Origin of the sequence: Mesorhizobium sp. NZP2234 (genome assembly GCF_013170765.1) — a bacterium.
Taxonomy (GTDB): domain Bacteria; phylum Pseudomonadota; class Alphaproteobacteria; order Rhizobiales; family Rhizobiaceae; genus Mesorhizobium; species Mesorhizobium loti_D.
Window position 1 is genome coordinate 1,747,845 of sequence record NZ_CP033364.1, and the last position, 55,864, is coordinate 1,803,708.

The following is a 55,864-nucleotide window of genomic DNA, read 5'->3' on the forward strand; positions in this document are numbered from 1 at the left end:
ACGGCATGGATGTCGCGCACGCCTTTCGTGAATTGCCGTTTGTCGGTGTTGTGAAAGGCGATGCGTGAGGCGAGCGCCTCGCGGCGGCGAATTTGAAAAAGGCCTTAACGGCGTCGGGAAAATTAACGCCTGTCGAGCGTCGGGCCTTTCAGGAAAAGTCAACTTTTGCCCGCCAAATATGCCGGCCATGGCAAAGCTTCTGATCGTCGAGGACGATGAGTCCGTCCGCACCCTCGCAGCCCGCGCGCTCGAACGCGCCGGCCACGCAATCGATATCGCGGCGGACGGCGCTCAAGGCCTGGCGCTGATACGCGCCGCGAATGGCGGCTATGATCTCGTCGTCTCCGATATCCGCATGCCGGAGATGGACGGCATCGAGATGGCGATCGCGGCTGCTGCCCTCTTCCCGGCGATGAAGATCATGCTGATGACCGGCTACGCCGACCAGCGCGAGCGCGCCGAGGAGTTGAACGGCATCATCCTCGACGTCGTGCAAAAGCCCTTCACACTGGCCGAAATCCGCTCGCGCGTCGAACGGGCGCTGATCTGCTTCGCCTGATCAGACCGGACCGGCAGTTGCCAGCCCGGGTGCTCGGCTCCTGCGCCGTTCCGTGTTGAGCGCCAGCAGGCCGGCTCCGATGATGAGGGCCGCACCGATCACGGTCGTCGACCTGGGTACCTCGGCGAAGAACAGAAAGCCCCAGAGCGGCGACCATAGAATGCCGGTGTATTCGAAGGTGGCGACCCGATTGGCCGGTGCCAGCCTGTAGCCCTGCGACAGAAGGATCATGCCGGCGGAGGCGACGAAGCCGCAGGCGGCCATCTTGAGGAAATCCGGTAGCGTCGGCCATATCCACGGCCGCACCAGGAACTCAAGGCTCGGATGGACGGCGTGGGTTATGCCGGCCAGGTGGAATGTTCCGGCAACCACGGCCGCACCGATGAGATAGGCGCCGTTCTGGTAGAAGGCCATGACCGTGGACGATTCGGTATCGCCGATCTTGCGCGCCATCAACTGCGAGAACCCATAGAGCAGGGCCGACCCCAGCGACAGCAGCGCCGCCCAGTCGAACAGTCCCGCGCCTGGACGCACCATCACGATGACGCCAAGCAGTCCGATCAGCACTGTCGCCAGCGTCCGCCAGGACACGCGTTCGCCAAGGTAAGGTCCGGCCAGCGCCATGATGAACAGCGGCGCCATGAAATAAAGCGCCACGGCGTCAGCCAGCGGCAGCGCGGCGATGGCCAGATAATACACCGTGTAGGAGGTGAACTGGATGAAGGCGCGTATCGTCAGCAGGTCGAACCGCTTCGACAGGATTGCCGGCAGCCCGACATCGGCGTGGACGAGGATGATCAGGATGGGCAAAGCGACGATCGAACGGATCGCCATCACTTCGGTCACCGGATAGGAGCTCGACACGGCTTTGACGAGCGGGTCCTGCAGCGAGAAAACCAGCACGCCCAGGCACAGGCTAAGGATGCCGCGCACCATCCTATTCTGCATCTGGTTTCCGGCTCCTGCGCGTATGGCCCGAAGCTGTCGCTTGCGGAGTAAAAAGAACCCGCCACCTTTTCGGGCAGCGGGCACGAGTGAGGACTCTTTGATTGGTCCGCGGCCGATTTCGCGGCCGCTTATCCAATGGGTATGGCGACTATCATCCGGCGTTTGACATGTTGCAAACGAATTGGAATGATATCAGCAATCAAATTTTCTTATGATGGAAATCATGCGTCCGACCCTCGACAGCGATCTCCTGCGCACCTTCGTCGCCATCGCCGAGGCCGGCAATTTCACCAGGGCGGCCGAGCAGGCCGGCCGCACCCAGTCGGCGGTGTCGATGCAGATGAAGAAGCTCGAAGAACTGATCGGCGACAGCCTGTTCGAGCGCGGCTCGCGCGGCGTCGCGCTGACGCGGCGCGGCGGCGAACTCATCGTCAACGCCCGCCGCATCGTCTCGCTGCTCGACGAAACGGCGGCGTCGATGGCGGCCGCGCCGCTCGGCGGACCGGTGCGCATCGGCATTCCGGAGGAATATGGCCACGCCATCCTGTCGCGCGCGCTCGGCGCATTTTCGAAGCGCCACACCAAGGTCGAGGTCACCGTGCGCTACGCGCATTCGGAGGCGCAGCTGGCGGCGCTTGCCGCCGGCGAACTCGATCTGTGCGTGGTGTTTGAATGGCAGGACCCGGCCGGCGGCGAAGTGCTGATGCACGACCCGACCGTGTGGGTGACGTCGGCCCTGCATCACATGCACGAGGAACGGCCGGTGCCGATCGCGCTCTACAACCGGGTGAGCTGGTGCAAGGACTTCGCCATCAAGTCGCTGGAGCAGCGCGGGCTTGCCTATCGTGTCGCCTATACCAGCGACACCACAGGCGGCCTGAAGCTTGCCGTCACCTCCGGACTGGCGATCGCGCCGATATCGCGCAGCAACATTCCCGACGGCTGCCGCGAACTGACGTCCGCCGATGGATTCGGCGACATCGATTCCTCCAATGTGGTGATGCATCGCAACTCGAATGCATCGGGCGAGGCGATCGACGGCATGCAGGAGGCGATCCGCGAAGCGTTCGTCAACCGGCAAGGTCAGTCTCTTGCATCCTCATAGAAGGTGAGGCGGTTGCCGAACGGATCGTTGACCGTGACCTCCTTCGTCTTCCAAGGCGTCTCCTCCAACCCCGGCCTGGCAAAGCGGTACTTTCTTTCGGTCAACTCGCGATGGAGCCCGGCGATGTCGGTCGTCTCGATCCGGACATGAGAGCCCGGCGCGCCGTCGCCATGATGTTCGCTCAGATGCAAGACACAGCCGTCGCGGTAAACGCCTGTGTAAAGCGGCGTGTTGTCTTCGAAGCGGTGTTCGAACTGCACCTCGAAACCGAGAAAACCGACGTAGAATTCATGCGCCTTGGCGACATCGAAGATGCGCAGGATGGGCGTGACAGTACCGAGCTTCGGCATGGTGCTGTGACCGTTCGGGCGGGATTTGGGAGCGGCGGTTCCTATTTCAGCTCAAGCAGCCGTTCCAGATAGCTGCGCTCGATGTCGGGGCTGAGCGCGTTGCCGAGCCGCTTGCGGATCGCTTCCAGGATCTGTCGGGCGCGCTGGACGTCGATCTCGTCGGGCACCTTCACCGAATCGCCGAAATCGGGACCCTGGCTGGCGCGCGGCCGGCCGAGCGGGTCGCGGTCGGCATTCTGCTGGCGGCCACCCTCCTGGCTGCCGCCCTGGTCGCCCTGCATGGCCTGCATCTGCTTCATCATGTCCTTGGCGCCCTTGCGCAGCGCCTCGAGTGCCCGGCCCTGGTGACCGACGGCCTCGTCGCCCTGGCCCTCGCCAAGCGCCTGCTCGGCGCTGCCCATGGACTTGCCCGCCTCGCCAAATCCTTCATTGGGCTCCATGCCCATGCCTTCGAGACTCTTCTTCAGCTTGTCGAGATCGCTCTTCAGCTGGCCCTGGCCTTCCTGCAACTGCTTCAGCGCATCGGCGAATTCCTGCGGCGTCATCGGCTTCTGTCTGGCGAGCGGGTCGCGGTCCTGGCCGACGCCGGGCTTGTCCTGGTCCTCGCCACCATCCTGGCCAAGCTGCTCGTCTCGGTTCTTTCCGCGCTGGCGTTCGCCGCGCCTCATCTGGTCCATGCGGAAGGTGTCGTTCATCATCTCCTGCTGGCGCCGCAGGATCTCGCCGAGCTTATCCATCTGCTGGCGCATCTGGCTGTCCTGCTCGCCGCCCTGCTGCTGACGGCCGGCCTGGAGATTGTTCATCATGTCCTGCAACTGCGACAGCAATTGCTGCGCCTTGTCGCGATCGCCCGACTTCGCCAGGTTTTCGATCTGATCCATCATCCGGTCGATGTCGCTCTGGCGCAGTTCCTGGCCGTTCTGCTGCATCTGCGGCGCGTTCGGGTTCTGCTTGGCGCGTTCGGCGAATTCCTGCAGGAACTGGTTCATCGCCTCGCGCAGTTCCTTCATCGCCTTTTCGATTTCCTGGTCGCTGGCGCCGTTCTTGATGGCGTCCTGCAGCGCTTGCTGCGCCTGGCGCAGCCGCTTCTCGGCCGCCGAGAGGTTGCCCTCCTCGATGCCAAGCGCGATTTCCCAGAGATAGCCGACCTCGCCGCGCAGCTGATCGTCATTCCCGGCCAGCTTCAGCCGGCTGCGCGCGCTCACGATGGCGAGGTAGTGCGACATGTTGTCGAACGTGTCTTCCGGCCGCAGCGTAATGGCGTCGATCAGGTCGAGTACGCGCGGCTTGGCATTGGCGTCGAGCGCCAGAAGGCGCCGCTGTTCGATCACCGCACGCGCCAGCGGGTTGGCGAACGGGCGTTCTGGCATAACAAGCGTCTTGGTCTCGCTGGACGCGGTGTGTCCGGCATCGTCGGTGGCGACCAGCGTCAGCTTGATGCTGCTGCCGGCCCAGACATGTTCGGTCAGGTCTTTCGTCGTCTTGGCGGCATTCGACTTGCCGCCGCGGCGCGGCAGCGTCAGCGGCATTTCGGGCGGGCCGTAGAGCGCATGCGCATCCGGCGCCTGCGGGTCGGCCAGCGCGAACACCGCCTTGGCGGTGGCGGCGCCATAGTCGTCATCGATCTGGTAGTTGAGTTCGAAGGCGCCGTTGGCGGCGCGCTTTGGCTCGCCGACGAAGCGGATCTGCGGCGGCTTGTCCGGGATCACCGCGAAGGCCCAGCGGCCAAGCTGATCCTCGCCCGATTTCAACGTCAGCGTGCCATCGCCGGTCAGCTTGCCGATGAATTGGCGCACCCTCGAAGATGAGTTGGCGGACGGCGCCGCCGGGGTTGCGGCAGGCTTGGCCGTCGCGGCGGCCGGGTCGATGGCGCGCGAATTGCCATCCTTGTCGGCATAGGCAAGCGTTTCCTCGCCCGAGCCGCCGGTGACGCGCAAGGAGACATCGCTGCCCTCAGGCACATGAAACGTTGGCGTCGCCTGGTTGGCGTCGGCGGTCAGGAAAACCGGCGGCTTGCCGGTGTAGGCCGGCGGCGTCACCCATGCATCGATGCGCGGCGGCACGGCATCATGCGCACCGTGGGCGCTGAAGCCGTCGGCTATCCTGCCGCCGGTCGGCCCGAAGGAGAAGGCAAAGGCGGTCACGAGCAGCAGCGCCGCCACAGCGCGCAACCCCCAGGGGTCGCGCTCCGGCACGCGCGTGCGCGGCAGGTCGGCGCCGAGGCCGTCGAGCTTTGCGGCCATGCGCTTCTGATGTTCGCGCCACAACGCCTGCGAGAAGCTGCTCTCCCGGCCGCTTGGCCGGTCGGTCTGCACCAGCACGGGGCTGTGCAGCAGCCTGTTGGCGGCCTCGATGCGGCGATCGACCTCGGCGGCCGAGGGCATGCGGAAGAAGCGCAGCGGATAGAGCGCCGCCAGCCCTGCCAGGCCGAATGCCGCGACGACGCCGATGCGCGCGATATCCGGCAGCCGGGAGAAGATGCCGAACCAGGACACGCTCAGGAACAGGCTGGCGACAACAAGCAGCGGGAGCAGCAGCGGCCAGCCGCGCTCGATCATCATCGAGACCCGTGTCGCCAGCCGGCTCAAGGCAAGGCGCCCGGCCAGGCCGCGGTCGTTGCTGAAGGTGGGTCGTTCGGTCATCGGCCCTTCCTAGAGCCTGTTCCATCCCGAAAGAAACGGGGTGGGGCTCTGTCTCTTTGAGCATGATCTGTTTTCGAGATCATGCCGTGGGGCGGGGCAGGATAGCCCAAGCCTCACGACTCGAAGAATACCAGCAAACACGGCAAAGGCGAGGCAGTTTGAAAAAACGTGAACCCGGCCGAAACGGCTGCAATCAGAAATTGGCGGGGTTTGCGTTGGCGCCGCAGACCAGCACGGCGACCCGTTCGCCCGGCGCCGGCGCATAGCGGCCAGACACCACTGCGGCGAAGGCTGCCGCCCCGCCCGGCTCGGAAATGATGCGAACGCGGTTCCACAGGGCCTTTTGGGCAGCAATGATATCGTCGTCGCTGACCAGGATGGAGCGTTCGACGAAGGCTTCGGCGATCGGGAACATCATTTCGCCGACGCGCTTCGGCGCCAGCGAATCGGCTGCGATGCCTTCGGCCGGCGCGTCGACTGGATGGCCGGCCTCGAAGGCGCGATGAAGCGTCGGCGCACCCTCGGGCTCGACGGCGACGATACGGATGCGGCCGGCGTACCAGGCGGCGATGCCCCCGATCAGGCCGCCACCGCCGACGGCGACCAGCAACGTGTCGATCTGAGGCAAGTCCGCCTCGATTTCGAGACCGAGCGTGCCCTGGCCGACAAGCGTTTCCTCCTGGTTGAAGGCGTGGATCTGCAAGGCGCCGGTTTCCTCGGCGAAACGTTCGCTGGCGGCCAGGGCTTCCGCATAGCGAGCGCCACCGACGACAAGGTCGGCGCCATAGCCGCGAATGCGGTCGAGCTTGGCTTGCGGGCTCACTTCGGGAACGAAGATCGTCGCCTTGTGGCCGAGCCGCATGGCGGCATAGGCGACGGCGGCGCCATGATTGCCGCCCGATGCCGCGACGACACCGGCCGCCGGAACCTGCCGCTCGAGCAGATTGGTGAAGGCGCCACGCGCCTTGAACGAGCCGGAATGCTGCAGGCATTCGAGCTTGAGGTCGATGGCCAGCGGCGGCCGGCCGAAGTCGGCCATGTCGACGCGCAGCACCGGCGTGTGGCGCACATAGGGGCGGATGCGCGGTTCCATCGCGGCAATGCGTTCGCGGGTGACGGTGTTGCCTTGCGCCATGACTTGCTCCTCGTCGTGAGATTGCGCCTTATGCGAGCCAGTCGGGGACCGAATCCAGCCCGATCAGGTCGTCATAGGTCAGGCGCGGGCGCACGACGTGGAAGCGGTCGCCGTCGACCAGCACCTCGGGCACCAGCAGGCGGGTGTTGTAGGTGCCGGCCTGCACGGCGCCATAGGCGCCGGCCGTGAAAACAGCGACGAGGTCGCCGGCCTTCAGCGTGGGCAGGTCACGGTCGAGGCCGAGATAGTCACCGGTCTCGCAGACCTGGCCGACAACATCAACCATCATGCGCGGCGTATCGGCCGGCGGCTGCACGACCGGCCTGATGTCGTGGAAGGCATCGTAGAGCGTCGGCCGTATCAGATCGTTCATGGCGGCGTCGACGATGAGGAAATTCTTCGCGTCGCCTTCCTTCACGAAGATCACTTCCGAGATGAGGATGCCGGCATTGCCAACGATCAGCCGGCCCGGCTCGAACATCACCTTCAGCCCGAGTTTGGCGACATGCTTCCTGACGATCTGGGCATAGGCGTCGGGAAGGGGCGGAGGGTTGTTGTCGACGCGGTAGGGAATGCCCAGCCCACCGCCGAGATCGACGTGCTCGATCGAATGGCCATCGGCACGCAGCGCGCCGATCAGGTCGACAAGGAGGGCGAAGGCGTCGTCGAAGGGCTGCAGTTCGGTGATCTGGCTGCCGATATGGGTGTCGATGCCGGTGATCTTGATGCCCGGAAGCGTTGCGGCGCGGGCATAGACCTGCCGTGCGCGCTGCCACGGAATGCCGAACTTGTTCTCGGCCTTGCCGGTGGAGATCTTCTTGTGGGTCTTGGCATCGACATCTGGATTGATGCGCAGCGAGATCGGCGCCACCTTGCCGAGTGCCACGGCGCGGGCCGAGAGGAGGTCAAGCTCCGGTTCGGATTCGACGTTGAAGCAAAGGATGCCGGCTTCGAGCGCGAAGTCCATTTCGCGCGCGGTCTTGCCGACGCCGGAGAACAGGATCTTGCTCGCCGGAATGCCGGCGGCCAGCGCACGGCGCAATTCGCCTTGCGAGACCACGTCGGCGCCGGCGCCGAGCTTGGCCAGGGTCCGCAGCACGGCCTGGTTGGAGTTGGCCTTCATGGCGTAGCAGACCAGCGTGTCGAGGCCGGCAAAGGCCTGGGCGAACACCCGGTAGTGCCTGGTCAAGGTGGCGGTGGAATAGCAGTAGAACGGCGTGCCGACCTGAGCGGCGATATCGGGGATTGCCACGTCCTCGGCATGCAGCACGCCGTCGCGGTAGTCGAAATGGTTCACGAGAGTGGTTCCGGAAAGTTGGAGCACGATGAGATCGGGTTCAGAAGACCAAACCCGGTCCGATCGGTTCTAGATCAGCGGGTCAAGGATGAATTTCTTGTCCTTGACCGGTTTTTCCGGCTCCGGCGGCAGGGGCTGCTTGGCCCTCTCGGCATCCTTGCGCGCCTGGACGGCCGCCTCGTAGGGCGTGTCGAGACCGGCCCTGCGGCCGCAGGCAGTCACGACGGCCATCGCCGCCAGCAGCGTCAGCGTCACCAAAATCCTGCTTCCGGTCATCGATCCATCCGTCCGAAACGTTCTGTCAGCCGCCGCTTTTAGCCGAGTTCTCGGCGCATTGCACCCCGGATATTGCGATCGCAATATCGGGCATCACGCCTTCGCCAGCCGCTTTTTCCAGTAGCGGATCTGCTTCCTCACTTCCGACGGCGCGGTGCCCCCGAAGCTGGTGCGGCTCTTGACCGAATTCTGCACCGCCAGCACGGAGAAAATATCGGATGTGATGCCCGGATTGATCGACTGCAGGTCCTCCAGGGAAAGCTTCTCCAGCCCCACCTTCTTGTCTTCGGCAAGCGCCACCGCACGGCCGGTGACATGATGCGCCTCGCGGAACGGCAGGCCCAACGTACGCACCAGCCAGTCGGCGAGGTCGGTCGCGGTCGCGTGGCCGGAGCCGGCGGCCTTCTTCATGGCGGCGGCGTTGACCGTCATGTCCGAGATCATGCCGGTCATCGCCGCCAGCATCAGGTCGAGCGTCTCGGCGGCATCGAAGACCGATTCCTTGTCCTCCTGCATGTCCTTGCCATAGGTCAAAGGCATGCCCTTCATCACCGTCAGCAGGCCGACCAGATGGCCGTTGACGCGGCCGGTCTTGCCGCGCACCAGTTCGGCGGCGTCGGGGTTCTTCTTCTGCGGCATGATCGAGGAGCCGGTGGAGAAACTGTCCGACAACCTGATAAAGCCGAATTGGGGCGTCGACCAGATGATGATCTCCTCGGCCAACCGCGACAGATGCGTGGCGCAGATCGCCGCCATGCCGAGGAATTCCAGCGCGAAATCACGATCGGAGACGCTGTCCAGCGAATTGCGCATAGGCTCGCGGAAGCCGAGCGCCTTGGCCGTTTTATGGCGGTCGATGGGGAAGCTGGTGCCGGCCAGGGCGGCGGCGCCAAGCGGGCTCTCGTCCATCCGCTCGATCGCATCGCGCACGCGCGACAGGTCGCGCGAAAACATCTCGACATAGGCCATGCAGTGATGGCCGAAGGTCACGGGCTGTGCTGCCTGCATGTGGGTGAAGCCCGGCATAACGGTCGCCGCGTGCTCCTCGGCCCGCTCCAGCAGCGCGGTGATCAGCCCTTTCAGCGCCTCGGCGACGCGAAAGCACTCGTCCTTGACCCACAGCCTCAGATCCACCGCCACCTGATCGTTGCGCGAGCGGGCGGTGTGCAGGCGGCCGGCTGCGGGGCCGATCAGGTCGGCGAGGCGAGCCTCGACATTCATGTGGATGTCTTCAAGCTTGGTCGAAAACTCGAAGCCGCCGGCCTCGATCTCTTTCAGGATCGTGTTCAGGCCGTGAGCGATTTTTTCTTGATCGGCCGCCGAAATAATGCCCGTTTGCGCCAGCATCTCGCTATGGGCGATCGAGCCGCGTATGTCCTGCGCGTAGAGTTTGCGGTCGAACGAGATCGACGCGTTGATCGCTTCCATGATCGCGGCCGGACCCGAGGCAAATCGTCCGCCCCACATCTGGTTGCTGGTCTTCTTGTCGCTCATCGCTATAAAACCCGTGCTTCGGAGCAGTTTTGAGAAAATGGCAGACGGAAACAGATTTTTCCCGGCCCCGCGCCTGATCCTCGCCGCCCTGGTGGCGGGAGCGCTGGCCGGCGCGGTCGCGGTATATGTCAGCGAGAGCCGGTCTGGCAACAACGCCGCGCCCCAAGCGGCGGTCGGCGAGAGCAAGGACGACATCGCCTGTGCCGCCAAGAACGACCGCGCCAAGAAGGTAGCGGCCTCGGCCACCGGCGAGGTCGCCGCACTTTTGCCCGCCGATCCGCCGCAATCCATGAAGAGCCTCGCCTTCAATGGCCCGGATGGCAAGCCGATGACGATCGCCGACCATGCGGGCAAGACGGTGCTGCTCAACCTCTGGGCCACATGGTGCGCGCCGTGCCGCGCCGAAATGCCTGCGCTCGATGCGCTGCAGAAGGAGAAAGGCAGCGCCGCCTTCCAAGTCGTCGCCGTCAATGTCGATGCCGGCGACGATGTGAAGCCGAAGAAGTTCCTCAAGGACACCGGCGTCGAGGCGCTCGGCTATTACCGGGATTCGACGGTGGCCCTGTTCAACGACCTCAAGGCACGGGGCCTGGCACTCGGCCTTCCCGTCACCCTGCTGATCGATGGCGAAGGCTGCCTGATCGCCCATATGAACGGTCCGGCCGAATGGTCGGGGCCTGACGCCAAGCGGCTGGTCGAGACGGCGCTCGGATCGTGAACATCAGAGTGTCTTGACGCAATTCCCGGGGAAAACCGTTTTACCCATTTCCTCGAATTGCTCACGCGGAGCGCACGTTTGGTTTGAGCAAGACGAGATTGCCGTCCTGGGGAGCGACGCGCACCGGAGCGCGCTTGCCATGGCCGGTCAGATCGTCAAACGCCTCGATCGGCGCCGGCTTGCCGAGATAGTAGCCCTGGCCGATCTCGCAGGCTTCCGCGTCCAGGAATTTGAGCTCGCCAAGCGTCTCGACGCCTTCGGCAAGGACCGGCAGGCCGAGGCCACGTCCCAACCCCAGCACGGCGCGCACGATCGCCGCTACCTGACCGTTCGTGTCGACCGCCTTGATGAAGGAGGCGTCGATCTTGATCTTGTCGAACGGGAAGGCGCGCAGGTTGGAGAGGGAGGAATAGCCGGTTCCGAAATCGTCCATGGCGACGCGCACGCCAAGCGCCTTGACCTGCCGCAGGGTTGCCAGCGCGCGCGGCATGTCCTTCACCAGCGCTGTTTCGGTGATCTCGAGTTCCAGTCGTGTCGGGGCAAGGCCTGTCTTCAGCAGGGTCTCATGGACCTTGCGGCTGAAATTGGGATTGTGAAGCTGTACCGCGGAGACGTTGACGGCGACCATCAGCGGATTCTCCCAGCGGGCGGCTTCCTCGCAGGCCGCGTCGAGCACCCAGTCGCCGATCTGCCCAATGGCGCCGCTGTCCTCGGCGACCGGGATGAATATGGCCGGGGAAACGTCGCCGCGTTCGGGATGGCGCCAGCGGATCAGGGCTTCGAAGCCAACCATCCTGCCGCTGCTGATCTCTTTCTGCGGCTGATAGACGAGGTAGAATTCGCCACGCGCGACGGCCTGGCGCAATTCGTGCTCCATCACGCGCCTGTCGCGGGCCTCGGTGCCCATCGACGCCTCGAAATAGCGATAGGTGTCCCTGCCTTCGGTCTTGGCCCGGTAGAGTGCCGTATCGGCATGGCTGATCAGGCTGGTCTGGTCCCCGGCATCGAGCGGATAGATCGCGATGCCGATGCTGGCAGAGACCAGCCCGCCACCTGCCGCTGACCGGTTTTCTTCACGCATGGCGGCGAGAACCGAGCCTGCGATGCGGCCCGCCGCCTGCGGGTCGGGCAGGTTGGGGGCGATGATGGCGAATTCGTCGCCGCCAAGGCGTGCAAGCAATTGTCCTTGGCGCAGAACGCCCGCCGCGCAGCTTGCCACCTTCTGCAGCATCGCATCGCCGGCGCCGTGTCCGTAGAGGTCGTTCACTTCCTTGAAACGGTCGAGGTCGAACAGCAGAAGTGCGAGATGCCGGCCTTTGACGGCCGTCTCGGCAGTGCCGGCCCGGTTCATGGATGCGATTTCCGCGTCGAGGCGGCTCGAGAAACTGCGGCGATTGGCAAGCCCTGTCAGCGGGTCGAAATGGGCGAGGCGAAGGATTTCCTCCTCAGCCCTCTTGCGTTCGCGGATGTCGCGGACGGCGATGACATTGTGGGGTTTGCCGCAATAGTCGATGCTTCGGGCGATCAGTTCGACGGGAATTTGCGCGCCGTCGCTGTTCCTCAACTCCGCCTCTCGCGGTTGGCCTTCCAGGCTGGCCGCGTCGGTTGCGGTGCGTTCGTCGAAGAGCTCGCCCAGTTCCTTGCCGTGCAGCGCCGCGGCTGGCGTGCCGGCCAGCTTGCCCATGCTGTCATTGGCGCTGACGATGCGGTTGCCGTCGCAGACGATCAGCCCCTCCACGGCGGCATTGGCCAGGCCGTGCATGCGGTCGACCTCGAGCTTCTGGCGACGGAAACGCAGGTCGATCCACAGCGCCGATGCCGACAGCACCAGGATGACCAGCGTGGCGGCGGCGACCGCGAAGGCCTGCGAGGTCGGCGCGATCGTATATTCGGAGATGGTGATCGAGGAATCGGGAAAGATCGAGACGGCGCCCATGCCGATGAAGTGCAAGGTGCAGATCGCCAGCGTCAGAAGCACCGCGCCGACGGACGTCGCCGGCAAGGAGGGGCGGCGCAGCACGACACGCAGCGCCAGCGCCGCGAGCGTTACGCCCGCCAGCAGGGAAACGGCGACCAGCAACAGGTTCCACTCGATCCGGCCCTGAACCTCGAATGCCGCCATGCCCGTGTAGTGCATGGCCGCGATGCCACCACCTAGAACGGCGCCGCCGACGAGATGATAGTCAAGTTCGTCCCGCAAGGTGGCGATCCAGACACCTGCCGCCGTCAGCGTCACCGAAGCGGCCAGCGAGAGCACGGAGAGCCCCGGATCGTAGGCGCTGGGTATGCCCGGCGTGAACGCAAGCATGGCGATGAAATGCGTTGCCCAGATGCCAAAGCCGGTCGAGGTGGCCGCGATCATCAGCCAGGCAAGCCGGTTCCTGTCCGTCGAGCGGCTGATGTGGTGAAGCAGATTGACAGCAGAGAAACAGGAAATTCCGCAGATCAGCGCGGCGAGTGCGACCAGTCTCAGATCGTGCTGGTTCACGATGCAATTATAGACCGTCAACATCTTATTTCCCCAAGCCCATCGGAAATAAAAAACGAAATATGACTGATTAATGCTTGGCCGTTGAAGGATCGATGAAGTCGCCTGCAACTGTAGCGTGCATTTCCGGCGTGAAGCCCGTAGCATGCCAGGATTTCGGTCGCCCTAGCTATCCAAGGCGCCGGTGCGACGTTTTGATGCCGGTCAAGCCGCCGAGGGAGAGGAGCGAGCAGCCGTGCAAAGGCCTGAACGCCACAGCAGAACTGTCACATACCTTCTCTAAGAGAGCGGGCAAGGACTTGCGCAAGACCCTTGTCACCAGCCACTCAAGAGGGAAAAACCATGACCATGATCAAGCGGGGCCTTGCCGCCCTTGCCGCAGGTGCACTCAGCACCGCGCTGGCGATGCCTGCCTTTGCGGAGCCGGTAAAATTCGATTTCTGGTTCGGCCTTTCGGGCGACCTCGCCCGCGTCGTCGACACGCTGTGCAAGAATTTCAACGAGTCGCAGAAGGCCTATGAAGTCGTCTGCACCAGTCAGGGCAACTACGACGCCACGCTGCAGAACACCATTGCCGCCTTCCGCGCCGGCAAGCAGCCGGCCGTCGTCCAGGTCTATGATGTCGGCACCGCCACCATGATGCTGTCCGGCGCCTACAAGCCCGCCGACAAGCTGATGGAAGAAAACGGCTACAAGATCGACTACGCGGACTATTTCCCCGGCATCGCGCGCTACTACGCGACGTCGAAGGGCGAGATGCTGTCCTTCCCGTTCAATTCCTCGACCGCGCTGATGTACTGGAACAAGGATGCCTTCGCCAAGATCGGCAAGACCGAGGCGCCCAAGACCTGGGAAGATGTCGGCGCCGATCTCAAGGCGATGAAGGAAGCCGGCTACGAATGCCCGATGGCGATCAACATCTCGGCCAACGAAAGCTGGCAGCTGATGGAACAGTTCTCGGCGCTGCACAACCAGCCGATCGCCACCAAGAGCAACGGCTATGACGGCCTCGACGCGCGCCTGGAAGTCAACAAGACCAAATTCGTCCAGTACGTCACCGATCTCAAGAAGTGGTATGACGCCGGTCTCATCAAGATCAAGTCCAAGGATCTTGGCCAGGACATGGTCCAGGCCTTCGCCTCGGGCACCTGCCAGGTCATCCTGACCTCGGTCGGCGACCATGGCACCGTCGGCAAGACGCAGAAGGAAGGCATGAACTGGGATGTCGCCGAGCTGCCCGTCTATGCCGGCACCGAGCGCAAGAATTCGCTCGTCGGCGGCGCCTCCCTGTGGGTTCTCTCGGGCAAGTCGGATGCGGAATACAAGGGCGCGGCCGCGTTCCTCAACTTCATCCACGACCCCAAGACCGCCTTGTTCTGGTCGACCAACACCGGCTACATCCCGGTGACAAAGTCGGGCTTCGACTACATGAAGTCGAGCGGGTTCTACGACAAGGCTCCCTACAAGGGCCGTGAAGTCGCGATCGCCAGCCTGACCGCTTCCGAACCGACCGAAATCACCCGCGGTGTGCGCCTGGGCAATTTCACCCAGATCCGCGCCGAGTTCGGTACGCAGATGCAGGCGATCTTCGCCAACAAGGTCAGCGTCCAGGAGGGCCTCGATACGTTGGTCAAGAATGGCGATGCCATCCTCGACCGCTTCCAGCAGACCTATCCGGGCAAGACCCTGCCCTAATCCCGGATAGCGGAGCGGCCGTCCGTCGGGACTCGACGGACGGCCATTTCGTACAAGTTTTGATTTACGCATGCCCTTATCCCGAAACCGGGATCCGTTTCGGAGACATGCAGTAGTCTTCCGCCGGGAAAGCGGATCGGCGGTTCAACGGCATCGGCGGATCGATGGAAAAACGCGTCACTTTCGGCAAATGGACGATCGGCATCCTTTTTGCGGTGCCGCAGCTCCTCCTGATCTTCACGTTCTTCTATTGGCCCGCCGGCCAGGCCGTTTACTGGTCGCTGACGCTGCAGCAACCCTGGGGCGGCGGCAACATCTGGGTCGGGCTCGACAATTTCCGTTCGATCCTGTCCAACGCCGATTACTGGAACTCCATCACCGCCAGCCTGATTTTTGCCGGGATCAGCACCGGGCTTGCAATGTTCATCGCGCTGGTGCTCGCGGCCCTGACCGATCGGCAACTCGCCGGCTCGCGTCTCTATCGCGTGGTGCTGATCTGGCCCTATGGCATCGCCGCGCCGGCGCTGGCGATGGCGTTCCGCTTCATCCTGGCGCCGGAAGCCGGCTTCATGGCCGTGGTCAACCGGGTCTGGCCCGGCTTCTGGGATCCCGGCCTCGACGGCGCCGACGCCATGGCTTCGATCATCGTCGCCTTCTCGTGGAAATATGTCGGTTACAACTTCATCTTCTTCCTGGCCGCCTTCCAGGCCATCCCGCGTTCGCTGATCGAGGCCGCCGCGATGGACGGTTCCGGTGTCATCAGGCGTTTCCGGGACATCCAGTTCCCGCTAATCACGCCGACGATCTTCTTCCTGCTGGTCATCAACATCACCGAAAGCTTCCAGGATTCGTTCGGCATCGTCGACATCATGACCGCTGGCGGCCCGGCGAACGCCACCAATCTGATGGTCTACAAGATCTATTCAGACGGCTTCAAAGGCCTCGATTATTCGGGCGCCGCCGCGCAGAGCATTATCCTGATGCTGCTTATCATCGTGCTCACCATCTTCCAGTTCCGCTTCATCGAGCGGCGCGTGCATTACAGGTGAGATCGCCATGGTCGAGCGCACTCCGTTCCTCAATTTCTTCACGCACCTGATCCTGTTCATCGGCTTCGTCTTCTGCATCGCGCCGTTCGTGGTCGTTGCGATCGCCGCGTCGCACAATCTCAGGGATGTCAACGACGTGCCGATGTCGCTGCTGCCGGGCAGCGACTTCTGGGTCAATATCAAGACCGCCTGGACGACGGCAGACCTCGGCCCCAAGCTGCTCAACAGCTTCATCATGGCGGCAGGTGTCGCCGCCGGCAAGGTGATCATCTCGGCGCTCACCGCCTTCTCGATCGTCTATTTCCGCTATCCCGGGCGCAACTTCATCTTCTGGCTGATCTTCGTGACGTTGATGCTGCCGCTGGAGGTGCGCATCGTGCCGACCTACGCGGTCGTTGCCAATGTGCTGTCGCCCTATCAGGCGATTCTGGACGTGACCGGCCTGAGCTGGCTGATCGAGAAGGTGTCGGGCGTGCAGGTCTCGCTCAGTCTCGGGCTGCTCAATTCCTATACCGGGCTGATCATGCCGCTGATCGCGACGGCCACCGGCACGTTTCTCTACCGGCAGTTCTTCCTGACGGTGCCGGATGAACTGACCGAGGCGGCGCGCATGGACGGCGCGGGGGCACTGCGGTTCTTCATCGATATCCTGTTGCCGCTGTCGCGCAACAACATGGCGGCACTTGGCACCATCATGTTCCTATGGGCCTGGAACCAGTATCTTTGGCCCCTGCTCATCACCACCGACCAGTCGCACGCCACGGCGGTCACCGAGCTCAAGCAACTGATCCCCAATGTCGGCGGCATTCCGGAATGGAACATCGCCATGGCGGGGACGCTGATCGTCATGCTGCCGCCGCTGATCGTCGTGGTGCTGATGCAGCGCTGGTTCGTGCGCGGTCTGATCGCCACCGAGAAATAAGAGGAGACAAAAATGGCCTCCATCGCAATACGCGGCGTCAAGAAGAACTATGCCAGGACGCAGGTCGTGCACGGTGTCGACCTCGACTTCGCCTCCGGCGAATTCGTCGTCATCCTCGGACCGTCCGGCTGCGGCAAGTCCACGCTGTTACGCATGATCGCCGGGCTGGAAGAGATTTCCGGCGGCGAGATCGCGATCGACGGCACTGTCGTCAACAAGCTGGAGCCACGCGAGCGCGGCTGCGCCATGGTGTTCCAGAACTACGCCCTCTATCCGCATATGAGCGTCGCCCAGAACATCGGCTATTCGCTCAAGGTCGCCGGTGTGCCCTCGGCCGAACGCACGCAGCGGATCCAGGCGGTTGCCCGCACTTTGGAGCTTGAACATCTGCTCGACCGCAAGCCGATGGCGCTTTCCGGCGGCCAGCGTCAGCGCGTCGCCATGGGCCGCGCGATGATCCGCGAACCGAAGGTGTTCCTGTTCGACGAACCGCTGTCCAATCTCGACGCCAAGCTGCGCGTGCAGATGCGCTCGGAAATCCGCAAGCTGCATCGCCGCCTGAACGCCACCTCCGTCTTCGTCACGCACGATCAGGTCGAGGCGATGACGCTCGCCGACCGGCTGGTGGTGATGAATGGCGGACGCGTCGAACAGGTCGGCACACCGGGTGAAATCTACACCCGCCCGGCCAGCCGCTTCGTCGCCACCTTTGTCGGCGCGCCGGCGATGAACATTCTGGAAGGCACGGTCGAGCTCGACGGGCTGTCGCTGCTTGGCGGCGGACGGCGCCTGGCTATCGCTCGCGCCGGCCTGCCGGTCGGCACGAAGGTGGCGATGGGCATCCGGCCGGAAGCCGTACGGCTGGTGGCACCGGGCACGGCCGGCGCGCTCGACGCCACCGTGGACCTGGTCGAGGAATTGGGCGCGGGGAGGGTGATCCATGTCGATCTCGACGGCGCGCCGTTTTCGGTGATGACGTCCGAGGCGGTCCGCCCCGAGCCGGGCAGTGCTGTCGGCTTGAAGATCTTGCCCGAGGACATGCATTTCTTCTCGTCGGAGACGGGAAGCCGCCTCGATGTCTTCAAGGCGTCCGTGCCCGAACCGGCGCTCTGATCTTCAGGCTTCCTCGAGCAGTGGCCGACCTGGTCGGCCGACACCGGCGAACGCATCGCCGCCTGAACTGTCCATTGCGCGCCGGCGGTGCCGTCGCGCTTCAGGCGAACACATGCGCCTTTCCCGACACGGTGAGCCGCACGATCTCGCCGACGGCCGGCGCGTCCATACCGGATTTGCGCAGGATCAGCGGCGTGTTGCCTATCGCGGCGGCGTCCGGCGGATCGGCGTTGTTCAGGAGCCGCACCGCGATCGTGCACGTCGCGCCGGCGAATTCCGATTCCGTCACCTCGCCGAACAACATGTCCGGCGTGCCTGACATGCCTTCGCGCGACGTCCGTTTCAGCCCGATCTGCTCCGGCCGCAGCATGATGCGGGCGACATCGCGGCTGTCCGAAGTGTCGACGGCGATGCGGCCAAGCGGCGAGCTGGCGAAGCCGCCCGAGATGCTCGCCGGCAGGATGATGGCATCGCCGAGGAACTCCGCGATCATCCTGTCCTTCGGCTTGAGGTAGAGATCGCGCGGCGTGCCGACCTGCGAGAATATGCCGTCGCGCATCACCGCCACCTGGCTGGCGAAGGACAGCGCCTCGGCCTGGTCGTGCGTCACCAGGATGGTGGTGATGCCGGCCGCCTCCAGAAGCTCGGCCACCGCCTTGCGCATCGAGGCGCGCAGGCCGGTGTCGAGTGCCGAGAACGGCTCGTCCAGCAGCATCAGCCGCGGCTTCATCGCCATGGCGCGGGCCAGCGCCACACGCTGCTGCTGGCCGCCTGAAAGTTCGTGCGGGCGGCGCTTGAGGATCGCCTTGTCCAGCCCCACGATGTAGGCGAGCTCGACGATGCGCTCGGCGCGCTTGTCCTCGCCCCGGTCCATGCCGAAACCGATATTGTCCGATATGGTCAGGTGCGGGAACAGGGCACCGTCCTGTGCCACCACGCCGATGCCGCGGCGATGTGCCGGGACGGCGGCGCCGCCATTGGCCAGCACCTTGCCGTCGAGCATGATACGGCCCTGGTCCGGTGCCTCGAAGCCCGCGATCAGCCGCAGCAAGGTCGTCTTGCCGCAGCCGGAGGGGCCGACGATCGCGGTCCGGCTGCCGCTGGCGACATCGAGGTCGATGCCGGCAAGGGCCGCGACCGGGCCGTAATGCTTTTTCAGGCCGCTGATTTCGAGGAAGCTCATCGTCCCGCCATCCGTTTCGACTGGACATAGAGCAGCCATGTCAGCGGCAGCGACATCGCCACCATGATGAAGGCGTAAGGTGCCGCCGAGGCGTAATCGATCTCGCCGCTGTAGGACCAGAACGCCATCGCCAGCGTGCGGGTGCCGTTTGGCGCCAGCATCTGGGTCGCGGTCAGCTCGTTCATGATGCCGAGCGCCACCAGCGCCATGCCGGCCGCGGCGCCGGGCGCCGACAGGCGGATGGTCGTCGACCACAGCGCGTTGAGCGGCGGCCTGCCGAGGCTGGACGCGGCGCGCTCGAGCTCGACCGGGGCCTGGGCGATCGAGGCGCGCAGGCTGACCAGCGCGCGCGGCAGGAACATGAGTGCATAGGCGACCAGGATGGTGAACAGCGTCTGATAAAGCGGCAGGGCGATACGCACGGTGATGGTGACCAGCGCCAGCGCGATGACGACACCCGGCAGCGAGCCGACGATGTAGTTGCACCCCTCAAGCAGGCGCTGCAACGGTCCCGGCGCGCGGATCGAGATCCAGGCCATCGGCATGGCGGCGACGGTGGCAAGCAAGGCCCCGGCAAGCGACAGGAACAGCGTCTGGCCCAGTGCCAGGCTTATCTCGTCGAGACGCCAGACTTCGGCGCCGCCGGCGATGAGCCAGCGGCCGATGGTCACGAACGGCACGCCAAGCGCCAGCAGCGTGGTGACGGCAAGCAAGGCCAGGCTCGGGATGGTGGCGCGGCCGAGGCGCGTGCGTTGCTGGTGGCGCGCCGCGCCGGAGCCGACGCGGGCGTAGCGCTCTTCTCCGCGCACCAGCACTTCGAGGCCCAGAAGCACGAAGCAGCAGGTCACCAGCACGCCGGCCAGCATGTTGGCGGCGGGTCCGTTGAAGGTCGACTGGAACTGGTCGACGATCGCCGTGGTGAAGGTATCGAAGCGGATGAAGACGTAGAGGCCATATTCGGCCAGCAGATGCAGTCCGACCAGCAGCGAGCCGCCGCAGATGGCCAGCCTGAGCTGCTGCACCACGACACGCCAGAACACGCGCCAGGGCCCGAGGCCAAGGGCTGAGGCCGCGTCCTCCAGGGCGGGGTCGAGGCGGCGCAGCGCCGCCGATACGGGCAGATACAGGAAGGGGAAATAGGCGATCACGGACACCAGTACGCCGGCCCACAGGCCGTGCAGCCCGGGAACCATGGTGATCCAGGCATAGGAGTGCACGAAAGCCGGAATGGCAAGCGGCGCCACGCACAGCCAGGCCCAAAGCCTGGCGCCAGGCAGGTCACTGCGCTCGGTCAGCCAGGCCAGCGCGACAGACAGCACGATGGCGATCGGCACTGCCAGCAGGACCAGCAGGGTGGTGTTGACCAACAGTTCGCCGACGCGAGGCCGAAAGACCAGCGCCGAAACGGTTTCCCAGCCCGTCTGCACCGCGGTCCAGATGATGAAGGCGAGCGGCAGAAGGGCGAGCAGCGAGACCAGAAGAGCGGCGGTGACAAGCCAGGGTGCCGCCCGCCGCCGCGCGTTTCGGCGCATCGTCGGCGGCAAGCCAGCGCGCGCGAGATCGACCGCGGGCTGCATCGGCTCAGACACCACACGGTTGGGGTGCGGTGGCGGCAATAGAGGGACCACGATCGCGGTCAGGAACGCAGCGTGTCGTCATCGACGAATGCCATCTCGAAAAACAAAACGCTCCCGCGGAAGGCGAAGTCCCGCGGGAGCTCGGTCGGTCTGTCCTTATTAGGACGAACAGCAACTAAAGCAAGCCGGCTGCCGTCATCAGGTCGGTGACCTTCTTGGAGTTCAGCGTCGCGGCGTCGACCTTCGGTGCCTGCAGATCGGCCAGCGGCACCAGTTTCGGATTGGATTCCGTGCCCTTGCCGACCGCGTATTCGAAGGAGGTTCCGTTCTTCAGCACTTCCTGGCCGCCCTTGGCCGTCACCCACTTCAGGAAAGCCTGGGCTTCCTTCGGATGCTTGCTCGAGGCGAGCACGCCGCCGCCGGAGACCGAGACGAAAGCGCCCGGATCCTGGTTCTTGAAATAGTGCAGCGCGACGTTCTTGCTGTTCTCGCCGGTCTTGGCCTGATCGCCAAAGTAGTAATAGTGGTAGATCACGCCGCCTTCGATCTCGCCGGCATTGACCGCCTTCATCACGGTGCTGTTGCCCTTGTAGGCGGTGAAGTTATCCTTCATCGCCTTCAGCCAGTCCGCCGTGGCGGCCTCGCCCTTGAGCTGCAGCAGCGCACTGACGATGGCCTGGAAATCGGCGCCCGAGGGCGATGCCGCCCAGCGGCCCTTCCAGCTCGGGTCTGCAAGGTCGAGCAGCGACTTGGGCAACTGGTCGGCCTTGAGTTTGGTGGTGTTGTAGGCAAAGACGGTGCTGCGCGCGGCCACGCCCACCCATTTGCCGCTGGCCGCCTGATAGTCCTGCGGCACCTGAGCCAGCGTGTCGGCGTCGACCGGCGCGAACAGGCCGGCATTCTCGACCAGCACCATGGCCGGCGAGTTTTCGGTGAGGAACACGTCGGCGGGCGAGGCGGCACCCTCGGCGACGATCTGGTTGGAGAAGTCGCTGTCGCCGCCATTGCGCAGCGTGACCTTGATGCCGGTTTCCTTGGTGAAACCTTCGGCCCATTCCTTGGCCAGACTTTCATGCTGGGCGTTGTAGACGATGATGCCCGCATCCTCGGCCATTGCCGGACCGGCAGCCAGGCTGATTGCAAATGCGGCGACACCGGCAAGGGCAAGAAGGGGCGATTTCATGGGGTACTCCTCGGGTTGTCCGCGCTGCGGATGCGACCGAGTATCAATTCATGAATGCACTAGTCAAGATTGAATTCCGTTCATCACGGTTTTGCGCTTCGCGGCACCGAGACGACATGCCACCCGATAGGTGGCCCGGTGGCCGTGGCTCCGGATACAGCCATCGACATGGAATTCATGGGCCGCCTCGCAAACTTTCGTGACTTGCCCATAGTTTGGCTTGGACATTATTTCGCCGGCCACGTAACAAATCTGCGCCGAGGTGCGAAAACCGGGGAGTGAACTCTTGTGAGCGGCAAGGACGAGGCCGAGCTTTCCCGGCTGTTGCGGGCCGCGATCGCGGGAGATGAAAAGGCCTATGCCGACTTTCTCCACCGGATTGCCGCACTGATCCGCGGTTTTGTGAGGCGCAAGATCGTGCAGGGCGGGGTCGATCCCGAGGATGTCGTGCAGGAAACCTTGCTGGCCATTCATGTGAAACGGCATACCTGGCGCCAGGACGCACCGGTCCTGCCCTGGGTCTATGCGATCGCCCGCTTCAAGCTGATCGACGCGTTCCGGCGGCGCGGTCGGCGCATCGAGATCGATGTCGACGATATCGCCGAGACCTTCGCCGAACCGGAAACCGAAACCGTCAGTGAGCGCGACATCAACCGTGCCCTTGACGGGCTGCCGCCGGCACAGCGTTCCGTGGTCTCGGCCGTATCGGTGGAAGGCCGCTCGATCGGCGAGACGGCAGCGAAGTTCGGCATCAGCGAGACGGCGGTGCGTGTGTCGCTGCATCGCGGGCTTGCCGCCATAGCCAAGCGATTTGGGCAAGGGCGATTTGGGCGGGAATGACATGAGGACCGAGGATCTCATCAAGGCGCTCGACGCCGATGCAAGCAGCAAGGCGATGCCGTTGCGCTCGGCCTGGTGGCTGGCTGCCGGTGCGGCCATTGTCATCGCGGCCGTCGTTTTCCTGCTGACGATCGGCCCGCGCCCCGACTTCATGGTGGCCGCGCATACGATGCGCTTCCTGTCGAAATTCGTTTTCACCATCGTGCTGGCCGTCAGCGCCTTCGCCCTGATCCGCGCTTTGTCGACGCCGGGTGCGTCGACGGGTCGGGCGATGGCAGGGATGTTGGCCGCGCCTCTGCTGGTGGCCGTGGCCGTGGTTCTGGAGCTCTTCATGGTGCCGGAGGCGTTGTGGGGCACGCGCATGGTCGGTTCCAACATGATGATCTGCATGAGCTTCATTCCGCTGATCGGCATTGGCCCGCTGGCGATCTTCCTGTGGATGCTGCGCTACGGCGCGCCGACGCGGCCGGTGCTTGCCGGCGCTGTCGCGGGCCTACTTGCCGGTGGACTGGCGGCGACCTTCTACGCCGCGCACTGCTTCGACGATTCGCCGCTTTTCGTCGCCACCTGGTACACGATCGCGATCGCCGCGCTCGCCGTGCTTGGCGCGCTCGGCGGGCGGTTCTTCGTGCGCTGGTAGCAGGATACCTGCGACCACCCCATAGCGCATACCGATCCTTAATCATGCCGGCAATTGTTTGCCGGTTGTCCATGTCGCCAACGCCCCGGGGCAACCTTTCCTTAAAATCGATCCTTCAGGGTTTTAGCGGGAAAAAGCGATTGCCCACGGGGGTGGTACGGATCGTGACTTTGCGAGGAATGATCGGGCCGGGAGCCTACAAGCATCCAGCGCTGGCGCTGCTTGTGGCCGGTTTTGGCGTGATGTCGGCCTCCCTTGTGCTGTCCAGGCTGGACCTTGGCGCCGAAGCGCTCAGACTTTGTCTTCAGATATCGGTAGCGGTGACAGTCTGCGCGCTTTTCTTCGCCTATCTTTTCATCGGTCGCATCTCGGAAGATCGACGACAGATGGCGGAGGGAGAGCAGCGCTTTCGCCGGGCGATGCAGGATTCGGTGATCGGCATCGCCATTGTCGCGCTGGACGGGCGCATACTCGAAACCAATCCGGCCTTCGCGACCATGCTTGGCTACAGCCGCGAAGAAATCGAGGCGCTGACCTTTTTCCAGATCACGCATCCCGACGATCTGCAGATCGGCCGCGAAACGATGGAGGATTTGAAAGCCGGGACCGCCCATGCGTTCCACTTCGAGAAGCGCTACCTGCGCAAGGACGGCACGCCGGTCTGGGCGCATCTCGCCGGCTCCGTCATTCGTGACGAGAAAAGCGGTCGTCCGCTCTATCTCGTCTCGCAGATCGAGGACATCGACGCGCGCAAGCAGGCCGAGGCGCGCATCGCCGAGGCTGAGACGCGCTGGAATTTCGCGCTCGCCGGCGCCGGTCAGGGCGTGTGGGACCTCGACATGCGCAAGGGCGGCACAACCTATTCCTCGACCTGGGTCAAGATGCTGGGGTTCGATGAGGGCGAGCTTGATGGCGATCCCGATCGCTGGCTGACCATGATCCATCCCGACGACCGCGAGACCGTCGCCGAAGCGGATCGTGCCCACCTTGACGGCAAGACGCCATTCTTCGAAGCCGAATTCAGGATGCGCCACAAGGACGGCCGCTGGATCTGGATACTCGATCGCGGCAAAGCCATCGAGCGCGACGAGGACGGGCGTCTGATCAGGGCCATCGGCAGCTTGACCGACATCACCCGGCGCAAGGAGATCGAGGAGCGCCTGACCGTGTCGGCGGCAATGCTGGCCGATGAGAAGGAGCGGCTGCGGGTGACGCTGCAGTCGATCGGCGATGCCGTTATCTGCACCGATGCGGCGAACCGCGTCACCTTCATGAACCCGGTTGCCGAGAAACTGACCGGCGTTTCCGGCGAGGCGGCTCTCGGCAAGACGCTCGGCCATGTCTATTGGGCGGTCGACGAGGAGACGGGTCACAGGATCGGCGTGACGCGGCCGGCGATCGGCGGGGAGGCTCCCGCCGACCAGAACAGCCGCGCCGTGTTGGTCCGCCGCGACAACACGCGTTGCAGCATCCGCCAGGTCGTGTCGCCAATCATGAACGAGCGCAATGAATTCTGCGGGCTGGTCATCGTCTTCCAGGACTTCACCGATGCGCGCGCGCTGCAGCGCCAGCTTGCCCACGCCGCGGCACATGACGCATTGACCGGCCTTGCCAATCGCTCGAGCTTCATCCGAACGATGGAGGAACTGGTCGAGCAGTCACGCAAGGACGGCACGCCGGCCGGGGGCGGCCATCAGTTCATGTTCATCGACCTCGACCATTTCAAGCTGGTCAACGACACGGGTGGTCACGCCGCCGGAGACGCCTTGCTGAAGCGGGTCGCCGAAGCCGTGCGCGGCGTGCTTGGTCCCGAGGACATCGTCTCGCGCCTTGGGGGCGACGAATTCGCCGTCATCCTGAAATCGGGTTCGACCGCCGGTGCCAGGATCGCGGCGCGCTCCATCATCGATGCGATAGCCGGCCTGAACTTCACCTGGGATGGCCGGCCGCACGCGATCGGCGCCAGTATCGGGCTGGCGGCGATCAATGCCGATTGCGGCGAAGCCGATGAGATCATCGCAAGGGCCGATGCGGCCTGCTATGCGGCCAAGGCCGCCGGCCGCGGATGCGTCTGCGTGGCGCCGGACGGCAGTATTGCCGACCACGGATCGGCAGCGCCCAAGCCGCTCGCCGCGGCGTCGTGAGCGGCGGCCGGCCGAAACGCCAGGGCACTTCACCGTTTCACGGAAACGGTGAACCACTCTAACGCCTTGTTCTGACGCAATTCCCTGGGGAAAGCGCTACGCGCTTTTCCCGGGAAATCCGCCCACATTTTCCTGGAGTTGCTCTAGCGCGTCGGAACGGGATGCTCGCCGCGATAGTCGTAGAAGCCACGCCCGGTCTTGCGGCCGAGCCAGCCCGCCTCGACATATTTCACCAGCAACGGGCAGGGGCGGTACTTCGAATCCGACAGGCCGTCATGCAGCACCTGCATGATCGACAGGCAGGTGTCGAGGCCGATGAAATCGGCCAGTTGCAGCGGCCCCATCGGATGGTTGGCGCCGAGCCGCATTGCGGTGTCGATGGCGTCGACCGAGCCGACACCCTCATAGAGCGTGTAGATCGCCTCGTTGATCATCGGCAACAGGATGCGGTTGACAATGAAGGCCGGGAAGTCCTCCGAGACCGTGATCGTCTTGTCGAGCTGCTTCACATAGGTCTTCGCCGCCTCGAAGGTCTGGTCCTCGGTGGCGATGCCGCGCACCAGTTCGACCAGCTTCATCAGCGGCACCGGGTTCATGAAGTGTATGCCGATGAAACGCTCCGGCCGGTCGGTCTGCGCGGCAAGCCGGGTGATCGAGATCGACGAGGTGTTGGTCGCCAGGATGGCTTCGGGATTGAGCTGCGGACAGAGCTGCGCGTAGATCTTGCGCTTGACGGTCTCGTCCTCGGTTGCCGCCTCGATCACCAGATCGGCGCCGGCGAGATCCGCCATCGTCGGTGCCGAGGCAATGCGCGCCATTGCCTGGTTGCGCAGCTTCTCATCGAGCTTGCCGGAGCCCACCTGGCGGGCCATGTTGCCGCTGATGGTGGCGATGCCCTTCTCGATGCGGTCGGGCGATATATCGTAGATCAGCACCTTGTAGCCCGAAAGCGCGGAGACATGGGCGATACCCCCACCCATCTGGCCCGCGCCGATGATGCCGATCGTCTCGATCTTGCTCATTACACCGATCCCGTCAAAAGGCCTTTGCAGCCTGCTTTTTGTGCGGTGCAAACTAAAAGGGCGGGGCGACTTCGTCTACCCCACCCCAAGCATTTAATACGCTTTGCCAGAGAGCGTCAAAGCGCCTTCTGCAACTCCGGCAGAATGACGAAGAGGTCGCCGACGAGGCCATAGTCGGCAACCTGGAAGATCGGGGCCTCCTCGTCCTTGTTGATGGCGACGATGACCTTGGAATCCTTCATGCCGGCGAGGTGCTGGATGGCGCCGGAGATGCCGACCGCGATGTAGAGATCGGGGGCGACGACCTTGCCGGTCTGGCCGACCTGCCAGTCGTTCGGCGCATAGCCGGCATCGACGGCGGCGCGCGATGCGCCGACCGCGGCGCCGAGCTTGTCGGCTACCGGCAGGATGACCTCCTGGAACTTCTCCGACGAGCCGAGCGCGCGGCCGCCCGAGATGATGATCTTGGCAGAGGTCAGTTCAGGACGATCGGTCTCCGACAGTCTGTTCTCTACGAAGGAGGACAGGCCCGGATTGGCGGCCGCCTTGACGGTCTCGACAGCGGCAGAGCCGCCCTCGGGCGCCGCCTGGAAGGAGGCGGTGCGCACGGTGATGACTTTCTTGGCGTCGGTCGACTGCACCGTCTGGATGGCGTTGCCGGCGTAGATTGGACGCTTGAATGTGTCGGGCGAGACCACTTCGATGATCTCGGAGACCTGCGCGACGTCGAGCAGCGCCGCGACGCGCGGCGCGACATTCTTGCCCGACGAGGTCGCCGGGGCGATGATGGTGTCGTAAGCGCCAGCCAGCGATACGACGAGGGCTGCCGTCGGTTCGGCGAGGCGCTCGGCGAGTTCGTCGGCTTCGGCGAGCAGCACCTTGCTCACGCCCTTCAATTTGGCGGCGGCGTCGGCAGCGCCCTTGGCGCCCTTGCCGGCCACCAGCACATGCACGTCCGAACCGATCTGCAGGGCCGCCGACAGCGCCTTGGCGGTCTGGTCGGAAAGGGTGGCGTTGTCGTGTTCCGCGATAAGGAGAATTGCCATTTTATCTGTTCCTTCCGATCTCAGAGCACGCCGGCTTCATTCTTGAGCTTGTCGACCAGTTCGGCGACGCTCTTGACCTTGACGCCCGCCTTGCGGCCGCCCGGCTCCTCGGTCTTGATGACCTTGAGGCGCGGCTTGACGTCGGCGCCGTAGTCGGCCGGCGATTTCTCGTCGAGCTGCTTCTTCTTGGCCTTCATGATGTTGGGCAGCGAGGCGTAGCGCGGCTGGTTGAGGCGAAGGTCGGCGGTGACGATCGCCGGCATCTTCAGTTCCACCGTCTGCAGGCCGCCGTCGACTTCGCGCGTCACCTTGGCCTTGTCGCCGTCGAGCACGAGCTTGGAGGCGAAGGTGCCTTGCGCCCAGCCGAGCAGTGCCGCCAGCATCTGGCCGGTCTGGTTGGAATCGTCGTCGATCGCCTGCTTGCCGAGGATGACGAGGCCGGGCTGTTCGGCTTCTACGACGCCCTTCAGCACCTTGGCGACGCCGAGCGGCTCGGTCTGTTCGTCGGTCTTGACCAGGATGGCGCGGTCGGCGCCCATGGCGAGCGCGGTGCGGAGCGTCTCCTGCGCCTGCTGCGGGCCGATCGAGACGACGATGATCTCCTCGGCCTTGCCGGCTTCCTTCAGCCGGATGGCCTCTTCCACCGCGATCTCGTCGAACGGGTTCATCGCCATCTTGACGTTGGCGAGCTCAACCGCCGAACCATCAGCCTTCACGCGAACCTTGACGTTCGCATCCACAACCCGCTTCACGGGCACAAGGATCTTCATTTGCCTGTCACCTCTTCACGCTAGTTGGGCGCGCTATAACAGCCTGCGCCCTTTCTGAGTTGTCGAAAGCCGACATTCCTGACTGAATTCCGGCCAGACGGAATTCTGGCCGGATGGAAATTCTGGTCTTTGCCCGTCTTGACTGCTCCTTAACAGCCCTGGGCTCGGACGGAGACGTTTCCGTAGTTGGGGCAACCCTTGACGTCAATACGCTGAAAGCGGCTCAAATCGGTTCAGTTTGGGCCAGAAGGGTTTCCCCGGCCCCAGCGCGCCGTGGTGGCGGGCGGTTCGGGCGCCGCTGGCCGAGCGGCAACCGTCGGCTGGTCGGGAGTGGGAACCACTGTATCCTCATCGGCGCCGGCAAAAAGCGGTACGCCGCGGCTGCGCAGGACAAGCACCAGCACCGCGCCTGCAATGATGCCGCCGATGTGGCAGGCCCAGGAAATCTGATCCTCGCCGCCAGCGGCGAACATGAAGACCTGGAACAGCACCCACAGGATAAGCGGGATGAAGGCCGGAATGCGCAGTGGTATGCGGGCAAAGGCAAGCACCCAGACCTTCACCCTGGGATAGAGGATCAGGTAGGCGACGACCACGCCGGCGATGGCGCCGGAGGCGCCGATCAGCGGCACCTGCGAGTCCCAGGCGACGAAGCTCTGGAAGGCGGCGCCGGCGACGGCGCACAGGAGATAGAAAATGAGGTAGCGGATGTGACCGAGGGCATCCTCGACATTGTCGCCGAACACCCACAGGAACAGCATGTTGCCACCAAGGTGGAAGATGTCGGCATGCAGGAAGGAATAGGTGAGGTAGCTCAGGCTTTCGGGGATGATGACAAAGCGAGGGTCGAGTTCGGCCGTGTCATGGACGACTGACGGGATGAAGCCAAGGCCAAGCACGGCGGCGTTGGTGAAATTCTCGCCGCCGAGCGCGGTGGCGCAATAGACCAGCGCGTTGACCACGATCAGGCCGATCGTCACATATTGCAGGCGGATGTGGCGCAGCCTGTTGGTGTCGTAAAGCGGGATGAACATGCGTGTCTGGCCCCTCCCGCTTTCGGTCCGTTCAGCGGTTCTTGCCAGGAACCCATAGCACGTCGGCATTTCCATTGTCATTGACCGCCCGGGCGGCGACAAACAGGAAGTCCGAGACGCGGTTGATGTATTTCAGCCCGTCGCGGTTGACATGCTCGGCCGGATCTTGAGCCAGCGCCACCATCAGCCGTTCGGCCCGCCGTACCACGGTGCGGGCAAGATGCAGGGCAGCGGCAGCCGGCGTGCCGCCGTTGAGCACGAAGGATTTGAGCGGCTGCAGATCCTTGTTGAGGAGGTCGATGTCCTTTTCGACCCGGTCGGTCTGCACGGGCGTGATCCGCAAAGGCTCATATCCCAGCGGCTTGCCGTCGTCGGGTACGGCAAGGTCAGCGCCGAGGTCGAACAGATCATTCTGGATGCGCGAAAGCATGGCATCGATCGCCGGGTGGCTCACTGCCGTGTGGACACGGGCAACGCCGATGCAGGCATTGGCCTCGTCGACCGTACCGTAGGCATCCACCCGCAGGTCGGATTTCAGCCGCCGTTCCCCGGTACCGAGTCCTGTCGTGCCGTCATCGCCGGTGCGGGTGTAGATCTTGTTGAGCTTGACCACATCGCCTCCCGAACGGTCCTCATTTGCGGGTGAAATACACCGCAAGCAGGATCAGCACCAGCGCCACGGCCTGCAGCATGACGCGTGCCTGCATCAGCTTGTTCGAGGTGACGCCGGTACCGCCGCGCATCATGTTGACGAGGCCCCGGATCAGCACGATCACCACGGCGGCCATGACCAGAATGGCGAGGATATTGAAGACGGTTGCCATTGTTGCGTTTCCAGTTGTTTTCGCGTTCAGGCGCGTTTGGCCATCAGGCGGTAGAGCATCGATGCCGGCAGGATGCGCTTGAATACAACGCCGATCCTGGCCGGCACTGTTACCACATAGTGCGGGCGCGGGCGCCGCGACAGAAGTGCATGGCGCAGAACCTTGTGGACCACCTCCGGCCCAGGCTTCAGCGTCGATTGGCTGCCGCCGGCCCGCAGCCGTTCCAGCTGCGCGGCATAGTCCGCACTGTGCACGGAATTCTCGATATCGATGTTTTTCAGGAACCAGGGCAGGCCGTTGCTGGCGATCTTCGATTTCACCGGCCCCGGCTCGATGAGCGAAACATGGATGCCGCTGCCTTCCAGTTCCTGGCGCTGGCAGAGCATCAGCGCCTCGAGCGCATGTTTCGACGCCGAATAGGCGCCGCGAAATCGCACCGGCACGAGGCCGAGTATCGACGAGCAATGGACAATGCGGCCGTGACCCTGGTGGCGCATCACCGGCACCAGACGGCGGGTCAGATCGTGCCAGCCGAAGAAATTGACCTCGAACTGCTCCTTGAGCGCGGCCACCGACAGGTCCTCGACCGCACCGGCCTGCGCGTAGGCGCCATTGTTGAACAAGGCGTCGAGCCGGCCGCCGGTGCGTTGGAGCACTGAAGTCACCAGGACGGCGATGGAATCCGGTTCGCCGTAGTCGAGGTAAAAAGCCTCGATGCCGTCCGCTTCGAGGGCGGCGATGTCTTCCGGCTTGCGCGCCGTCGCGAACACCCGCCAGCCCTCGGCCTTCAACGCGCGGGCGCAATAGGCGCCTATCCCTGAAGACGCGCCGGTGACGATGACGGTGCGCAACTCCGCCGCTGAAGAATTCGTGGTTTGACGAAGGGTTGCCATTTGCCGCATTCACTTCCCATATTCGCGGCGTCTAGACAATCGAAGGGGAGCGCGCGTTTTTGCTGCGGAATATTGTCGCCCTGCGCCGCGTGCTCTACGACGCTCTCGGCCATTTCAACACCGATGACGGCTGGGCTATGGCCAGCCATCTGGCGATCACTTCGCTGATGGCGCTGTTTCCGTTCCTGATCTTCGCCACGACGCTGGGCAGCTTCCTTGGCGCCGAGGCCTTTGCCGACACGGCCGTGCACCTGGTCTTCGATACCTGGCCCGATCAGATCGCCAAGCCGATCGCGCATGAGGTGCTGAACGTGCTGACCGTCCGGCGCACCGACCTGCTGACCTATGGCGTGCTGCTTGCCGCCTACTTTGCCTCGAACGGCATCGAGGCGCTGCGCACGTCGCTCAACCGGGCCTATCGCGTCACCGAGACGCGCGGCATCATCTACCGTCGTGTGCAGAGCATCTTCTTCGTGCTGATCGCCACCGCCGGGTTCCTCGCCATCAGCGTGCTCCTGGTGTTCGCGCCCTTGCTGGCGCGGCTGGCGGAAGCCCATTTCGAGTGGATCAAGCCCTATACCGGCACGATCACGCTGTGGCGCTACGTCATCGCCTCAACCGTCATCATCGGCGGGCTGTTTGCCGTGCACTACTGGCTGCCGGCCGGCAAGCGCCGCTTCGTCTCGCTGGTGCCGGGCATCGTCTTCACACTGGCGGCGTGGCTCATCGGCTCGACGATGTTCGCCACTTATCTCGACCATTTCTCGTCCTATGTGACGACCTATGCCGGGCTGGCCTCGATCATGATCGCGGTGGTCTTCCTCTACATCGTCTCGGCGATCTTCATCCTTGGCGGCGAGCTCAATGCCGCGATCAGCCGTTATCTGGAGGCGCGTGCCCGGGTGGGATGAGGCGGTGCCGGTCGGATTGAGGAATTGAAGAGCTGGAGAATTGAGGAAGTGAAGAAAAGTGGCCATATCCGGCGTGGCGTGCTTCTTCCTCAATTCCTCAATTCCTCCCTTGCCTGCAATCTTCCCCTGGTCTGCCGCGCCGTTGCCAGGCCAACGCCGAAAGTCGTGATGGCCATGCCGACGATCTGCAGCGCGTTGAGCTGCTCGTCGAACAACGCCCAGGCGATGACCGCCGTTACCGCCGGGACGAGGTAGAACAGCGAGGCGACCTTCGACATCTCGCCGTCGCGGATCATCACCATCAACAGGAAGATGGCGCCGAGCGACAGCACCAGTACGAGCCAGGCCATGGCGAAGATCAGTTCGCCGTTGATGACGACGGTGTGCGTCTCGAAAGCAAGCGCGGCGAGGATCATCAGCGAGGCGCCGCCGACATATTGCCACATGGTGGCGGCCACGAGGTCGCCGCCGGAAGCGAAACGCTTCTGCCAGATGGTGCCGGCGCTCATGCCGAGCACCGAGACCAACGAGGCGGTCAGGGTCGCGGCGGTGACGCCGCCGCCAAGCGCCCCAAGTTTTGGCCACAGCACGATGACGATGCCGATCAGGCCAATGCCCAGGCCAAGCCAGTGGCGCGGCAGGATTGCCTCGCCGAGGAACTTGCCGGCAAGCACTGCCGTGATCAGCGGTTGCAGGCCGACGATCAGGGCTGAAAACCCTGCCGGCATGCCCCTGTGGATGGCCCAGAAGACGGCGCCGAGATAGACGCCATGCATGAGCACGCCGGCGCCGGTGGCGTGCAGCGCCTCCTTGCGGGTGGCTCGCTTCGAGCCCAGCACCGGCATCAGGGTAGCCAGCAGGATGGCGGCGATGACGAAACGCGCGGCGAGGAAGGTGAACGGCTCCGCCCATGGCATGGCGTAGCGCGCGCCGATGAAGCCGGTCGCCCACAGGACGACGAAGGTGGCGGGGATGAACCGCTTGATGCTGTGCATTTTCCGGAGACCGCCGCAGAGAGTTGACCGTGGCGATGCTCTAGTCCCGTTCAACGCAGCGCGCAAAACGAAACGATTGATCCATGCATCACGGGAATTCAATCGGCGGCGCGTCCGGCATGCGGTTCTCCCGACCTCGTGGAGGTCAAAGTCCGATCATCCGCCTGATGTCGTCAGGTGTCGCGCCGGCCCCGCGCAGCTTGGCAAGGCCGGTGTCGCCAAGGCTCTTCGACAGTTTTCGCCCGTCCGGCCCGAGGATGAGCCGATGGTGGAAATAGGCGGGTTGCGGCAGCACGAGCAATTCCTGCAGCAGGCGCTGCACGCCGGTGGCGGAAAACAGGTCCTGGCCGCGCACGACATGGCTGACGCGTTGCAGGGCGTCGTCGACAATGACGGCGAGGTGGTAGCTGGTCGGGATGTCGCGCCGTGCCACGATCACGTCGCCCCAATCCTGTGGACGGGCCTCGACAGGGCGCGTCGCGGATAACGTCTCATCGGTGAATTCGGTCCAGGCGAGATCCCTGCCGACACGCGCCATGGCGGCGCCGACATCCAGCCGCCAGGCAAAAGGCTCGTTGCCGGCGATGCGCCGTTTGCGTTCTTTCACCGGCAGCGCCTTGTCTGCTGGGGGATAGAGCGGCACGCCATCGGGATCGCGCGGCCAGTCACGCCCGCGCCTTTCGCTATCGGCGATGAAGGCCCTGATGTCGCCTCGGCTCATGAAGGCGGGATAGACGAGTTCTTCACGGATCAGCCGGTCAAGCACCGCCCGATACTCCGCGAAATGCTCGGACTGGCGGCGCACCGGCTCTTCCCAGCCAAGCCCCAGCCATTTCAGATCGGCAAGCACGCCCGCCTCGAATTGCGGCGTGCAGCGCGTGGTGTCGATATCCTCGATGCGCAGCAGCAGGCGGCCGCCGCTGGCGTTTGCGAGCTTGTGGTTGAGCAGCGCCGAATAGGCATGGCCGAGATGCAGTTCGCCGTTGGGGCTGGGCGCGAAGCGGAATGTCAGGAGCGTCATGTCTGTGGCGGCAATCGGGTTGTGCTGCTGTTTCGGCGGTTGCTACCTTGCGGCACATTCCAGGACAAGGAAACCATGCAACGCATTGCCACACTGGACGACATTGCCCGCGGGCTCGATGCGCTTTGCATCATCGACCCGCGCCTGGAAAAGGTGCGAGGCATGGCCGGCGAGGTGCCGCTCAGGCTTTCGGAGCCGGGGTTCAGGAGCCTGGCCTCGATCATCGTCTCGCAACAGGTCTCCCGGGCGAGCGCCGATGCGATCTTCGGCCGGCTGACCAGGCTCGTCGATCCGCTGACGCCGCAGGCGATCCTGGCCGCCGGCGAGGACATGTTTCGCGAGGCCGGCCTGTCGCGGCCCAAGCAGCGCGGACTGATCGCGGTTGCCCAGGCCGTGGCCGACGGGCTCGACCTCAATCACCTCTGTTCGCTCGACGCGGCCGATGCGATCACGGCGATGACCGCGGTGCCCGGCATCGGTCCCTGGACGGCGCAAGTGTACCTTCTGTTTGCCGCCGGGCACCCCGACATCTTTCCCGCGCGCGATGTCGCGCTGCAAACGGCGGTCGGCCACGCGCTCGGCATCGACCCGCGTCCGCCGGAGAAAACATTGATCGCATTGGCCGAATCATGGAGCCCGTGGCGAGGTGTCGCATCGCGGCTTTTCTGGTCCTATTATCGCGAAACCAGGGGCAGGGACGCCGCGCCGTCATCCTGAATCCGCAAAAAAGCATAAAAATCGGGGGTTTTTGACGCTTTGGGCAAGCGACAATCCGCTTCACATCCCTGTCATGTCGGGCTTACAGTATCCGCGCCGTTCGGGTCTAGAACCAAGGAGGTAAACACGTGACGGTCGCCGTATCTCCGGATGGGCTTCCAGCACTGGTGCTGAATGCGGATTACCGTCCGCTCAGCTATTACCCCTTGTCGCTCTGGTCCTGGCAGGATGCCATCAAGGCGGTGTTCCTCGACCGGGTGAACATCGTCGCCGAATACGAGCATGCGGTGTCTTCGCCGACCTTCTCCATGAAGCTGCCGAGCGTGGTCAGCCTGAAGGCCTATGTGAAGCCGTCCAGGCATCCGGCCTTCACCCGCTTCAATGTGTTCCTGCGCGATCGCTTCCAATGCCAGTATTGCGGCACACCCGAGGATCTGACCTTCGACCATGTCATCCCGCGCCATCGCGGCGGCGCGACGACCTGGGAGAATGTCGTCGCCGCCTGTTCGCCCTGCAACCTCAGGAAGGGCGGCATGATGCCGGCGCACGCCAAGATGTGGCCGCTGCAGAAGCCTTACCAGCCGACGGTGCACGACCTGCACAACAACGGCCGCCTGTTCCCGCCGAACCATCTGCATGAAAGCTGGATGGATTATCTCTACTGGGATGTCGAACTCGAACCATAGAGTTCGGCAGAAATCCGCCATGCTGGCCGCTTGACGCAGCTTTCTGTGCTTCCCCGTTCTACTGCGTCGCAGTTGGACTTTGCTCACGTACCTAAGTACGCTCCGCTCCGGTTCTCGAAAGCCGCGCCATTCGACTCAGCCTGCCGAATTTTGCTCGAACCATGCGCCGTGGGGCACAATCGAATTTGATCAGTCGCGGGCCAGCGCACCCCGGAAGGCGACAGCGGCCAAGACGAGGCTGACGATGGCATTCCAACCGGCCAGCGACAGGCCGAGGATGCGCAAAGCCGCCTTGTCGCAGGAGGGCGGCACGAATTTGTCGAGCGCGTCGAGCACGCCCTTGCCGCCGGTGTCGACCGGGCCGGCGCCCGCCGTGCAGTCGGTCGGGCCGGCCCACCACTGCCATTCGACGCCGGAATGGTAGACGCCGAGATAGAGGCCGTAGAGCATCAGGAGACCGCCAATGCCCAGCAGGCCGCGCGTCAGCCAGGCGGGCGCGCGCAGCATCGATGCGATCACCGCCAGCACCATCAGCGGGACGCCGATATAGTAGGGGGTGCGCTGTTCCAGGCAGAGATGGCAGGGGATGTAGCCGCCAATATACTGGAAGCCGAGCGCCGAGCCGACGGTCGCGGCCATGGCGACGGCGAGAAACAGGGCGGTCCGCGTCCGCTGGCGTGCGGTATCGATATTCATGGTCGCTGTCATGGGCTTTCGTCCGTTGTGTTCGCCACCCGCCGGTCCGCTTGCTCCTCAAAACCGTCACCCGGTTTTGAGACCGGGGCCTCAGAGCGCGTATTTGATCAGGATATAGAGCAAAATCAGGGCAGCCGCGGCAGCGCCGACGATCAGGCCAAGGCGCTTTTCGATGAACTCGCGGATCGACTCGCCGTAGCGGCGCAACAACCAGGCCAGCAGCAGGAAACGGGCGCCGCGCGCCACGATGGCCAGCACGATGAACAGCGCCAGATTGACGCCGATGACGCCGGACAGGATCGTCACCACCTTGATCGGCGGCAGGTGCGCCGCGCCCGAGGTGATCAGCATCAGGATGATGAAGCCGATGCCCGACGAGGTGCGCAGTTGCTCGAATTCATCATACTTGCCGTAGAATTCGAGGATCGGCCGTGCCACCGCCTCATAGGCGTAGTGGCCGATGAACCAGCCGGCAATGCCGCCCAGCACCGAGGCGGCGGTGGCGATCAGCGCATAGCGATAAGCACGATCCGGGCGCGACAGCGCCATCGGCAGATAGAGCACATCGGCCGGCACCAGGAACACAGAGCTTTCGACGAAAGCGATGAAGGCCAGCCACCATTCCGCGGATTTGCGGGCCGCCAGCGACAAGGTCCAATCGTACAGTCCGCGAAGCATCGGCTCTCCTAATGCATGGTCCATAATGCGCAGCCGCCCGGGGACAATGGCAGGGACGAAACAGGGGCCCAGGCTTGCGCGTCGGTGCCTTCAGACCCGCCACGCTTCATGCGCCGCCTGTCTAGAAAGATTTTCCGCGCCGCACAATGGCAGCGCCGCCATGAAATCGAAAGGCGCAGTTGGTCGCATCCGGGGACAGCTGAGAATTGGCCAGTTGACGAACAGGCCTCCGACCGTATAGTCCGCGCCCATCCAGGCTCTCCGGCCTGAGCCCCTATGGCGGAATTGGTAGACGCGCTCGACTCAAAATCGAGTTCCGCAAGGAGTGCTGGTTCGATCCCGGCTAGGGGCACCATTCCATGTTCAGACCTGATCGTGTTGCTCGCCTGCCCATGGTGCGGGGCAAAACCCACCGGCAGATTGAGGGCGCAGGCCAGCTTCAGTGCCAGCCTGCGCCCTCTCCAGTCCGCTCAGAGCGAATGCTTATAGCCGATCGCGATATTCCATTTGTCGCCCGCGAGATCGTTGTAGGGGGCTGAAGTGGTGTCGGTCTTCTTCCAGGAATAGCCAACGCTGGCATAGACCGCGTTGGTGGAGTCGATGCTGTAGGTCAATCCGGTGGCCAGCTTTGGCGTTTCCCAGGTGGTGTTGAAGGCATTGCGGTAGCGGAAGTTGAAGACGTTCCAGGTCCATTGCTTGGAGACCTTCCAATCGCCCGCGATATACAGGGCGTAGTAAGGAACATTCGCATTGGCATCCGCATCCTTGATAATGCCCGTATCGTGCCAGGTGTAGCCGAGCCCCAGGCTGGGGGTCAGGGTGAAGGCATCCGTGACCTTGATTTTGTAGCCGAGGCTGGCTTCGGCGTAGTACTGGGATTTTCCACCGGTCTTGAAGGTGGGCTGGATAAAGATGCCACCGACGAAATTGTTGTCGAAATTGTGCGAAACGCTGAGCTTGAAATAGGTGTCGGCAAGCGACCGGGCGGTGTTGCTGCCATTGTTGATGGCGTAGAATTCCGGGCTCCCCTCTATTCCAATCGTCCAGGTCGGCGCTGCCGGTGGCGGGGCTTCGACCAGATCAGCCGCAAAGGCTGATGTGGCCATGGACAAGCAAACGCCCAATGGGGCGACGATGGTGCGCAAAAGCATGGTCTTTCCTCGAGATGTGGCGGCGCATCTGATAGAGCGGCGCGTTGGGATGTGGCGGCGATTTAGCTAGGCGCGCGCCATTACAGTTATGTGACGGTGTGCCGTTCGTGTGGACGTGTTTGGCCGTACAGCTCTCGGCAGGATCTCGGCGATGCAGATTGGCCACACCGGCGAGACGGCGGCGGCACGCTCAAACCGGCCGGTTGCGCGGCGGCCGGCCAGCCATCCAGCCGATGGCCAGAAGGGTGATCCGGTCCCCGAATAGATATTTGAGCAGGATCAAGAGGCCGATCAACAAGGCCATCCAAAGGCCGGGTTGTCGCAAACCGGGGCCGGCATTCAGCGCCGTCTCAACAGGCTCTTCATACGGTTGCGCAGCAGGCGCGCCATGTTGCGGGTCTCGCGGTAGAGATGCAGTTGCGAGGCGGCCTGGCGGGCGAGGCGGTCGGCGTCCGTGGTCAGCCCGATCACCAGCGTGCCGATCGGCTTGCGCTCGCTCCACAGCCTGCTCATCACCGGATGGTCGGGCACCGCGCAGGAATCGGTCATCATGATGTTGGGATCGTCGAGGTGCTGCCGGGTGACCTCGATCATCAGCAGCGTGCCCGGCGAATAGGCTGCCAGCGTCTCGTCATAGGCCGTCTTCCAGGTATAGGCGACGCCGGCTTCGACGAAGACGATCAGGCAGGCGATGGTGCGGCCGTCGAGCGTCAGCGAATGGATGCGGCACATGTCCTGTTCGGCGAGCCGGTGCACGGCCTCGCGGGCGAAGGCGGCGCGGAAGCGGTCGATCGCCATGGCGGTGCGCTCGCGGCCCTTCCAGCCGGACGCTTCCAGCGTCAGGAAGCTTTCTATGGCGTGGCGGATTTCCTCGGGGCCGCGCGCCACCACATGCTCCAGCCTGCCGAGGTCGGCAAGGCGCCGCTTCAGGCGGCGGAACTCGCGATAATGGTGCGAGCGCAGCGATGCCTTCAGATAGTCGTCGCCGTCGAGCTGGCTCTCCAGCACCGGGCGCAGGGTCTGGCCGGTGGTGACCAGCGTCAGGCCGCGCGTTTCGGCCACGGTGCCGAGCAGGCTCGCCACCGGGCCATCGAGCCTGATGTCGGGGAGCACGAAGACTTTCGGCAGTTTGAGATGCGGGCGCGACAGCATAGAGAAGAAGTCCTCGACGACGCCGACCGGATCGTCGCGGTCGACCAGCGGCGTGCCGAGCGGACCGAAGGGGCTCGACCAGGTACGCAACACCGGAACGCCGAGCGGAACCACCGGGCGCTCCACCGAGATCGGCACCAGGAGGCGCAGCCGGTTGCGGTATTCGTCGCCGTCGCGGATCACGGCCAGCCGCACTTCGCGATCTTCCAGCCGGGGCATTGCGGGTGCCAGGAAGCGCGGGTTGAAGAAAACGTTCGGCTCGATCGTGCGGGCGCAGAGATAGTCCAGTTCCTCGACCAGGTCGAAACCGGCCGATGCCGGATAGATGGCAAGCTTGCGCTCGGGCCGGTTGTTGGCGAAGATCTCGATATGGGCGGGGTCGGGGTCGCGCGCCAGCCCGGCAAGGCCGGACACCATGGCGCCGGCGGTGCCGCCGCTGGTTTCCTCGAGCAACGGGATGGCGGCCATCAGGCGGCTCCTTTGGCTGGCGCGAAGATCGCCATGACGATGCCGAGCTTGCGCCACACCGTGAAGGACAGCGCGCTGGCCTCGAAGATCATGGCAAAGGCGGTGGCCATGGCCGCGCCCCACAGACCGAAATGCGGGATCAGCATCACGTTGAGACCGATGTTGAAGGCCAGTGTCATGGCATAGACGGCGGCGCAGATGTTCTGGTTGCCGCTCATTGTGAGCAGGCTCTCGCAGGGACCGACGGCGGCGCGCGCCACGACGCCGAAGACGAGCAGGAACAGAAGCGGATAGCCCGACGTGAATTCGGGGCCAAACAGCACCAGCATGGGTTTGCCCAGCGCCAGCACCAGCAGCGCCATCAGCAGCGAGGGCCAGAAGGTCCACGACACGGTCTCGCGAGCGAAGGCCGCGAGCTTTTCCGGATCGCCATGGGTGAATTGCGCATAGCGCTGGGCAACGCCGGCCTTGACCGCGAAATAGACGAAATGCACCAGCGCCAGCGTCTTGACCGTGGCGAAATAGACGGCGACGTCGTTGGGATCCATATAGGCGCCGACCATCAGCACGTCGGCATTGGTGAGCAGGAAGAAGAAGCTTTCGACCAGGAAGATCGGCAGCGAGACGACGAACCATTGCGCGAAATGCACCTTCATGGGTCCGGCCGGGATCTGCCTTTCCATGCGGTGGGTGACACCGATGAGCTGAGCGAGCGTGGTGACGTAGGTGGCGGCAATGGAGGCGAAAATCGCCGTCCTGGCATCAGCGGCGTAGCCGGCGAAAAGCATCAGCGCCATGAACAGCAGGATCAGCACCGGCCTTATCAGATAGGTCGGCGACAGGGCGAAAAGCGCCCAGCTGTTCGCCCTGGCCTGGCCTTGCAACAGATCCGACACCGCGATCATCGGCAGGCAGAAGGCGCCGAGGATGAACGGTATCACGTAGTAGTTTTCGATCCAGGGCGCCGCCAGCCAGACGGTGAGCGCGCCTAGCCCGGCGATGATCGTCGAGGCGATCAGCACGAACAGCCGGCTGGCCACCACGATGCCGCGCAGTTCGTCCATCATGCCGCGCTCGCGGTATTCGGGGATGAAGCGGATGACCGAGGTATGGAAGCCGAGGCAGGCGAGGTTGCCGACGATGACCATCGTCACCCAGACAAGCACGAAGATGCCGTATTCGAACGAGCCCATCCAGCGCGCCATCAGCACCTGGCTGATGAAGGCGATGACGGCGCTCACGATGCGGATGGAGAAGGCGATGACCGACATGCGGCCGGCCTCGCCGCGTTCATCGGCGGTGAACAGCACGGCGTCGATGCGGCCGAGCAGCGGCTCCACGCGCAGCGCCAAACGCTGCGGCAAGAACCGCCCGGCAGTCGTGGCCGCGGAAAAGCGCACCCCGATCTCTCTCCGTTTTCCGCCTCTTTTTCAGGTTTTGGTGTAGCGGAGACACATTAAGAAACGGTTGGGTGGGTTCTCCCTTCGCCCCGTTTACGGGGAGAAGGTGCCGGCAGGCGGATGAGGGGCAGCGCCGGCTTTCGGCAATTTTGCACCGATAGGGAAGAGGAAGAAGAGCTATCTGCGGACGAAGCGACTTTGTGGGGCGAGCGTCTCATCGCTTTTGGTCGGAGACACGCGAAAATCATGAAACTCAGCGCCCCTCATCCGCCCTTCGGGCACCTTCTCCCCGTGAAACGGGGAGAAGGAAGAAGCGGCGTCCTTACGCAAACGCCCCATGGCAGTGCTTGTACTTCTTGCCGGAGCCACAGGGGCAGGCTTCGTTGCGGCCGACCTTGCCCCAGGTCGCCTGGTTGTTCGGATCGCGGTCCTCGGGGGCGACGACGGCGTTCTGCTCCTGGCGCACCAGAAGGGCCGTCTCGCCGTCGCCAAAATCGTTCTCGCCGGTGGTGCCGTCGATATGCGAGCCGAACATGTCGGGTGCTTCCGGCGGCGGAGCCTCGGCGGCTTGGCGGACCAGTTCGACGCGCATCAGCTGCGCGGTGACGGCCTGGCGCAAATTGCCGAGCATTGCCTGGAACAGCTCGAATGCCTCGCTCTTGTACTCCTGCAGCGGATCGCGCTGGGCGTAGCCGCGGAAGCCGACCACCGAGCGCAGATGGTCGAGATTGACGATGTGCTCGCGCCACAGATGGTCGAGCGTCTGCAGCACCACCGAGCGCTCGACGTAATTCATCACTTCAGGCCCGAAACGCTCGGCGCGCTCCTTGGCGGCGGCGTCGGCGGCTTGCGTGATGCGCTCGCGGATGTCGTCCTCGGCGATGCCTTCTTCCTTGGCCCACTCCTCGACCGGCAGGTCGAGATTGAGGAATTCGGCGACCTCGGCCTTCAGGCCCGCGACATCCCACTGCTCGGCATAGGCGTTTTCGGGAATCGCCTTGGCGACGATCTCGTCGATGACGCCCTCGCGCATCTCGGCAATGGTTTCCGAGAGGCCTTCGCCGTCCATCAGCTCGATGCGCTGCTCGAACACCACCTTGCGCTGGTCGTTCGAGACGTCGTCATACTTCAACAGGTTCTTGCGGATGTCGAAGTTGCGCGCCTCGACCTTCTTCTGCGCCTTTTCCAGCGCCTTGTTGATCCAGGGATGGATGATCGCCTCGTCTTCCTTGAGGCCGAGCTTCTGCAGCATGCCGTCCATGCGCTCGGAGCCGAAGATGCGCATCAGGTCGTCCTGCAGCGACAGGAAGAATTTCGAACGGCCGGGGTCGCCCTGGCGGCCGGAGCGGCCGCGCAACTGGTTGTCGATGCGGCGCGATTCATGGCGCTCGGTGGCCAGCACATAGAGGCCGCCGGCGGCCAGCGCCTTTTCCTTCAGGCGCTCGACATCGGCGTGGATTTCCTTTTCCCGCGCCTCGCGCTCGGGACCCGCAGGCATGTCGCCCAATTCTTCCTCGATGCGCATCTCGGCATTGCCGCCGAGCTTGATGTCGGTGCCGCGGCCGGCCATGTTGGTGGCGATGGTGATGGCGCCGGGCTTGCCGGCCTGGGCGACGATCGCCGCCTCGCGCTCGTGATGGCGGGCGTTCAGCACCTCGAAATCCTTGAAACCTTCCTTGCGCAGGCGGTCGGCCAGCTGCTCGGACTTCTCGATCGAGGTCGTGCCGACCAGGGTCGGCTGACCCTTGGCGCTGGCTTCGCGGATCTCCTTGACGATCGCCTTGTACTTCTCCTCGACCGTCCGGTAGACCTCGTCGTCCTCATCCTTGCGGATGACCGGCAGGTTGGTCGGGATCTCGGTGACTTCGAGACCGTAGATGTTGCCGAATTCCTCGGCCTCGGTCAGCGCCGTGCCGGTCATGCCGGAAAGCTTCTTGTAGAGGCGGAAGTAGTTCTGGAAGGTGACGGAGGCGAGCGTCTGGTTCTCCGGCTGGATCGCCACATGCTCCTTGGCTTCCAGCGCCTGATGCAGGCCTTCCGAATAGCGGCGGCCGGGCATCATGCGGCCGGTGAACTCGTCGATGATGACGATCTCGCCGTTGCGCACGATATAGTCCTTGTCCTTCTGGAACAGCCGATGCGCTTTCAGCGCGTTGTTGACGTGGTGAACGATAGCGACGTTCTCGACGTCATAGAGCGACTCGCCTTTCAACAGGCCGGCGTCGCGCAGCAGGTTCTCCAGCTTCTCGGTGCCTTCCTCGGTGAAGATCGAGGTCTTCTGCTTTTCGTCGATCTCATAATCCTGCGGCTGCAGCTGGATGATGAAGGTGTCGATCGTGTTGTACATTTCCGAACGGTCTTCGAGCGGACCGGAAATGATCAGCGGCGTGCGCGCCTCGTCGACCAGGATGGAATCGACTTCGTCGACGATCGCGTAATTGTGGCCGCGCTGCACCATCTGGGCGCGCTCATACTTCATGTTGTCGCGCAGATAGTCGAAGCCGAGTTCGTTGTTGGTGGCGTAGGTGACGTCGGCAGCGTAGGCGGTGCTGCGTTCCTCGTCGGACAGGCCATGGACGATGACGCCGACCGAGAGGCCGAGGAATTTGTAGACGCGCCCCATCCATTCGGAGTCGCGCGTGGCGAGATAGTCGTTGACGGTGACGACGTGGACGCCCTTGCCGGCGAGCGCATTGAGGTAGACCGGCAACGTCGCCACCAAGGTCTTGCCCTCGCCGGTGCGCATCTCGGCGATGCCGCCATTGTGAAGCACCATGCCGCCGATCAGCTGGACGTCGAAGGGGCGCATGCCGAGCACGCGGCGCGCCGCCTCACGCGCGGTCGCGAAGGCCGGGACCAGCAGGTCGTCAAGGCTGGCGCCATTGGCGATATCCTGGCGGAATTTCTCCGTTCGGCCGGCAAGCTCGGCATCGGAGAGCGCCCGCATCTCGTTTTCCATGGCGTTGATCGCCTCGACGCGGGGCCGGGTTGATTTGACCCGACGGTCGTTGGAGGAACCGAAAACCTTACGGGCGAGACCGCCGAGACTGACCATCCAATGGTCCTTTCGATAGAATTCTCAATCTTGAGACAGGCGCCGGCCGGCCCCATCAAATCCGCGTGAACGCACCGCCTGAATGCGGGCAAACACAAAAAGCGCCCGGAAAACGGTTCTGGACGCCAAGTCGTTGGACAGATAAGAGGGGGCTCAACTGATGTCAACGCCGCGCTGGCCATGCCGGTCGCGCCAAATTCCGCCACAATCTGGCTGATCTGGAAGCCATCCCTCCTTACAATCCTTCACCGGAGTCATCCTTATGTCCTTGTTGTTCCGCCGTGCGTCGCTCGCCAGCCTTGGCTTGGCCTTCGGCTTGTCGGCTCTTTGCCTGTCGCCGCTGATGGCGCAGGAGACCGCTCCTGCTGCTCCGGCCGCACCCGCGGCGGCGCCGGTCGATCCGAACGCCGTGGTGGCCACGGTCAACGGCCAGGCCCTGACTGAAGCCGATCTGGTGCTTGCCGAAGGCGAGCTGTCGCAGCAATTCGCGCAGCTGCCGCCCGAACAGCGCCGCGCGGCGGCCCTTTCGGCGGCCATCGAGATTCGTGTCATGGCCGCCAAGGCCGTTACCGACGGTCTCGACAAGGATCCCGACTTCCAGCGCCGCATGGCCTTCCTGCAGCAGCGCGCGCTGCATGGCGAGATGGTCGAGAAGGGCGTCGTCGACAAGGTCACCGACGCCGAGGTCCGCGCCCGCTACGACCAGGAAATCGCCAACACGCCGCCGGCCAACGAGGTGCATGCCCGTCACATCCTTGTGAAGACGAAGGAAGAGGCCGAGGCGATCATCAAGCAGCTCGACGGCGGCGGCGATTTCCAGAAGCTCGCCAACGAGCACACCAGCGATCCCTCCGGCAAGTCCAATGGCGGCGACCTCGGCTGGTTCGGACCTGGCCAGATGGTGCCGGAATTCGACAAGGCGGCCTTCGCGCTCGATGTCGGAAAATACACCGAGCAGCCGGTGCAGACGCAGTTCGGCTGGCATGTCATCAAGCTCGAGGACAAGCGGGCCAAGCAGCCGCCGGCCTTCGACGAGGTGAAGGACCAGGCCAAGCAGGCGGTCATCCGCGACAAGTATTTCGCGCTGGTCAAGTCGCTGCGCGCCGATGCCAAGGTCGAGATCCCCGACGCCAAGCTGAAGCAGGCCGTCGATACGATGGAAGCCGGCAAGTAAGCCTGGACGGTTTTTCAAAGAGGGGCGCGGCAGCCAAGGGTTGCCGCGCCCTTTTTGTTGGTGCGCCGATGCCGTTATCCGCCGGGCGCAGCTATGCCTTGCAGGAGATAGCGGACCATCTTGTGTATCGTCGCCTCAGGCTCGTCGAGCCGGTTGGTCAAGAGATGCCGCCAGGCATAGGAAGCGACGAGGTCGGCGACCACGCCAGGGTCGATGTCGCTCGGGATTTCGCCCCTTGCCTTGGCGCGCTCGATGATCAGGCCGGTATGCGTGCGGCGCCCTCCGGCATAACCGGCGAGGGCCGCGGCCGCGGTTTCATCCGACTGCGCCTCGGCGATCAGCGACCTGAACACGCTGCCCGACGATGTCTCGCGCCAGTGCGCGAACAGATTGACCAGGAAGCCGACGAGATCCTCTTCCAGGCTTCCCGTATCGGGGACGTCGACGCGCTTCTGGCGCTGGTAGACTTCGAGCAGCAGGGCCGCCTTGCTCGGCCACCAGCGATAGATGGTCGGCTTGCCGGCGCGGGCGCGCCGCGCCACCGCCTCGATCGAGAACCCGGCATAACCGGCCTCGATCAGCACGGCCTCGGCGGCCTCCAGAATCGCCTCGGCGCTGTCGGGGTTGCGCCTGGCGCCAATCGATCTGCGTGCCGGATCGGCGATTTCGCTCATTGGCCGTTCCTCCTGAAGCGGTTCTCGTCTCTGCTGGAACAACAACCCGCCAGCAACTCTTTGCCTCACCACATTCTTGCTCGGACAGGAACCATCCGGAGCAAAAGCGCTCGTTTTCCTGTCCGCATTCGTGCGGACGCCAAATGAAGCCATTTGGCCGCAAAAAGCGCTGATGCCAAGATGTGCCACGCATCGAGATGTTCATACATCATCGCTTGACGAAACGGAACGGTTCGTTCTACCCATCGGAACGTTCCGTTCCGATGGGTATCGCCATGACGACCATTATCGCATCCGGCTCCGCGTCCGCCGAGACGACGATTTCGAGTTGGATGACCTTTCTGCTGGCAGCCGCCTGCGGTCTGATTGTCGCCAACATCTATTATGCACAACCGCTGATCGGCCCGATCGGCGCCGAACTTGGCCTGCCGCCACATGCGGCGGGCCTGATCGTTACGATGGCCCAGGTCGGCTACGGGGTGGGCCTGCTGTTCATCGTGCCGCTAGGCGACCTCATGGAGAACCGCGGGCTCGTGCTTGGCATACTCGCCATTGCAACGCTCGCCTTGCTGGGCGCGGCGATTTCGACGCAGCCAATGGCTTTTCTGGCCGCGATGCTGTTTGTCGGCCTCGGCTCGGTCGCGGTGCAGATGCTCATCCCCTATGCGGCGCACCTGGCGCCGGAAGCAAGGCGTGGCCGCGTGGTCGGCAATGTCTCGGTGGGATTGTTGCTGGGTATCATGCTGTCACGCCCGTTTTCCAGCTTCATCACAGCGCTGTCGTCCTGGCATGTGGTCTACTTCACCTCTTGCACCGTCATGATCCTGCTGGCCGTGGTGCTGCGGTTTGCGCTGCCCAGGCGCGAGCCGACGGCGCGTCTAAGCTACGGCGCGCTTTTGGCGTCCATGGTGCATATTGCGCGCACGACGCCGGTCCTGCGCCGTCGGGCTCTCTACCAGGCATTCCTTTTCGCGGCTTTCAGCCTGTTCTGGACGACGACGCCGCTGCTGCTGGGCGGTCCAGATTTCAACTTGACGCAGCGCGGCATCGGCTTGTTCGCTTTGGCCGGCGTCGCCGGCGCAATCGCCGCGCCGCTCGCCGGAAGAGCCGCCGACCGCGGATGGGGCCGGCCGGCCACCGCCTTCGCCATGCTGTGCGTCGCCGTCGCGTTTCTCGTAACCCACATCGCCCACACCGGCTCGACGCTTTCGTTGGCGCTGCTGATTGTCGCCGCCATCGTCCTCGACTTCGGCGTGCAGACCAACCTTGTCCTCGGTTATCGGGACCTGTTCGCGCTCGGCGCCGCACATCGCAGCCGTCTCAACGGGCTCTACATGGCGACGTTCTTCATCGCCGGCGCGATCGGCTCGGGCGTTGGCGGCTGGGCGTATGCGCAAGGCGGCTGGCCGCTGGTGTCCTGGATCGGGCTGGCACTGCCGATTGCAGGACTGCTCTGTTTCGCCACCGAATTCATGTCGCGCGAAAGCACGTGAATTCGCGCCGCGGATCAGCGCTCATTGCATGGCTTGCGAGGTTTCGGATTCGATGCGCCGTCCCTCCGCGGCCTTGACCAGCCCGAGCGTGACGCGCCCCCTGCCCATGGGCGCGCAATCATAGCGCCACTGGCGCCGGCGACGCCAACAGGTTTGAAATGCAGGCTTGATCCGGCGCGGTTGGCCGCCCCGGCAGGCGCGGCGAAAACGCCCTTGCGCCCGCGCGCCGTATCGGGCAAACCGGCCTTTCCTTGCGATTTTCCCGCCCGAGGTCTCCATGTCCACGACGATTTCGCCGCTCGCGCCGAAGAAGTACCCCAAGATGCCGGTCATCGAAGGGGTGCGCATCGCCACCGCCGAAGCGGGGATAAAGTACAAGAACCGCACCGATCTCCTGGCCATGGTGTTCGACGCCGGCACCACGGTCGCCGGCGTGTTCACCAAGTCGAAATGTCCCTCGGCGCCGGTCGATTTCTGCCGCCAGAACCTTGGCGCCGGCAAGGCGCGGGTGCTGGTGGTCAATTCCGGCAACGCCAACGCCTTCACCGGCAAGAAGGGCCGCGACTCCACCGCGCTGACCGGCGAGGCCGCGGCCAAGGCCGCCGGCTGCACGGCCGGTGAGGTGTTCCTGGCCTCGACCGGCGTCATCGGCGAGCCGCTCGACACGACCAAGTTCAGCCATCTGCTCGCCGGGCTGGTCAGCGATGGCAAGCCCGACCTGTGGACCGAGGCTGCAAAGGCCATCATGACCACGGACACCTATCCGAAGGTGGCGACGCAGACGATCAAGCTCGGCGACACCGAAGTCACCATCAACGGCATCTCCAAGGGCGCCGGCATGATCGCTCCCGACATGGCGACGATGCTGTCCTTCATCGCCACCGACGCGCCGATCGCGGCGCCGGTGCTGCAGGACCTGTTGTCGCGCGGCACGGCCAAGACCTTCAACGCGGTCACCGTCGACAGCGACACCTCGACCAGCGACACGCTGCTGATCTTCGCCACCGGCAAGGCCGCGAAGCGCGGCGCGCCTGAGATCACCGACCCGAAAGATGCGCGCCTGGGCCAGTTCCGCCGGGCGCTTGGCAAGGTGCTGAAGTCGCTGGCGCTGCAGGTGGTGCGCGACGGCGAGGGCGCGCGCAAGCAGGTCGAAGTCACCGTCACCGGTGCGAAATCGGCCCGCTCGGCCAAGCGCATCGCGCTGTCGATCGCCAATTCGCCCCTGGTCAAGACGGCAGTCGCCGGCGAGGACGCCAATTGGGGCCGCGTCGTGATGGCCGTCGGCAAGGCCGGCGAGCCCGCTGACCGCGACCGGCTGTCGATCTGGTTCGGCGACAACCGGCTGGCGCACGAGGGCGAGCGTGATCCGGCCTATTCGGAAGAAAAGACGTCCGCCTACATGAAGCGCGACGATATCCGCATCCGCGCCGATATCGGCATCGGCCGCGGCAAGGCAACGGTGTGGACCTGCGATCTCACCAAGGAATACGTTACCATCAATGGCGATTATCGGAGCTGACGGTTTTGGCTCCCAGGCATCCGGCAAGCATGCTCGCGATCGTGCGTCGCTACGAGGCGGCCGGCTTTCGCGCCTGGCCGGCGGCGGCCGTCCACTATGACGGCACCTGGGTGGTGCGGCTGACAGCCGGCCATCCGGCCAAGCGGCTGAATTCGGTCAACCCGCTCGATCCCGGCGACATCCAGCACATCGCCGACCGTATCGGCCGGGCCAGCCGCCGTTTCGATGCCTATGGAAGGCCGCTGACGTTCCGCATGTCGCCGCTCTCGGGTCCCGATCTGGCCAATCATCTCGACAACGAGGGTTGGAGCCGGTTCGACGAATCGCTGGTCATGCGGCTGCCGCTGGCCGATGCCCAACTAGACGCCGCCATGGACCAGATTCCGCTCAAGGACATCAGCCGCTTCATCGGCGCGTCGCTCAAGGTCAGCGGCTCGGACGTTTCGCTGCGGCCCGGCCTGTCGGAGATCATAGGCGCCATTCAGCCCGAGGCCGGGCTGTTCGCGCTCGAGGATGGAGTGGAGGCGCTGGCGACGCTGATCTGTGTGCATGACGGCGATCTTGCCGGCCTGTTCGAGGTCGCCACCGACAAGTCGGCGCGCAACAAGGGCCACGGCCGCAACCTGATACTGTCGGCGCTCAAGTGGGCGAGGCTGCGCGGCGCGCGCGAAGCCTGGCTGCAGGTCGAGGCTGGCAATGCGCCGGCGCTTGCGCTCTACCGTTCACTCGGCTTCGACGAAGTCTACCGATACCACTACCGCCGGCCGCCCGGTCATGAGTGAAGTTAGGCATGAATGACCTGGTGAATACCGCCAAGCGCCTGCTCCTGGTCGCGGCCTGCGCGCTGGTCGACGCCGACGGCCGCGTGCTCCTGGCGCAGCGGCCGCCAGGCAAGCAGCTTGCCGGCCTGTGGGAATTTCCCGGGGGCAAGGTCGAACCCGGCGAGACGCCGGAACAATGCATCATCCGTGAACTGCATGAGGAGATCGGCATCGAGACCGAGATCCCGTGCCTGGCGCCGCTCACCTTCGCCAGCCATTCCTATGACGACTTCCATCTCCTGATGCCGCTGTTTGTGTGCCGCCGCTTCCGGGGCATTGCGCAGCCCAGGGAAGGGCAGGCGCTGAAATGGGTGCGGCCAAAGCAGATGCGCGACTACCCGATGCCGCCGGCCGACGCGCCGCTGATTCCGTTCCTCATCGACCTGCTCTGAGGATTTGTTTTGACGCAATTCCGGACAGAAAACCGCTTCACACTTTTCCTGGAATTGCTCTGACGATCGGGACCACGGTCCATATCAGCCAGCGTTAATGGAAGATTTATCTCATCATGAAAAATTGATGCATGGCCGTGTCGTCGCGGCCGCATGGCCGATTTGCCCGGGAGCGACAGCATGAGCCTAGACAGGGATTGGGACTCGATCCGGCCTGACCGGGGCTTTCGTGCCGCCGATGCCGGCATGGGCATCCTGCGCGTCACGCTGCTGTTTGGGTCGGCCGCGGTGGCGCTGGCGCTGATCGCGACTCCTTTCCTCGACAGCCAGACGCGCTCGCAATCGGTGCGGGATGATTTTCCCGGCCTCGACATGACGGCCACTGGCTCGATCGGCCATCGCGGCACCTATACGGTGCGTCGCAGCGTGCTGCAGCCGCTGCCCAGTTCGGTCTGCATCATCGGGTCCGACGGCAGGACCAGCGGTGACTGCTGACATGGTTAAGAATTTTCCGGGAAGGCGGCGGTTTCACCGCCTGTTAAGGCTTTACCGTTAACCTTTCTTAACAGATCGACGGTAAGGTCCTGGCAACGGGGATCAAGGCGATGAAAACAGTGCTGCTGCGTTTTCTGAAGGACGACAATGGCGCCACGGCCGTCGAATACGCCCTGATCGTCATGGTGCTGTCGTTGACGATCATCGGCGGCATCGGCCAAGTGTTCAACTCAATTACCTGGTTGTTCAGCGACAACACCAGCAGGCTTGCGAACGCTTTCGCGCACTGACTTGCGACCCTGTCCGCACCCGCGGGCCGGTCAATGCCCTTCCGGACCCTCCAGTACGGTCTTCAATGAGACCTTGGCCGAGCCAGGTTTGAGTGGCTTCTGCTGCGATGCATCGGGTGCCCAGCCAGACATCCAGACCATCGAGAAACTTGCCCGGATCCGACCGTCCGGGTCGGAAAACCGCTCGGCGTAAATCTCGGCGGCACGGGCAAACAGTCTACGCGTGCCCGGCCGCCGGCTGCGATCGGCAAGCGCGCTGGTTTCGCCCATGGCGCGAAGGTCGGCCATCAGGGCAAACAAATTGGCATAGCGCACCGTCACGGTCTCGACGTCTGCGACCGGCAGAGCAAGACCGGCGCGCTGCAGCAGCGCACCGGCATCGCGCACGTCGGTAAAGGGGATGACGCGTGGGCTGACGCCGCCATACAGCTCGCTCTCGGCCGCAAGCAGGCTTTCGCGCAGCTCACTGAGCGTGCCGGCACCGGCGAAGGCACCGAGAAAGAGCCCGTCCGGACGCAAGGCGCGACGGATCTGGATCAGCATGCCGGGAATGTCGTTCATCGCCTGCAGCGACAGAAGCGATACCGCCAGATCGAGGCTTTGCGGCTCGAAGGGCACTGTTTCCAGCGGCGCGACCAGGCCGGCCGCACCATCCAGGAAAACCGCGTCCGTCTCGACACGGGCGATTTCCGCCACCTTGTCGCTGGCGGCGAGCACACCGGCCGCGGCCGGTGTCTGGCAAAACAGCACGGCAGCCTTGCCGAACCTGCGCTCGACGGCACCCAGCCGGTCGGCAAGGTCCTCGGCGGCGCGGTTCATGAGGAAATCGGCACCCTCGACCGGGTGGGTGAGCGCACGCCGCTTGTGCGCCAGCCACAGTGAGGTATCGATAATAGGCTGCAACGGGCGGATCCTTGTTTGTCCACGCCCTGATATAGTTGGTATGATGGCACGGAGAACCAACCACGTGGCCGATCCGATGCCAGAGATCAAGTCCATCGGGATCAGGAACTTCACCCGATCGGCCCTCGGCTGGCCGGCGCGTATCCTGTTTCCTCCGGTCTGCGCCGGCTGCCGCCGTCATGTCTCGCAACCCGGGGTGCTTTGCGGCGCCTGCTGGCCGAAGCTGAGGCTCCTGGAACGGCCGTGGTGCCCGGTGATGGGCACGCCGTTCACCCACCATATGGGCGAGGGCTTTCTGTCGGCCGAGGCGATCGCCGATCCGCCGCCCTTCGAACGGGCGCGAGCAGCCGTCGTCTATTCCGGCGTTGCCCGCCAGATGGTGCAAGGCCTGAAATATCAGGATCGCACCGATCTTGCGCCCTGGATGGCGCGCTGGATGGCGCGGGCGGGCGCCGATCTCATCGCCGAGGCCGATGTGGTTGTGCCGGTGCCGCTGCACTGGCGGCGTTTTTTCCGGCGGCGGTTCAACCAGTCGGCGGAATTGGCGCGTGCGGTCTGCGAACTCAGCGGGCTGTCTTTCGCGCCCGCCGCCATGCGGCGCGTGAAACTTACCCGCCAGCAGGTCGGGCTGGAGCGGCAGGAGCGCGAGGAGAATGTGCGGGCCGCCTTTCGCGTGCCGGTCGAGGCGCAAATCGAGATCGCCGGCCGCAGGGTGCTCCTGATCGATGATGTCTACACGACCGGCGCCACCGTGCGCGCCGCCACCAAGGCGCTGAAAAAAGGGGGCGCCGGGGCCGTCGATGTGCTGACCTTTGCCCGCGTGTTGCCGGGGGACTTTCGGCCCGACGAGTCCGCGACTATATAAGTCGGCAACGAAAGTGGAAATTCGTCATGGTGGATGTCACGATCTATACGCGCATGATGTGCGGCTACTGCACGGCAGCCAAACGGCTGCTGGAGCGCAAGGGCGTTGCCTATACCGAGCACGACGCTTCCTTTTCGCCGGAGCTGCGCCAGGAGATGATCTCGCGCGCTCACGGCCGCACGACCTTTCCGCAGATTTTCATTGGCGAAACGCATGTCGGCGGCAGCGACGACCTCCACGAGTTGGAGGCCGAAGGCCGGCTCGACAAACTGCTCGCCAACGGCGCGACGATTTGAGGATTTGATGATGGGTGTTTTCAAGGCTGCCGCCGTCCAGATGCGTTCAGGCGAAAGTCCCGAGCGCAATGCGGTCGATCTCGAGCGGCTGGTGCGTGAGGCGGCAGGCCAGGGCGCAACCTATATCCAGACGCCGGAAATGACCGGGGCGCTGATCCGCGACAAGCAAGCGCGCGCAGCCTCCTTCACCTCCGAAGACAAGGACATCATCGTGGCGACCGCGCGCAGGTTGGCGCGCGAACTCGGGATCTTCCTGCATGTCGGCTCGACGGCCATCCTGCGCGCCGACGGCAAGCTCGCCAACCGGGCGCTGCTGTTTGGCCCGGATGGCGCGACGCTCGCCACCTATGACAAGATCCACATGTTCGATGTCGACCTCGACAATGGCGAGAGCTGGCGCGAATCCTCGGCCTACGAACCTGGCACCGAGGCCGTCGTGACCGGGATAGCGGGGGCGAAATTGGGCTTTGCGGTCTGTTACGACCTGCGGTTCCCGCAATTGTTCCGTGCCGAGGCGCTCGCTGGCGCCGATGTTTTGACCGTGCCCGCCGCCTTCACCCGCCAGACCGGCGAAGCGCACTGGCATGTGCTGCTGAGGGCGCGCGCCATCGAGAACGGTGCCTTTGTGGTCGCCGCCGCGCAAGGCGGCCTGCATGAGGATGGCCGCGAGACCTATGGCCATTCGCTGATCGTAGATCCCTGGGGCCGAATCATCGCCGAAGCCGCGCATGACGAGCCGGCGGTGATCGTTGCAGAGATCGACCCGGCGCAGTCGCTTGCGGCGCGCAAGAAGATCCCCAATTTGAAGAATGCGCGGGATTTCGACATCAATGGCGGCGAGGTCGACGCGCCGCGTCTCAGGGGTGCCGCCTCTTGATCCGCTTTTCCCTGATCTGCGAAAACGAGCACGAGTTCGAGGGCTGGTTTCGCAGCAATGACGATTTCGATACCCAGAAGAAGCGCGGCTTTGTCGATTGCCCAAGCTGCGGCTCACACAAGGTGGAGAAGGCCCTGATGGCGCCCGCCGTTTCGACGGCCCGCAAGCAGGAGACCATCGCGCTCGCCATGGGCGAGGCGCAGAAACAGGCGCTGGCGCAACTCAAGGCGATGGCCGAGAAAGTGCGCGAGAATGCCGACTATGTCGGCGACAAGTTCGCCGAGGAAGCGCGAAAAATCCATTTCGGCGAAACCGATCCGCGCGGCATCTATGGCGAGGCGACGCTCGAAGAGGCCAAGAGCCTTGCCGAGGACGGCGTCGAGTTCATGCCGATCCCGGTGTTTCCGGACGACCGCAACTGAGCGGTTAGCTCACGCTTGCGATCAATTTGCCAAGCAGCCGAGCCAGCATCTCGCGTTCGGCGTCGCTTAGATCGGCGAGAATTTCATGCTCGTTGGCGACGTGGGCGGTCAAGGCCTCGTCGATCAAGGCCAGACCTTTCCCGGTAAGCTGCACGACAATGCCGCGACGGTCATTGGGGTGCGGGCCGCGCAAGATCAATCCGGCCTTCTCCAGCCGGTCGAGCCGGTTGGTCATGGCGCCAGATGTCACCATCGTCGCTTCATAGAGAGCGGTGGGGGTCAGCGCGTAAGGGGCTCCGGAGCGGCGCAGCGTAGCCAGCACGTCGAATTCGCCGGCCTGGAGCCCGAAACGGGCAAACAGCGGGGCGAGGCGATCCCGCGCGATCAGCGACGAGGCCTCGTTCAATCGCCCGAGCACCGCCATCGGCGAGACGTTCAGATCCGGCCGTTCCCGTTTCCACTGCTCGATCGCTTTTGCCGCGCGATCCATTTGTCTCACCGTTAAATATCTTGATGTTAAGAATCTTTGCGTTATCTTACCTCAAGATACAGAACCGGCCAAGCGTCGCGAGTGCCGAATTCGCAATTTGAGTGACGGGACCATCCGATGAAATTTCTCTGGGATTCGGCGCTCGGCCTGCTGGTCGTCACCGGCGGCCTGCTCGGGCTGACGCTGCCCTTCGGCAAGCTCGCCACGGCAGCCGGCGTGCCGGCCATGGTCTGGGCCTTCGTCATCTCGCTCGGTGCCGGCGGCGTGCTTTTGTGCGTGCTCTTGTTGCGCGGGGAGCGTGTCCGCCTCACCGCGCACAAATTGCGCTATTTCTTCGTCACGGCCGCCGTGTCCTATGCCGTCCCCAATCTCCTGATGTTCTCGGCCATTCCGCACCTTGGCGCCGGCTACACCGGCATCATGTTCACGCTGTCACCTGTCATCACGCTGGTGTTGTCGATCCTGCTGCGTGTGCGGCGCCCGAACATACTGGGCATTGCCGGCATTGCAGTCGGCTTCGTCGGCGCCGTCATGGTGGCGGTGACGCGCGGAGAGGCCGGCCAGCCGGCCGATCTCTTCTGGGTGGTCATTGGCCTGCTCATCCCGGTCAGCCTTGCCGTCGGCAACATCTATCGCACGGTGGATTGGCCTGAAGGCACCGGCCCGATCGAACTCGCTGTCGGCAGTCATCTGGCGTCGGCGACGCTGCTGCTCGCCGGTATTCTCACCCTGTTCGGCATCAAGGCCTTCGCGCCGCTCGACGGCGTGCCGCTGGTCGTCGTCGCGCAAGTCGCATCCGCGTCGGCGATGTTCGCCTTCTTCTTCCGGCTGCAGGCGGTCGGCGGCCCCGTCTATCTCAGCCAGATCGGTTATGTCGCGGCCGCGGTCGGCCTGTTTGCCGGCACGATCTTCCTTGGCGAGCACTATCGGCTGCTGACCTGGGTCGGCGCCGTCATCATCACCGCCGGCGTTTTCATCACCACCAAGGCGCAAAGCCAGAAAGCCTGACGTCTCAGTTTGTGCCGTCGTCGGCATCGCCACCGGGCTCCGGCTGCGGCCGAGGATGCCGACCGCCCGCGCGCCCGCGGTACGAATTCCGGAACGCCTGCTCGGTCAGACCGATCCCTTTTCCGCCAGCACCATGTAGTTGACGTCCATATCCTTCGATCGCGCCCAGCGGTCGGCGAGCGGATTGTAGGTGACGCCGGTGCGGTCGATGATCGTCAGGCCGGCGCCGCCAAGCGCCTTTTCCAGCTCTTCGGGGCGCACCAGCTTG

57 protein-coding genes and 1 tRNA gene (2 of these 58 only partly in view) are annotated in these 55,864 nt (G+C 64.1%); 27 read left to right on the top strand and 31 right to left on the bottom strand.

All coding sequences use genetic code 11. The annotated features are described in order from the left end of the window. Together hpt and EB230_RS08585 are read left to right on the top strand one after the other, a co-directional pair. On the top strand, positions 1–68 hold the end of the coding sequence (hpt, locus tag EB230_RS08580) for a hypoxanthine phosphoribosyltransferase (protein WP_096450719.1). The gene continues 475 nt to the left of window position 1, outside the view; the window shows 68 of its 543 coding nt (coding positions 476–543); its start codon lies off the left edge, out of view; its stop codon occupies positions 66–68. A gap of 119 nt (positions 69–187) precedes the next feature. Then, positions 188–559 (top strand): response regulator, encoded by a 372-nt coding sequence (locus EB230_RS08585; protein ID WP_172372057.1) that lies wholly within the window; start codon positions 188–190, stop codon positions 557–559. On the opposite strand, the gene EB230_RS08590 is transcribed toward EB230_RS08585, so the two are convergent. Beyond that, on the bottom strand, positions 560–1,507 hold the full coding sequence (locus EB230_RS08590) for a DMT family transporter (RefSeq protein WP_172372059.1): 948 nt from the start codon (positions 1,505–1,507) through the stop codon (positions 560–562). A gap of 223 nt (positions 1,508–1,730) precedes the next feature. Here EB230_RS08590 and EB230_RS08595 point away from each other — a divergent pair, with 223 nt between their 5' ends. Beyond that, positions 1,731–2,612 (top strand): LysR substrate-binding domain-containing protein, encoded by an 882-nt coding sequence (locus EB230_RS08595; RefSeq protein WP_056576588.1) that lies wholly within the window; start codon positions 1,731–1,733, stop codon positions 2,610–2,612. On the opposite strand, the gene EB230_RS08600 is transcribed toward EB230_RS08595, so the two are convergent. The 6 genes from EB230_RS08600 to argH all read right to left on the bottom strand — a co-directional run bounded on the left by EB230_RS08600 (position 2,591) and on the right by argH (position 9,806). Then, positions 2,591–2,962: a glyoxalase superfamily protein gene (locus EB230_RS08600; protein ID WP_056576094.1), complete on the bottom strand. Its 372-nt coding sequence runs from the start codon at positions 2,960–2,962 to the stop codon at positions 2,591–2,593. The genes EB230_RS08595 and EB230_RS08600 overlap by 22 nt on opposite strands. Before the next feature lie 41 nt (positions 2,963–3,003). Further along, positions 3,004–5,604, bottom strand: coding sequence for a TIGR02302 family protein (locus tag EB230_RS08605; protein ID WP_056576097.1), 2,601 nt, complete (start codon positions 5,602–5,604; stop codon positions 3,004–3,006). Positions 5,605–5,797: 193 nt separating this feature from the next. Beyond that, positions 5,798–6,739 (bottom strand): threonine/serine dehydratase, encoded by a 942-nt coding sequence (locus EB230_RS08610; RefSeq protein WP_172372060.1) that lies wholly within the window; start codon positions 6,737–6,739, stop codon positions 5,798–5,800. A 28-nt stretch (positions 6,740–6,767) separates the two neighbouring features. Further along, positions 6,768–8,036 (bottom strand): diaminopimelate decarboxylase, encoded by a 1,269-nt coding sequence (lysA, locus tag EB230_RS08615; RefSeq protein ID WP_056576113.1) that lies wholly within the window; start codon positions 8,034–8,036, stop codon positions 6,768–6,770. 69 nt (positions 8,037–8,105) lie between these two features. After that, positions 8,106–8,312 (bottom strand): hypothetical protein, encoded by a 207-nt coding sequence (locus EB230_RS08620; RefSeq protein ID WP_056576116.1) that lies wholly within the window; start codon positions 8,310–8,312, stop codon positions 8,106–8,108. 93 nt (positions 8,313–8,405) lie between these two features. Beyond that, entirely contained in the window at positions 8,406–9,806 is a 1,401-nt protein-coding gene (gene argH / locus EB230_RS08625; RefSeq protein WP_056576119.1) for an argininosuccinate lyase, read from the bottom strand. A 37-nt stretch (positions 9,807–9,843) separates the two neighbouring features. Between argH and EB230_RS08630 the strand changes: the two genes are divergently transcribed. After that, the gene (locus EB230_RS08630; RefSeq protein ID WP_056576122.1) at positions 9,844–10,524 is read left to right on the top strand and encodes a TlpA disulfide reductase family protein; all 681 of its coding nucleotides are present in this window, start codon (positions 9,844–9,846) and stop codon (positions 10,522–10,524) included. A gap of 61 nt (positions 10,525–10,585) precedes the next feature. On the opposite strand, the gene EB230_RS08635 is transcribed toward EB230_RS08630, so the two are convergent. After that, positions 10,586–13,036: an EAL domain-containing protein gene (locus EB230_RS08635; RefSeq protein ID WP_172372061.1), complete on the bottom strand. Its 2,451-nt coding sequence runs from the start codon at positions 13,034–13,036 to the stop codon at positions 10,586–10,588. 318 nt (positions 13,037–13,354) lie between these two features. Here EB230_RS08635 and EB230_RS08640 point away from each other — a divergent pair, with 318 nt between their 5' ends. From EB230_RS08640 to ugpC, 4 genes are all read left to right on the top strand, one after another. Continuing rightward, complete coding sequence (locus EB230_RS08640; protein WP_172372062.1) at positions 13,355–14,707, top strand: extracellular solute-binding protein; 1,353 nt, start codon at positions 13,355–13,357, stop codon at positions 14,705–14,707. Between the two features lie 164 nt (positions 14,708–14,871). Beyond that, complete coding sequence (locus EB230_RS08645; protein ID WP_056576131.1) at positions 14,872–15,756, top strand: sugar ABC transporter permease; 885 nt, start codon at positions 14,872–14,874, stop codon at positions 15,754–15,756. A 7-nt stretch (positions 15,757–15,763) separates the two neighbouring features. Next, a complete protein-coding gene (locus EB230_RS08650) occupies positions 15,764–16,678 on the top strand; it encodes an ABC transporter permease subunit (protein WP_056576132.1) in 915 nt (304 codons plus the stop codon). Between the two features lie 12 nt (positions 16,679–16,690). Then, positions 16,691–17,791, top strand: a complete 1,101-nt coding sequence (gene ugpC, locus EB230_RS08655; RefSeq protein ID WP_056576134.1) for a sn-glycerol-3-phosphate ABC transporter ATP-binding protein UgpC — start codon at positions 16,691–16,693, stop codon at positions 17,789–17,791. A gap of 100 nt (positions 17,792–17,891) precedes the next feature. On the opposite strand, the gene EB230_RS08660 is transcribed toward ugpC, so the two are convergent. From EB230_RS08660 to EB230_RS08670, 3 genes are all read right to left on the bottom strand, one after another. Beyond that, entirely contained in the window at positions 17,892–18,974 is a 1,083-nt protein-coding gene (locus EB230_RS08660; protein WP_172372063.1) for an ABC transporter ATP-binding protein, read from the bottom strand. After that, positions 18,971–20,551: an iron ABC transporter permease gene (locus EB230_RS08665; protein WP_172372064.1), complete on the bottom strand. Its 1,581-nt coding sequence runs from the start codon at positions 20,549–20,551 to the stop codon at positions 18,971–18,973. The genes EB230_RS08660 and EB230_RS08665 overlap by 4 nt, the downstream gene beginning before the upstream one ends. A 175-nt stretch (positions 20,552–20,726) precedes the next feature. Beyond that, positions 20,727–21,734 (bottom strand): iron ABC transporter substrate-binding protein, encoded by a 1,008-nt coding sequence (locus EB230_RS08670; protein ID WP_056576143.1) that lies wholly within the window; start codon positions 21,732–21,734, stop codon positions 20,727–20,729. 288 nt (positions 21,735–22,022) lie between these two features. Between EB230_RS08670 and EB230_RS08675 the strand changes: the two genes are divergently transcribed. The 3 genes from EB230_RS08675 (at position 22,023) to EB230_RS08685 (ending at position 25,358) form a co-directional block, all read left to right on the top strand. Further along, positions 22,023–22,574, top strand: coding sequence for a sigma-70 family RNA polymerase sigma factor (locus EB230_RS08675; protein WP_056576145.1), 552 nt, complete (start codon positions 22,023–22,025; stop codon positions 22,572–22,574). Between the two features lies 1 nt (position 22,575). After that, entirely contained in the window at positions 22,576–23,214 is a 639-nt protein-coding gene (locus tag EB230_RS08680; RefSeq protein ID WP_172372065.1) for an NrsF family protein, read from the top strand. A 164-nt stretch (positions 23,215–23,378) separates the two neighbouring features. Further along, the gene (locus tag EB230_RS08685) at positions 23,379–25,358 is read left to right on the top strand and encodes a PAS domain S-box protein (protein ID WP_246738926.1); all 1,980 of its coding nucleotides are present in this window, start codon (positions 23,379–23,381) and stop codon (positions 25,356–25,358) included. A gap of 143 nt (positions 25,359–25,501) precedes the next feature. Here EB230_RS08685 and EB230_RS08690 read toward each other — a convergent pair whose 3' ends face one another. The 7 genes from EB230_RS08690 to EB230_RS08720 all read right to left on the bottom strand — a co-directional run bounded on the left by EB230_RS08690 (position 25,502) and on the right by EB230_RS08720 (position 30,947). After that, a complete protein-coding gene (locus tag EB230_RS08690) occupies positions 25,502–26,380 on the bottom strand; it encodes a 3-hydroxybutyryl-CoA dehydrogenase (RefSeq protein WP_015315562.1) in 879 nt (292 codons plus the stop codon). Positions 26,381–26,496: 116 nt separating this feature from the next. Next, positions 26,497–27,426, bottom strand: coding sequence for an electron transfer flavoprotein subunit alpha/FixB family protein (locus EB230_RS08695; protein WP_056576154.1), 930 nt, complete (start codon positions 27,424–27,426; stop codon positions 26,497–26,499). A gap of 20 nt (positions 27,427–27,446) precedes the next feature. Further along, a complete protein-coding gene (locus EB230_RS08700; protein ID WP_056576157.1) occupies positions 27,447–28,196 on the bottom strand; it encodes an electron transfer flavoprotein subunit beta/FixA family protein in 750 nt (249 codons plus the stop codon). Positions 28,197–28,429: 233 nt separating this feature from the next. Continuing rightward, positions 28,430–29,230: a rhomboid family intramembrane serine protease gene (locus EB230_RS08705; RefSeq protein ID WP_056576161.1), complete on the bottom strand. Its 801-nt coding sequence runs from the start codon at positions 29,228–29,230 to the stop codon at positions 28,430–28,432. A 31-nt stretch (positions 29,231–29,261) separates the two neighbouring features. After that, positions 29,262–29,843: a cob(I)yrinic acid a,c-diamide adenosyltransferase gene (locus tag EB230_RS08710; protein WP_056576164.1), complete on the bottom strand. Its 582-nt coding sequence runs from the start codon at positions 29,841–29,843 to the stop codon at positions 29,262–29,264. Positions 29,844–29,862: 19 nt separating this feature from the next. Continuing rightward, on the bottom strand, positions 29,863–30,054 hold the full coding sequence (locus EB230_RS08715) for a twin transmembrane helix small protein (RefSeq protein WP_056576167.1): 192 nt from the start codon (positions 30,052–30,054) through the stop codon (positions 29,863–29,865). A 26-nt stretch (positions 30,055–30,080) separates the two neighbouring features. After that, positions 30,081–30,947, bottom strand: coding sequence for an SDR family oxidoreductase (locus EB230_RS08720; RefSeq protein WP_172372067.1), 867 nt, complete (start codon positions 30,945–30,947; stop codon positions 30,081–30,083). 59 nt (positions 30,948–31,006) lie between these two features. On the opposite strand from EB230_RS08720, the gene EB230_RS08725 reads away from it, so the two are divergent. After that, positions 31,007–31,858 carry a YihY/virulence factor BrkB family protein gene (locus tag EB230_RS08725; RefSeq protein WP_056576173.1) on the top strand — a complete coding sequence of 284 codons (852 nt, stop codon included), beginning with the start codon at positions 31,007–31,009 and terminating at the stop codon, positions 31,856–31,858. Positions 31,859–31,947: 89 nt separating this feature from the next. Here the strand turns inward: EB230_RS08725 and EB230_RS08730 are convergent, their stop codons facing one another. Both EB230_RS08730 and gluQRS read right to left on the bottom strand, forming a co-directional pair. Next, on the bottom strand, positions 31,948–32,853 hold the full coding sequence (locus EB230_RS08730) for a DMT family transporter (protein ID WP_172372069.1): 906 nt from the start codon (positions 32,851–32,853) through the stop codon (positions 31,948–31,950). Positions 32,854–32,998: 145 nt separating this feature from the next. Beyond that, positions 32,999–33,874, bottom strand: coding sequence for a tRNA glutamyl-Q(34) synthetase GluQRS (gene gluQRS, locus EB230_RS08735; protein ID WP_172372071.1), 876 nt, complete (start codon positions 33,872–33,874; stop codon positions 32,999–33,001). Positions 33,875–33,949: 75 nt separating this feature from the next. Between gluQRS and EB230_RS08740 the strand changes: the two genes are divergently transcribed. Together EB230_RS08740 and EB230_RS08745 are read left to right on the top strand one after the other, a co-directional pair. Next, positions 33,950–34,591, top strand: a complete 642-nt coding sequence (locus EB230_RS08740) for a DNA-3-methyladenine glycosylase (protein ID WP_172372074.1) — start codon at positions 33,950–33,952, stop codon at positions 34,589–34,591. A gap of 128 nt (positions 34,592–34,719) precedes the next feature. Then, positions 34,720–35,277, top strand: a complete 558-nt coding sequence (locus EB230_RS08745) for an HNH endonuclease (protein ID WP_008874122.1) — start codon at positions 34,720–34,722, stop codon at positions 35,275–35,277. A 189-nt stretch (positions 35,278–35,466) separates the two neighbouring features. On the opposite strand, the gene EB230_RS08750 is transcribed toward EB230_RS08745, so the two are convergent. From EB230_RS08750 to EB230_RS08760, 3 genes are all read right to left on the bottom strand, one after another. Beyond that, entirely contained in the window at positions 35,467–35,985 is a 519-nt protein-coding gene (locus EB230_RS08750) for a disulfide bond formation protein B (RefSeq protein WP_172372076.1), read from the bottom strand. 78 nt (positions 35,986–36,063) lie between these two features. Next, the gene (locus tag EB230_RS08755; protein WP_056576186.1) at positions 36,064–36,651 is read right to left on the bottom strand and encodes a YqaA family protein; all 588 of its coding nucleotides are present in this window, start codon (positions 36,649–36,651) and stop codon (positions 36,064–36,066) included. Between the two features lie 90 nt (positions 36,652–36,741). Continuing rightward, the gene (locus tag EB230_RS08760; protein WP_155772508.1) at positions 36,742–36,903 is read right to left on the bottom strand and encodes a hypothetical protein; all 162 of its coding nucleotides are present in this window, start codon (positions 36,901–36,903) and stop codon (positions 36,742–36,744) included. An 18-nt stretch (positions 36,904–36,921) separates the two neighbouring features. On the opposite strand from EB230_RS08760, the gene EB230_RS08765 reads away from it, so the two are divergent. Further along, a tRNA-Leu gene (locus EB230_RS08765) sits at positions 36,922–37,006 on the top strand. A 115-nt stretch (positions 37,007–37,121) separates the two neighbouring features. Here EB230_RS08765 and EB230_RS08770 read toward each other — a convergent pair. The 4 genes from EB230_RS08770 to secA form a co-directional block, all read right to left on the bottom strand. Then, the gene (locus tag EB230_RS08770) at positions 37,122–37,796 is read right to left on the bottom strand and encodes a hypothetical protein (RefSeq protein ID WP_172372078.1); all 675 of its coding nucleotides are present in this window, start codon (positions 37,794–37,796) and stop codon (positions 37,122–37,124) included. Positions 37,797–38,141: 345 nt separating this feature from the next. Further along, positions 38,142–39,422: a GNAT family N-acetyltransferase gene (locus EB230_RS08775; RefSeq protein WP_056576193.1), complete on the bottom strand. Its 1,281-nt coding sequence runs from the start codon at positions 39,420–39,422 to the stop codon at positions 38,142–38,144. Then, positions 39,422–40,822, bottom strand: coding sequence for a lipopolysaccharide biosynthesis protein (locus EB230_RS08780; RefSeq protein ID WP_172372080.1), 1,401 nt, complete (start codon positions 40,820–40,822; stop codon positions 39,422–39,424). The genes EB230_RS08775 and EB230_RS08780 overlap by 1 nt, the downstream gene beginning before the upstream one ends. A 322-nt stretch (positions 40,823–41,144) precedes the next feature. After that, entirely contained in the window at positions 41,145–43,877 is a 2,733-nt protein-coding gene (gene secA / locus EB230_RS08785) for a preprotein translocase subunit SecA (RefSeq protein ID WP_056576198.1), read from the bottom strand. Positions 43,878–44,139: 262 nt separating this feature from the next. Between secA and EB230_RS08790 the strand changes: the two genes are divergently transcribed. Further along, entirely contained in the window at positions 44,140–45,051 is a 912-nt protein-coding gene (locus EB230_RS08790; protein ID WP_056576201.1) for a peptidylprolyl isomerase, read from the top strand. A gap of 74 nt (positions 45,052–45,125) precedes the next feature. Here EB230_RS08790 and EB230_RS08795 read toward each other — a convergent pair whose 3' ends face one another. Further along, positions 45,126–45,725 carry a TetR/AcrR family transcriptional regulator gene (locus EB230_RS08795; protein WP_056576204.1) on the bottom strand — a complete coding sequence of 200 codons (600 nt, stop codon included), beginning with the start codon at positions 45,723–45,725 and terminating at the stop codon, positions 45,126–45,128. A 275-nt stretch (positions 45,726–46,000) separates the two neighbouring features. On the opposite strand from EB230_RS08795, the gene EB230_RS08800 reads away from it, so the two are divergent. From EB230_RS08800 to EB230_RS08825, 6 genes are all read left to right on the top strand, one after another. Next, a complete protein-coding gene (locus tag EB230_RS08800; protein WP_056576594.1) occupies positions 46,001–47,218 on the top strand; it encodes an MFS transporter in 1,218 nt (405 codons plus the stop codon). A 277-nt stretch (positions 47,219–47,495) separates the two neighbouring features. Further along, positions 47,496–48,737 (top strand): bifunctional glutamate N-acetyltransferase/amino-acid acetyltransferase ArgJ, encoded by a 1,242-nt coding sequence (gene argJ, locus EB230_RS08805; RefSeq protein WP_056576207.1) that lies wholly within the window; start codon positions 47,496–47,498, stop codon positions 48,735–48,737. Positions 48,738–48,766: 29 nt separating this feature from the next. Next, complete coding sequence (locus EB230_RS08810) at positions 48,767–49,519, top strand: GNAT family N-acetyltransferase (RefSeq protein WP_056576210.1); 753 nt, start codon at positions 48,767–48,769, stop codon at positions 49,517–49,519. Positions 49,520–49,527: 8 nt separating this feature from the next. Beyond that, a complete protein-coding gene (locus tag EB230_RS08815; protein WP_056576212.1) occupies positions 49,528–49,950 on the top strand; it encodes a (deoxy)nucleoside triphosphate pyrophosphohydrolase in 423 nt (140 codons plus the stop codon). Between the two features lie 180 nt (positions 49,951–50,130). Beyond that, the gene (locus EB230_RS08820; RefSeq protein ID WP_056576596.1) at positions 50,131–50,445 is read left to right on the top strand and encodes a hypothetical protein; all 315 of its coding nucleotides are present in this window, start codon (positions 50,131–50,133) and stop codon (positions 50,443–50,445) included. A 110-nt stretch (positions 50,446–50,555) separates the two neighbouring features. Next, the gene (locus EB230_RS08825) at positions 50,556–50,735 is read left to right on the top strand and encodes a Flp family type IVb pilin (protein WP_056576216.1); all 180 of its coding nucleotides are present in this window, start codon (positions 50,556–50,558) and stop codon (positions 50,733–50,735) included. A 30-nt stretch (positions 50,736–50,765) separates the two neighbouring features. On the opposite strand, the gene EB230_RS08830 is transcribed toward EB230_RS08825, so the two are convergent. After that, on the bottom strand, positions 50,766–51,638 hold the full coding sequence (locus EB230_RS08830) for a methyltransferase domain-containing protein (protein WP_056576219.1): 873 nt from the start codon (positions 51,636–51,638) through the stop codon (positions 50,766–50,768). Between the two features lie 64 nt (positions 51,639–51,702). On the opposite strand from EB230_RS08830, the gene EB230_RS08835 reads away from it, so the two are divergent. Genes EB230_RS08835 through EB230_RS08850 form a run of 4 tightly spaced genes read left to right on the top strand, consistent with a single transcriptional unit; the run spans position 51,703 to position 54,098 of the window. Continuing rightward, positions 51,703–52,503, top strand: a complete 801-nt coding sequence (locus tag EB230_RS08835) for a ComF family protein (protein WP_056576599.1) — start codon at positions 51,703–51,705, stop codon at positions 52,501–52,503. 26 nt (positions 52,504–52,529) lie between these two features. Further along, positions 52,530–52,799 (top strand): glutaredoxin 3, encoded by a 270-nt coding sequence (grxC, locus tag EB230_RS08840; protein ID WP_056576221.1) that lies wholly within the window; start codon positions 52,530–52,532, stop codon positions 52,797–52,799. Positions 52,800–52,809: 10 nt separating this feature from the next. Beyond that, positions 52,810–53,676, top strand: a complete 867-nt coding sequence (locus EB230_RS08845; RefSeq protein ID WP_056576225.1) for a carbon-nitrogen hydrolase family protein — start codon at positions 52,810–52,812, stop codon at positions 53,674–53,676. Continuing rightward, entirely contained in the window at positions 53,673–54,098 is a 426-nt protein-coding gene (locus EB230_RS08850; RefSeq protein ID WP_056576228.1) for a DUF1178 family protein, read from the top strand. Before EB230_RS08845 ends, EB230_RS08850 begins: the two co-directional genes overlap by 4 nt. A 4-nt stretch (positions 54,099–54,102) precedes the next feature. Here the strand turns inward: EB230_RS08850 and EB230_RS08855 are convergent, their stop codons facing one another. Next, positions 54,103–54,588: a MarR family transcriptional regulator gene (locus EB230_RS08855; RefSeq protein WP_056576232.1), complete on the bottom strand. Its 486-nt coding sequence runs from the start codon at positions 54,586–54,588 to the stop codon at positions 54,103–54,105. A 117-nt stretch (positions 54,589–54,705) separates the two neighbouring features. On the opposite strand from EB230_RS08855, the gene EB230_RS08860 reads away from it, so the two are divergent. Then, on the top strand, positions 54,706–55,596 hold the full coding sequence (locus EB230_RS08860; protein ID WP_056576235.1) for a DMT family transporter: 891 nt from the start codon (positions 54,706–54,708) through the stop codon (positions 55,594–55,596). A gap of 105 nt (positions 55,597–55,701) precedes the next feature. Here the strand turns inward: EB230_RS08860 and ubiG are convergent, their stop codons facing one another. Further along, positions 55,702–55,864, bottom strand: the final stretch of a protein-coding gene (ubiG, locus tag EB230_RS08865) for a bifunctional 2-polyprenyl-6-hydroxyphenol methylase/3-demethylubiquinol 3-O-methyltransferase UbiG (RefSeq protein ID WP_056576239.1). The gene runs 587 nt beyond the window's last position; only the last 163 of its 750 coding nucleotides appear in the window; its start codon lies beyond the right edge, outside the window; the stop codon is at positions 55,702–55,704.

Bases quoted from the DNA above. Each gene is read 5' to 3' on its own strand.
- EB230_RS08585 (WP_172372057.1), top strand. From the start codon at position 188: ATGGCAAAGCTTCTGATCGTCGAGGACGATGAGTCCGTCCGCACCCTC.
- EB230_RS08590 (WP_172372059.1), bottom strand. From the start codon at position 1,507: ATGCAGAATAGGATGGTGCGCGGCATCCTTAGCCTGTGCCTGGGCGTG.
- EB230_RS08595 (WP_056576588.1), top strand. From the start codon at position 1,731: ATGCGTCCGACCCTCGACAGCGATCTCCTGCGCACCTTCGTCGCCATC.
- EB230_RS08600 (WP_056576094.1), bottom strand. From the start codon at position 2,962: ATGCCGAAGCTCGGTACTGTCACGCCCATCCTGCGCATCTTCGATGTC.
- EB230_RS08605 (WP_056576097.1), bottom strand. From the start codon at position 5,604: ATGACCGAACGACCCACCTTCAGCAACGACCGCGGCCTGGCCGGGCGC.
- EB230_RS08610 (WP_172372060.1), bottom strand. From the start codon at position 6,739: ATGGCGCAAGGCAACACCGTCACCCGCGAACGCATTGCCGCGATGGAA.
- EB230_RS08620 (WP_056576116.1), bottom strand. From the start codon at position 8,312: ATGACCGGAAGCAGGATTTTGGTGACGCTGACGCTGCTGGCGGCGATG.
- argH (WP_056576119.1), bottom strand. From the start codon at position 9,806: ATGAGCGACAAGAAGACCAGCAACCAGATGTGGGGCGGACGATTTGCC.
- EB230_RS08630 (WP_056576122.1), top strand. From the start codon at position 9,844: ATGGCAGACGGAAACAGATTTTTCCCGGCCCCGCGCCTGATCCTCGCC.
- EB230_RS08635 (WP_172372061.1), bottom strand. From the start codon at position 13,036: ATGTTGACGGTCTATAATTGCATCGTGAACCAGCACGATCTGAGACTG.
- EB230_RS08640 (WP_172372062.1), top strand. From the start codon at position 13,355: ATGACCATGATCAAGCGGGGCCTTGCCGCCCTTGCCGCAGGTGCACTC.
- EB230_RS08645 (WP_056576131.1), top strand. From the start codon at position 14,872: ATGGAAAAACGCGTCACTTTCGGCAAATGGACGATCGGCATCCTTTTT.
- EB230_RS08650 (WP_056576132.1), top strand. From the start codon at position 15,764: ATGGTCGAGCGCACTCCGTTCCTCAATTTCTTCACGCACCTGATCCTG.
- ugpC (WP_056576134.1), top strand. From the start codon at position 16,691: ATGGCCTCCATCGCAATACGCGGCGTCAAGAAGAACTATGCCAGGACG.
- EB230_RS08660 (WP_172372063.1), bottom strand. From the start codon at position 18,974: ATGAGCTTCCTCGAAATCAGCGGCCTGAAAAAGCATTACGGCCCGGTC.
- EB230_RS08665 (WP_172372064.1), bottom strand. From the start codon at position 20,551: ATGCAGCCCGCGGTCGATCTCGCGCGCGCTGGCTTGCCGCCGACGATG.
- EB230_RS08670 (WP_056576143.1), bottom strand. From the start codon at position 21,734: ATGAAATCGCCCCTTCTTGCCCTTGCCGGTGTCGCCGCATTTGCAATC.
- EB230_RS08680 (WP_172372065.1), top strand. From the start codon at position 22,576: ATGAGGACCGAGGATCTCATCAAGGCGCTCGACGCCGATGCAAGCAGC.
- EB230_RS08690 (WP_015315562.1), bottom strand. From the start codon at position 26,380: ATGAGCAAGATCGAGACGATCGGCATCATCGGCGCGGGCCAGATGGGT.
- EB230_RS08695 (WP_056576154.1), bottom strand. From the start codon at position 27,426: ATGGCAATTCTCCTTATCGCGGAACACGACAACGCCACCCTTTCCGAC.
- EB230_RS08700 (WP_056576157.1), bottom strand. From the start codon at position 28,196: ATGAAGATCCTTGTGCCCGTGAAGCGGGTTGTGGATGCGAACGTCAAG.
- EB230_RS08705 (WP_056576161.1), bottom strand. From the start codon at position 29,230: ATGTTCATCCCGCTTTACGACACCAACAGGCTGCGCCACATCCGCCTG.
- EB230_RS08715 (WP_056576167.1), bottom strand. From the start codon at position 30,054: ATGGCAACCGTCTTCAATATCCTCGCCATTCTGGTCATGGCCGCCGTG.
- EB230_RS08720 (WP_172372067.1), bottom strand. From the start codon at position 30,947: ATGGCAACCCTTCGTCAAACCACGAATTCTTCAGCGGCGGAGTTGCGC.
- EB230_RS08730 (WP_172372069.1), bottom strand. From the start codon at position 32,853: ATGCACAGCATCAAGCGGTTCATCCCCGCCACCTTCGTCGTCCTGTGG.
- gluQRS (WP_172372071.1), bottom strand. From the start codon at position 33,874: ATGACGCTCCTGACATTCCGCTTCGCGCCCAGCCCCAACGGCGAACTG.
- EB230_RS08740 (WP_172372074.1), top strand. From the start codon at position 33,950: ATGCAACGCATTGCCACACTGGACGACATTGCCCGCGGGCTCGATGCG.
- EB230_RS08750 (WP_172372076.1), bottom strand. From the start codon at position 35,985: ATGACAGCGACCATGAATATCGATACCGCACGCCAGCGGACGCGGACC.
- EB230_RS08755 (WP_056576186.1), bottom strand. From the start codon at position 36,651: ATGCTTCGCGGACTGTACGATTGGACCTTGTCGCTGGCGGCCCGCAAA.
- EB230_RS08760 (WP_155772508.1), bottom strand. From the start codon at position 36,903: ATGGGCGCGGACTATACGGTCGGAGGCCTGTTCGTCAACTGGCCAATT.
- EB230_RS08775 (WP_056576193.1), bottom strand. From the start codon at position 39,422: ATGGCCGCCATCCCGTTGCTCGAGGAAACCAGCGGCGGCACCGCCGGC.
- secA (WP_056576198.1), bottom strand. From the start codon at position 43,877: ATGGTCAGTCTCGGCGGTCTCGCCCGTAAGGTTTTCGGTTCCTCCAAC.
- EB230_RS08790 (WP_056576201.1), top strand. From the start codon at position 44,140: ATGTCCTTGTTGTTCCGCCGTGCGTCGCTCGCCAGCCTTGGCTTGGCC.
- EB230_RS08795 (WP_056576204.1), bottom strand. From the start codon at position 45,725: ATGAGCGAAATCGCCGATCCGGCACGCAGATCGATTGGCGCCAGGCGC.
- EB230_RS08800 (WP_056576594.1), top strand. From the start codon at position 46,001: ATGACGACCATTATCGCATCCGGCTCCGCGTCCGCCGAGACGACGATT.
- argJ (WP_056576207.1), top strand. From the start codon at position 47,496: ATGTCCACGACGATTTCGCCGCTCGCGCCGAAGAAGTACCCCAAGATG.
- EB230_RS08810 (WP_056576210.1), top strand. From the start codon at position 48,767: ATGCTCGCGATCGTGCGTCGCTACGAGGCGGCCGGCTTTCGCGCCTGG.
- EB230_RS08815 (WP_056576212.1), top strand. From the start codon at position 49,528: ATGAATGACCTGGTGAATACCGCCAAGCGCCTGCTCCTGGTCGCGGCC.
- EB230_RS08820 (WP_056576596.1), top strand. From the start codon at position 50,131: ATGAGCCTAGACAGGGATTGGGACTCGATCCGGCCTGACCGGGGCTTT.
- EB230_RS08825 (WP_056576216.1), top strand. From the start codon at position 50,556: ATGAAAACAGTGCTGCTGCGTTTTCTGAAGGACGACAATGGCGCCACG.
- grxC (WP_056576221.1), top strand. From the start codon at position 52,530: ATGGTGGATGTCACGATCTATACGCGCATGATGTGCGGCTACTGCACG.
- EB230_RS08845 (WP_056576225.1), top strand. From the start codon at position 52,810: ATGGGTGTTTTCAAGGCTGCCGCCGTCCAGATGCGTTCAGGCGAAAGT.
- EB230_RS08855 (WP_056576232.1), bottom strand. From the start codon at position 54,588: ATGGATCGCGCGGCAAAAGCGATCGAGCAGTGGAAACGGGAACGGCCG.
- EB230_RS08860 (WP_056576235.1), top strand. From the start codon at position 54,706: ATGAAATTTCTCTGGGATTCGGCGCTCGGCCTGCTGGTCGTCACCGGC.